The organism is Gorillibacterium sp. sgz306347 (assembly GCF_059735245.1).
Genome location: NZ_JCAPET010000005.1, coordinates 1 through 57,671, shown reverse-complemented (window position 1 = coordinate 57,671; position 57,671 = coordinate 1). Strand labels below are relative to the sequence as shown.

Annotated in this window: 47 protein-coding genes and 1 riboswitch (1 of these 48 running past the window's edge); of the genes, 14 read left to right on the top strand and 33 right to left on the bottom strand. The window is 59.4% G+C overall.

Annotated features, from left to right (window positions below; translation table 11 throughout):
- Positions 1-23, bottom strand: a riboswitch (cyclic di-GMP riboswitch) (it extends 89 nt beyond the left edge of the window).
- Between the two features lie 149 nt (positions 24-172).
- From AC6I6H_RS04580 to AC6I6H_RS04555, 6 genes are all read right to left on the bottom strand, one after another.
- A complete protein-coding gene (locus AC6I6H_RS04580) occupies positions 173-3,139 on the bottom strand; it encodes a DEAD/DEAH box helicase family protein (protein WP_497952044.1) in 2,967 nt (988 codons plus the stop codon).
- Positions 3,140-3,145: 6 nt separating this feature from the next.
- Complete coding sequence (locus AC6I6H_RS04575) at positions 3,146-4,162, bottom strand: SDR family oxidoreductase (protein WP_497952042.1); 1,017 nt, start codon at positions 4,160-4,162, stop codon at positions 3,146-3,148.
- Between the two features lie 678 nt (positions 4,163-4,840).
- Entirely contained in the window at positions 4,841-5,902 is a 1,062-nt protein-coding gene (locus AC6I6H_RS04570; protein ID WP_497952037.1) for an LLM class flavin-dependent oxidoreductase, read from the bottom strand.
- Positions 5,903-6,292: 390 nt separating this feature from the next.
- Complete coding sequence (locus AC6I6H_RS04565) at positions 6,293-8,599, bottom strand: carbohydrate-binding domain-containing protein (RefSeq protein WP_497952034.1); 2,307 nt, start codon at positions 8,597-8,599, stop codon at positions 6,293-6,295.
- A 34-nt stretch (positions 8,600-8,633) separates the two neighbouring features.
- Positions 8,634-9,323, bottom strand: a complete 690-nt coding sequence (locus AC6I6H_RS04560; protein ID WP_497952029.1) for a DUF4956 domain-containing protein — start codon at positions 9,321-9,323, stop codon at positions 8,634-8,636.
- Positions 9,316-10,059 (bottom strand): polyphosphate polymerase domain-containing protein, encoded by a 744-nt coding sequence (locus AC6I6H_RS04555; RefSeq protein ID WP_497952025.1) that lies wholly within the window; start codon positions 10,057-10,059, stop codon positions 9,316-9,318. The genes AC6I6H_RS04560 and AC6I6H_RS04555 overlap by 8 nt, the downstream gene beginning before the upstream one ends.
- Positions 10,060-10,282: 223 nt before the next feature.
- Between AC6I6H_RS04555 and AC6I6H_RS04550 the strand changes: the two genes are divergently transcribed.
- The 5 genes from AC6I6H_RS04550 (at position 10,283) to AC6I6H_RS04530 (ending at position 15,659) form a co-directional block, all read left to right on the top strand.
- Positions 10,283-10,960 carry a response regulator transcription factor gene (locus AC6I6H_RS04550; RefSeq protein WP_497952021.1) on the top strand — a complete coding sequence of 226 codons (678 nt, stop codon included), beginning with the start codon at positions 10,283-10,285 and terminating at the stop codon, positions 10,958-10,960.
- Complete coding sequence (locus AC6I6H_RS04545) at positions 10,960-12,423, top strand: sensor histidine kinase (RefSeq protein WP_497952016.1); 1,464 nt, start codon at positions 10,960-10,962, stop codon at positions 12,421-12,423. The genes AC6I6H_RS04550 and AC6I6H_RS04545 overlap by 1 nt, the downstream gene beginning before the upstream one ends.
- 156 nt (positions 12,424-12,579) lie before the next feature.
- On the top strand, positions 12,580-13,029 hold the full coding sequence (locus tag AC6I6H_RS04540) for a carboxymuconolactone decarboxylase family protein (RefSeq protein ID WP_497952012.1): 450 nt from the start codon (positions 12,580-12,582) through the stop codon (positions 13,027-13,029).
- A gap of 31 nt (positions 13,030-13,060) precedes the next feature.
- Positions 13,061-14,206, top strand: a complete 1,146-nt coding sequence (locus AC6I6H_RS04535) for a sigma-70 family RNA polymerase sigma factor (RefSeq protein ID WP_497952007.1) — start codon at positions 13,061-13,063, stop codon at positions 14,204-14,206.
- Positions 14,207-14,762: 556 nt separating this feature from the next.
- Positions 14,763-15,659, top strand: coding sequence for a diacylglycerol/lipid kinase family protein (locus AC6I6H_RS04530; protein WP_497952004.1), 897 nt, complete (start codon positions 14,763-14,765; stop codon positions 15,657-15,659).
- Positions 15,660-15,915: 256 nt separating this feature from the next.
- On the opposite strand, the gene AC6I6H_RS04525 is transcribed toward AC6I6H_RS04530, so the two are convergent.
- From AC6I6H_RS04525 to AC6I6H_RS04450, 16 genes are all read right to left on the bottom strand, one after another.
- Positions 15,916-16,956, bottom strand: coding sequence for an oxidoreductase (locus AC6I6H_RS04525; protein ID WP_497952001.1), 1,041 nt, complete (start codon positions 16,954-16,956; stop codon positions 15,916-15,918).
- 19 nt (positions 16,957-16,975) lie between these two features.
- Complete coding sequence (gene mscL, locus AC6I6H_RS04520) at positions 16,976-17,368, bottom strand: large conductance mechanosensitive channel protein MscL (RefSeq protein ID WP_497951997.1); 393 nt, start codon at positions 17,366-17,368, stop codon at positions 16,976-16,978.
- A 206-nt stretch (positions 17,369-17,574) separates the two neighbouring features.
- A complete protein-coding gene (locus tag AC6I6H_RS04515; RefSeq protein ID WP_497951992.1) occupies positions 17,575-18,429 on the bottom strand; it encodes a manganese catalase family protein in 855 nt (284 codons plus the stop codon).
- A gap of 144 nt (positions 18,430-18,573) precedes the next feature.
- Complete coding sequence (locus AC6I6H_RS04510; protein ID WP_497951987.1) at positions 18,574-19,113, bottom strand: DinB family protein; 540 nt, start codon at positions 19,111-19,113, stop codon at positions 18,574-18,576.
- Between the two features lie 66 nt (positions 19,114-19,179).
- Positions 19,180-20,127 (bottom strand): helix-turn-helix transcriptional regulator, encoded by a 948-nt coding sequence (locus AC6I6H_RS04505; RefSeq protein ID WP_497951982.1) that lies wholly within the window; start codon positions 20,125-20,127, stop codon positions 19,180-19,182.
- Between the two features lie 42 nt (positions 20,128-20,169).
- The gene (chrA, locus tag AC6I6H_RS04500) at positions 20,170-21,390 is read right to left on the bottom strand and encodes a chromate efflux transporter (RefSeq protein WP_497951979.1); all 1,221 of its coding nucleotides are present in this window, start codon (positions 21,388-21,390) and stop codon (positions 20,170-20,172) included.
- Positions 21,391-21,577: 187 nt separating this feature from the next.
- Entirely contained in the window at positions 21,578-23,308 is a 1,731-nt protein-coding gene (gene ptsP, locus AC6I6H_RS04495; RefSeq protein WP_497951976.1) for a phosphoenolpyruvate--protein phosphotransferase, read from the bottom strand.
- A 38-nt stretch (positions 23,309-23,346) separates the two neighbouring features.
- Positions 23,347-23,619: an HPr family phosphocarrier protein gene (locus AC6I6H_RS04490; protein ID WP_497951974.1), complete on the bottom strand. Its 273-nt coding sequence runs from the start codon at positions 23,617-23,619 to the stop codon at positions 23,347-23,349.
- A gap of 20 nt (positions 23,620-23,639) precedes the next feature.
- Entirely contained in the window at positions 23,640-24,092 is a 453-nt protein-coding gene (locus tag AC6I6H_RS04485) for a PTS sugar transporter subunit IIA (RefSeq protein WP_497951970.1), read from the bottom strand.
- Positions 24,093-24,176: 84 nt separating this feature from the next.
- Positions 24,177-25,562 carry a PTS fructose transporter subunit IIC gene (locus AC6I6H_RS04480; RefSeq protein ID WP_497951969.1) on the bottom strand — a complete coding sequence of 462 codons (1,386 nt, stop codon included), beginning with the start codon at positions 25,560-25,562 and terminating at the stop codon, positions 24,177-24,179.
- A 19-nt stretch (positions 25,563-25,581) separates the two neighbouring features.
- Positions 25,582-26,541, bottom strand: a complete 960-nt coding sequence (pfkB, locus tag AC6I6H_RS04475) for a 1-phosphofructokinase (protein WP_497951968.1) — start codon at positions 26,539-26,541, stop codon at positions 25,582-25,584.
- Entirely contained in the window at positions 26,538-27,329 is a 792-nt protein-coding gene (locus tag AC6I6H_RS04470; protein ID WP_497951964.1) for a DeoR/GlpR family DNA-binding transcription regulator, read from the bottom strand. Before AC6I6H_RS04470 ends, pfkB begins: the two co-directional genes overlap by 4 nt.
- A gap of 261 nt (positions 27,330-27,590) precedes the next feature.
- On the bottom strand, positions 27,591-28,079 hold the full coding sequence (locus AC6I6H_RS04465; RefSeq protein WP_497951960.1) for a hypothetical protein: 489 nt from the start codon (positions 28,077-28,079) through the stop codon (positions 27,591-27,593).
- 228 nt (positions 28,080-28,307) lie between these two features.
- A complete protein-coding gene (locus tag AC6I6H_RS04460; protein WP_497951957.1) occupies positions 28,308-29,120 on the bottom strand; it encodes a DUF2935 domain-containing protein in 813 nt (270 codons plus the stop codon).
- A gap of 258 nt (positions 29,121-29,378) precedes the next feature.
- Entirely contained in the window at positions 29,379-29,960 is a 582-nt protein-coding gene (locus AC6I6H_RS04455) for an LOG family protein (protein ID WP_497951954.1), read from the bottom strand.
- Between the two features lie 4 nt (positions 29,961-29,964).
- Positions 29,965-30,291, bottom strand: coding sequence for a MazG nucleotide pyrophosphohydrolase domain-containing protein (locus AC6I6H_RS04450; RefSeq protein WP_497951950.1), 327 nt, complete (start codon positions 30,289-30,291; stop codon positions 29,965-29,967).
- A 155-nt stretch (positions 30,292-30,446) separates the two neighbouring features.
- On the opposite strand from AC6I6H_RS04450, the gene AC6I6H_RS04445 reads away from it, so the two are divergent.
- Complete coding sequence (locus AC6I6H_RS04445; RefSeq protein ID WP_497951944.1) at positions 30,447-31,076, top strand: LysE family translocator; 630 nt, start codon at positions 30,447-30,449, stop codon at positions 31,074-31,076.
- Positions 31,077-31,234: 158 nt separating this feature from the next.
- Here the strand turns inward: AC6I6H_RS04445 and AC6I6H_RS04440 are convergent, their stop codons facing one another.
- Entirely contained in the window at positions 31,235-31,648 is a 414-nt protein-coding gene (locus AC6I6H_RS04440; RefSeq protein WP_497951940.1) for a VOC family protein, read from the bottom strand.
- 1,436 nt (positions 31,649-33,084) lie between these two features.
- Between AC6I6H_RS04440 and AC6I6H_RS04435 the strand changes: the two genes are divergently transcribed.
- Entirely contained in the window at positions 33,085-34,566 is a 1,482-nt protein-coding gene (locus AC6I6H_RS04435; RefSeq protein WP_497951935.1) for a protein adenylyltransferase SelO, read from the top strand.
- Between the two features lie 75 nt (positions 34,567-34,641).
- On the opposite strand, the gene AC6I6H_RS04430 is transcribed toward AC6I6H_RS04435, so the two are convergent.
- The 3 genes from AC6I6H_RS04430 to AC6I6H_RS04420 all read right to left on the bottom strand — a co-directional run bounded on the left by AC6I6H_RS04430 (position 34,642) and on the right by AC6I6H_RS04420 (position 37,837).
- Positions 34,642-35,280, bottom strand: coding sequence for a TetR/AcrR family transcriptional regulator (locus tag AC6I6H_RS04430; RefSeq protein WP_497951930.1), 639 nt, complete (start codon positions 35,278-35,280; stop codon positions 34,642-34,644).
- The gene (locus AC6I6H_RS04425) at positions 35,273-36,487 is read right to left on the bottom strand and encodes an MFS transporter (RefSeq protein WP_497951928.1); all 1,215 of its coding nucleotides are present in this window, start codon (positions 36,485-36,487) and stop codon (positions 35,273-35,275) included. The genes AC6I6H_RS04430 and AC6I6H_RS04425 overlap by 8 nt, the downstream gene beginning before the upstream one ends.
- Positions 36,488-36,703: 216 nt before the next feature.
- A complete protein-coding gene (locus AC6I6H_RS04420; protein WP_497951925.1) occupies positions 36,704-37,837 on the bottom strand; it encodes an SGNH/GDSL hydrolase family protein in 1,134 nt (377 codons plus the stop codon).
- A gap of 396 nt (positions 37,838-38,233) precedes the next feature.
- On the opposite strand from AC6I6H_RS04420, the gene ahpC reads away from it, so the two are divergent.
- The 3 genes from ahpC (at position 38,234) to cypC (ending at position 43,118) form a co-directional block, all read left to right on the top strand.
- A complete protein-coding gene (ahpC, locus tag AC6I6H_RS04415; protein ID WP_497951923.1) occupies positions 38,234-38,797 on the top strand; it encodes an alkyl hydroperoxide reductase subunit C in 564 nt (187 codons plus the stop codon).
- A gap of 14 nt (positions 38,798-38,811) precedes the next feature.
- Complete coding sequence (ahpF, locus tag AC6I6H_RS04410; RefSeq protein WP_497951919.1) at positions 38,812-40,341, top strand: alkyl hydroperoxide reductase subunit F; 1,530 nt, start codon at positions 38,812-38,814, stop codon at positions 40,339-40,341.
- Positions 40,342-41,837: 1,496 nt separating this feature from the next.
- Positions 41,838-43,118 (top strand): CYP152 family fatty-acid peroxygenase CypC, encoded by a 1,281-nt coding sequence (cypC, locus tag AC6I6H_RS04405; RefSeq protein WP_497951914.1) that lies wholly within the window; start codon positions 41,838-41,840, stop codon positions 43,116-43,118.
- 264 nt (positions 43,119-43,382) lie between these two features.
- Here the strand turns inward: cypC and AC6I6H_RS04400 are convergent, their stop codons facing one another.
- A complete protein-coding gene (locus tag AC6I6H_RS04400) occupies positions 43,383-43,613 on the bottom strand; it encodes an SRPBCC family protein (protein WP_497951909.1) in 231 nt (76 codons plus the stop codon).
- A gap of 301 nt (positions 43,614-43,914) precedes the next feature.
- Here AC6I6H_RS04400 and AC6I6H_RS04395 point away from each other — a divergent pair, with 301 nt between their 5' ends.
- Together AC6I6H_RS04395 and AC6I6H_RS04390 are read left to right on the top strand one after the other, a co-directional pair.
- A complete protein-coding gene (locus AC6I6H_RS04395) occupies positions 43,915-44,481 on the top strand; it encodes a GNAT family N-acetyltransferase (RefSeq protein WP_497951907.1) in 567 nt (188 codons plus the stop codon).
- Positions 44,482-44,570: 89 nt separating this feature from the next.
- The gene (locus AC6I6H_RS04390; protein WP_497951905.1) at positions 44,571-45,440 is read left to right on the top strand and encodes an AraC family transcriptional regulator; all 870 of its coding nucleotides are present in this window, start codon (positions 44,571-44,573) and stop codon (positions 45,438-45,440) included.
- A gap of 101 nt (positions 45,441-45,541) precedes the next feature.
- Here the strand turns inward: AC6I6H_RS04390 and AC6I6H_RS04385 are convergent, their stop codons facing one another.
- Positions 45,542-45,880, bottom strand: a complete 339-nt coding sequence (locus AC6I6H_RS04385) for a DUF1801 domain-containing protein (RefSeq protein ID WP_497951901.1) — start codon at positions 45,878-45,880, stop codon at positions 45,542-45,544.
- Between the two features lie 35 nt (positions 45,881-45,915).
- The gene (locus AC6I6H_RS04380) at positions 45,916-47,439 is read right to left on the bottom strand and encodes a malate:quinone oxidoreductase (protein ID WP_497951896.1); all 1,524 of its coding nucleotides are present in this window, start codon (positions 47,437-47,439) and stop codon (positions 45,916-45,918) included.
- A 380-nt stretch (positions 47,440-47,819) separates the two neighbouring features.
- Between AC6I6H_RS04380 and AC6I6H_RS04375 the strand changes: the two genes are divergently transcribed.
- Together AC6I6H_RS04375 and AC6I6H_RS04370 are read left to right on the top strand one after the other, a co-directional pair.
- Positions 47,820-48,770, top strand: a complete 951-nt coding sequence (locus AC6I6H_RS04375; RefSeq protein ID WP_497951893.1) for a response regulator — start codon at positions 47,820-47,822, stop codon at positions 48,768-48,770.
- Positions 48,771-48,889: 119 nt separating this feature from the next.
- Positions 48,890-54,847 (top strand): S-layer homology domain-containing protein, encoded by a 5,958-nt coding sequence (locus AC6I6H_RS04370; RefSeq protein ID WP_497951888.1) that lies wholly within the window; start codon positions 48,890-48,892, stop codon positions 54,845-54,847.
- A gap of 216 nt (positions 54,848-55,063) precedes the next feature.
- Here the strand turns inward: AC6I6H_RS04370 and AC6I6H_RS04365 are convergent, their stop codons facing one another.
- The 4 genes from AC6I6H_RS04365 to AC6I6H_RS04350 all read right to left on the bottom strand — a co-directional run.
- A complete protein-coding gene (locus AC6I6H_RS04365) occupies positions 55,064-55,222 on the bottom strand; it encodes a hypothetical protein (RefSeq protein ID WP_497951884.1) in 159 nt (52 codons plus the stop codon).
- Positions 55,223-55,236: 14 nt separating this feature from the next.
- Positions 55,237-55,473, bottom strand: coding sequence for a phosphotransferase (locus tag AC6I6H_RS04360; protein WP_497951880.1), 237 nt, complete (start codon positions 55,471-55,473; stop codon positions 55,237-55,239).
- 7 nt (positions 55,474-55,480) lie between these two features.
- A complete protein-coding gene (locus tag AC6I6H_RS04355; RefSeq protein WP_497951878.1) occupies positions 55,481-55,738 on the bottom strand; it encodes a hypothetical protein in 258 nt (85 codons plus the stop codon).
- A 153-nt stretch (positions 55,739-55,891) separates the two neighbouring features.
- A partial coding sequence (locus AC6I6H_RS04350) for an S-layer homology domain-containing protein (protein WP_497951876.1) occupies positions 55,892-57,671 on the bottom strand: 1,780 nt, incomplete at its 5' end.

The following is a 57,671-nucleotide window of genomic DNA, read 5'->3' as shown; positions in this document are numbered from 1 at the left end:
CGACGGATTTGCCTTTGATTCCAACTTGATTTCAGTCCGCTATGTAGGTCATTCGTGGTGGCGCTGCGGCCTATTGGTTCTATCGGCTTTTGGAATGGAAAGTTGAATCTTCTCTTCAAGAAAAAGCAAAAACCGGGACGAAAGTCCTTTTGAGGACCTCGTTCCGGTTTTGTCAGCGCCAAACGCTGATTCGCTCCGTTTTGTCGAGAAAGGCGGCGGACATCGCTTTCGCTCTTGCGGCCAGAAGCCGTTTCCGGCCTTCGGCCGTGCGGGTATAGATCAGCTCCGCCGGACCGATCTTCTTGGCCCACAGCGCATGAAACCGCTCCGCGTCTTCCTTTCTCCGGCCGATCTCTTCCGGCACGGCATAATAGTCGCGGCGCCTTCCAAGAAAAGACCGGGACTCGCGGTAAAGCAAATACCGGGGGTTTTGCACCGGCTCGAGAAGCTGCTGAAGGGCCTGAAGAAAAAGCGTCTGCTCTTGAGCGGTTCCTCCCTCCATCCGGCAAACCACGCCGCCGTCTCCGGCTTCCTCCGCCTGGATGCGGTGGCGGCCCGGTTCAGGCTTCACAAGCTTCATCGCATAGAGGGATTCATAGACGGCTTCTCCCGCCAGCCGAATGCTTTTGCCCGGTGAATGATGCCGGAGATACAGCCGTACGCCCTTTACCAGGGACGGCAACGCCGGAAGCGCTCCAGCCAGCGCGATCAAAGCAAGCTTCACACCGGCCGGCATATCCCCGAAAACAAGCCGCGGCTCGAGGAGCGCCTCCAAGAGACCGAACAGCCCGGCGGACGCCGCCCACAGCAGCAGGGCTTTGACGGTTTGCCCAAAATAGTACGGGCGGGGAACCGTCTCCTCCGTGGAGACCAGCTGTTCGTTCATTCCCTCGTGGAGCACCAGCGCCGCCTCCCACCGTTCACGCAGGCGGGCGCGCTGCCGGGCCCGTTCAAAGGTGCTCCGGTTTTGCCCGCTCAGCCAGCCGGACGTATACCGGTCCGTTTGCAGGTCCATCCGTCCGATGCCGGATTCAATGGTTTCCCGCGTCACGGAAAGCCCGACCAGCGAGCGGAAGCGGCGGCTGAGCGAAACGAGGTCCCGTCCCCCGTCCGGCTGCTCCGTATCCACGCAGGCGAGGTGCCAAATGGCGCCGGTTTTGGCGGGGTTGTCTTTTTGCGTGCGGATCGCGCGCCCCCGCATTTGATTGGAGAGCATAAAAGAGCCGACGTAGGACGCCAGGACAAGCACATTGAGGCACGGCGCGTCCCAGCCTTCCCCCAACAGAGCGGCCGTTCCGATCAAAATCCGGATGCCGCCCCGCTCGAACACTTCGGTAACCACAGCCACCAGTTGGGAAAGCGGAGCGCCCCGAAGGTCGAGCTCGACATACGCGCCGTCGTGTGCCAGCGGCCACGCGGTCCTCGGCAGGACGGCAAGCGATCCGCACAGGATGCCGAGCGGCGCGCTCACCTCCTCGCGGCGGCGCAGCAGCTCGAAGACGGGCACGACCCCGAGCCGGTTAAGCGGAGGCGCCCCCCCGCCCGCCCCGGGAAAGCTGTCTTTGCGGATGTAATCGGCCAGCACCACCAGGCGCAGGTCCTCCTTCAGCAGGTTCTGCTCGAAGGAGACAATTTCGCCGATGCCATGCAGCTTTGAGGCGCTCTGCGTCAGCATCCGGTCGAAAGCGGGGGTGGAGCGGAACGAAACCCGGCGCTTTTCGGCCGCCCCGATGGCCCGCAGCTTTCCGCGCCACTCCTTCAGCGCCGGGTTTTCCTCATCCATTCGCTTGTCCCGGTACAACAGCCCGGTCAACAGCTCCCCGGCCCATTCGTCCGTCAAAGGCGGCACTTCTTCGCCTTCCACGCCCAGCGCTTTCGCCGCCAGGGGCCAGCCGGGAAGCCCCGCAGCCTTCAAGTAGATCACCAGACTGGAAAAATACCCGGGAGCCGTCAACGCCTCCTCCAAATGCTCTTCCGTCCGAACTATCCACGGATGGCTGCCGACCGCTTCCCGAATGGCGGGGTCGAGCAGCAGCTCCTGCTTCAAACGGGCGGCGTTTCGGCGGAACTCCCGCAGGGGGCCGTATTCCGCTTCATTGGGCTCGGTCAGAAAAATATAATCCTGATGCGGGCAAAGCTCCGCTTCGCGCACAAGCTCGGGCACGCTGATTTCGGCATCGATCGGGCCGCACAGCTCTTCGTACCGCTGCCACTCGGCCTGCTGCACATCGTACGGCGGCGTGGCGGTCAGCGCAACGACGGCCGGCCGGTTCAGGGCCGAGCGCAGGCGCAGCGCGCTTTTCCACCAGGCCGCCCGCAAATGGTGCGCCTCGTCGAGGATGAGCGTCTGGAAGCCCATCCGCTCTATGGCGGCGCGCGCTTCGGCCGGCCGACTTCGCCCGGCGGGAGCGGCCTCCCTTCCGCCCCGCTCCGGCGCTGCCCGTGAACCAGCGTCTGGCGCCCGCCCGGTCCCATCTGCGGCTACCCCGAAAGAGGGCTCCGCCGGCTTTTGACCCTCTTCCGCTTCCTCCGGTCCATTTTCCGACGGCATGTCGTCTTCTTCCGCTTCCTCCGGTCCATTTTCCGACGGCATGACGTCTTCTTCCGCTTCCCCGAAAGCGTCTTCCGCCGAATTTTCGCCTTTCCCGCTCTCTCCGGCCCGTTCCCCGGGTGGCTCAACCTCTTCCGGCTGCGCCCCCTCTTCCCTTTTATACAACTCATGCAGGGCCTGATACGTGGTGACCGTGACAAAAGCGGGCTTGTGCAGCTCAAGCGAAACCCAATCCGGAAGCTGCGGGGTTTGCAAAAAAAGGGCCCGGAATCGCTCGGCCCATTGATTGCGGATCGTCAGAGTGGGCGCAACGATCAGGGTCGCCCGGTCCAGGCGCAGCATGACCTCCAGGCCGAGCACCGTTTTGCCGGAGCCGGGCGGCGCCACCAGATGCAGGTGGCGGTTCGCCAGCAGCCCGTCCAGTCCGTCCAGCACTCTTTTCTGGTAAGAGCGCCACGGGTAGCAAAAAGCGATGCCTGCGGGAAAGCGGCTCATCGCCGGCTTTTCGGCAGGGGCTGTGTGCGGCTGATCGCGCTTTTCCGCCTCTTCTTCCGCTTGACGGACCCGTTTTCTTTCCGGCTTTCCCATGCCCATCTAGCCCAAAATGTCCTTCTTTGCCTTCTCGAGCGCCGCGACCACCTTGTCGCACCATTCGTCGAACGCCGGGTCCTCCGCCTGAAGCTCGGGATGCGCCAGAATGTGCGCCACTGTCCGCTTGATTCCCTGGTCGAGCCGCGTGGTCGCCACGAACTCCGGTACCAGCCGCTTCAGCTTGCTGTTGTCGAACACGACCGTGTTGGCCTTGTCTCCGAGCAGCCCGCCCCGGTAATCCTCCGTGCTGCAGGCGTCGAGGAACTCCGACGCGACATGGACGGCGTTCAGCTTCACGCCGAGCGCGTCGGCAATGATCGCATAGATTTGGTTCCACGTTACGGATTCATCCGACGTGATATGGACCGCCTCGCCGATGGCGTGGATATTGCCCATCAGCCCGATGAAGCCTTTGGCGAAGTCGCTGTTATGCGTCATGGTCCAAAGCGAAGTGCCGTCGCCGTGGATGATAACCGGCTTGTTCTCCAGCATGCGTTTGGCAACCTGCCAGCTTCCTTTGCTTCCGTGCACGCCAAGCGGGATAGAGCGCTCGTCGTAGGTGTGGCTCGGCCGTACAATCGAGACCGGAAACCCGTCCTCGCGGTACAGCTTCATCAAGTAGTCCTCGCAGGCGATTTTGTTGCGGGAATACTGCCACATGGGGTTGGACAGCGGCGTGCCCTCCGTGATTCGGTAATCCGAGAGCGGCGTCTGGTAGGCCGAAGCCGAGCTGATAAAAATAAACTGCTTGGTCTTCCCCCGGAACAAACGGTAATCCCGCTCCAGCTGCGGCACCTCAAACGCGATAAAATCCGCCACCACGTCAAACTGATGCGGCGCCAGCAGCTCCGCGACCTTCGCTTCGTCGTTGATATCGGCGATGATCGTTTGAACGCCTTCGGGCAGCTCCTCGTTGCGGTTGCCGCGGTTCAGAAGGTAAAGCTCGCAGCCTTCCGCCGCCAGCTGCTTCGTAATGGCCGTGCTGATGATACCGGTTCCTCCGATGAAAAGCGCTTTCATGATTGCATCCACCTCCGCAGGTATGTAAAGCGTTGCCGTTCTATTTTCTACGATACCACCCGAACCGGGCGAAAACAAACGCCGGGCGCAGCTCCGGCGGCAGGGGCGAGCGCAGCTCCGGCGGCAGGGGCGGGCGCAGCTCCGGCGGCAGGGGCGGGCGCAGCTCCGGCGGCAGGAGCGGGTTTTGCCGTCTCCGCCTCTCCGGCTTTATCCTTTGTTCCGTTAAAAATGCAGGGGGCTCGTAAGAGACTCTTTGATTTATGCAAAGACCCATGGGGTCCGCTCTTCCGCTATTGCCGTTATTTCCGTTATTTCCGTTATTTCCGTTATTTCCGTTATTTCCGCTATTTCTGCCATTGCTTCCACTGCCGCCATTTTTGCGAGGGCGTCGGTTTTATCCCGTTCCGGTCGCCGCCCCGCGCTAACGGTTGCCACAGCGCTTAATCAAGCCAAAATCGCCCCTTTTTTACGCTAACGGTTGCCACAGCGCCTATTTGGGGGAAAACGGGCCCAACCAAGCGTAAAAACGAAAAATAAGCCCTGTGGCAACCGTTACATTTTCAAACCCCTCTTTTTAAAGCAAATAGCCGCTGTGGCAACCGTTAGGTCTCCATGGGCGCCTGAAACTGCCGCCTCCGCAGAGAGCCCCGTTTTTCTTGCGCCTCTCTACTCTGCCGCTTATTTACTCTCTCCGCCAGCCGCTTCCCAGGCGGCGACTTCCTCCCTTACGCGCGGAGCGACCTCGTTGCCCAACAGCTCGATCGCCTCCATGACCTCTTCGTGCGGCATCGTGCCGAGCGGCATATGCAGCAGGAAGCGGGTGACGCCGACGGTTTTGCGCAGCGCCACGATCTTGCGGGCGACCGTTTCCGGGTCGCCTACATAAAGCGCGCCCTGCGGACTGCGCGCCGCGTCGTAGCTGGCGCGGCTGTAATGCCCCCACCCGCGCTCGCGTCCGATGATGTTCATCGCCGCCTGCGTGGACGGGAAGAAGCGGTCCGCCGCCGCTTCGGTATCCCGGCCGACAAAGCCGTGCGAGTGACACGCCACCGGCAGCTTGGCCGGATCATGCCCGGCTTCGGCCGCAGCCCGCTTGTACAGCTCCACCACCGGCGCGAATTGAGCCGGCCGGCCGCCAATGATCGCCAGCACGAGCGGGAGGCCGAGCAGGCCCGCGCGCACGGCGGATTCGGGATTGCCGCCGCTGCCGATCCAGACCGGCAGCGGATTCTGCACCGGGCGCGGATAGACGCCCAGGTCATTGATCGCGGGCCGGTGGCCGCCTTTCCAGGTTACCTTCTCGGACGCGCGGATTTTGAGCAAAAGCTCCAGCTTCTCGTCGAACAGCTCGTCATAATCGTTCAGGTCGTAGCCGAACAGCGGGAACGATTCGATAAACGAGCCGCGGCCCGCCATAATTTCCGCCCGGCCGTTGGAGACGGCGTCCAGTGTGGCGAAATCCTGAAACACTCGCACCGGGTCCGCCGAAGAAAGCACCGTGACCGCACTCGTCAGGCGGATGCGCTCTGTTTGCGGCGCAGCCGCCGCCAGCACCACAGCGGGAGAAGAGGCGGCGTAGTCCTTCCGGTGATGCTCGCCCACTCCGTATACATCAAGCCCCACGCGGTCCGCCAGGACAATTTCCTCCACCACTTCCCGGAGCCGCCGGGCATGGCTGATCAATTCGCCGGTTTCCGGGTCCGGCAAGGTTTCCACAAACGTGCTGATGCCGATCTCCACGCCAATCCCTCCTTTTTGTTTCATTCTAACATTAGAGAAATCCCAAACAAAATGAAACGCCCTTCCTCCCGAAGGCTGCCGGCTGTAAGCGGCGGCGAGCTACGGCTAAGCGGAAAGCGGTCGGACATACAAAAGCCTTCAGTTATTTCGATCCCAGCCAAGACAAAACGGTTTCCCTCGGCTTTGAGCGGATTGCCCAGGCCCTCGATTACGACCGGACCTGCGAAATCGGTTTAAGTGGGATCGGCCCGGGATTTCTACATGGCCCTCGGCTTTCAACGGACGGTGTACGTCAGTTATGTTTGGCAAAAGAAACTGCCTCAATCCTAATGTCCATAAGTGAAAGGAACCGTTCCATTTTCGGAACGGTTCCTTTTTGCCGGGACTGTTTTACGTTTGATCTGCGGCTGCATCCGCCGCCGTTCCCCCGGATTGGCTTTCCGCCGGAGGAACGGGGGCTCCGTTGGCCGGAGGCTCGCCGGCCGGCTGCCCTTCCATGGCGCCTCCCCCTGCGGAGCCGCCGGCTCCGGGCCGGGTTCTGCCGCCTCCCATGCCGGGCCCGCCGCCCATGCCGCGGTTGGCGCTGCCGGTCGTCACGCCCGATTCGTTCAGCCAGGTGACACTGGCCGTGATCTCAAAGGCGACAACCTTTGCTCCGCCGCTGTACTCCCCGTCCGTATAAAATCCTCCCTTTTCGCTGCCGGTCGAAGCCCCGCCCGAGTAGAGCGTGTAGGAGCCCTTTTGCAGCTCAGGCGAGCTGATGACCACGGACTGATACGCTTTGGTTGGCGCAAAGGTCAGAACGGACTTGCCTTCGCTGTCCTCCAGATGAACAAGCGTTCCCGCCTCCTGCGCTTCGTCAAACGTCATCAGGATCGAATATTGGCTGGATTCCCCGGAAGCCGCCTGCGCCATGCCCGCGCTGCCCGCCGCCGCCAGATACCCGCCGGTCAGCTCGAAGCTGCCGTCGTAATCCAAAGCTCCGTTGCCGGCATTGGTCGGTCCGTTGACCGCCACAGTGCCGCCGGTCATCTTGATCGAGCCGTTGGCATCGAGGCCGTCGCCCGCCGCATCCACGGTTACCGTTCCGCCGCTGATGGTCAGCACACCGCTTCCGGAGCCGCCGCCGAAGCCGCCTTGCCCTTCGAGGCCGGAACCGTCGTTGCCGCCCGATACGTTAATGCCGTCATCGGAGGCGGTCACCTGAATGTCGCCGTCCAGGATCGTGATATTCGCGCCTTCAATGCCTTCATAGGTCTTGATCAGCCGGACGGTTCCGCCCGCTATGGTGGTCAAAACATCCGCATGAATGCCGTCATCGCCGGAAGATATGGTATATTCTCCGCCCTTCACCGTCACGTTCGCGTTGCTGTGCAGCGCGTCGTCGGCGGAGTCCACCGTAAAGCTTCCGCCGTTCAGCACCAGATCGCCGCCCGCCTTCAGCCCTTTTGCGCTGGTCGACTCCGTTTCTTCGGCGGTCGACGCCGACGAGTTCGCCGAAGGTTCGCTTCCTGCCGTACCGGCCATGGACGAGTTCGCCGAAGTGTCCGATGCATTTGCCTCCGAAGCGCCGGCCGCCGGCGCGGCATTCGAGCCGCCCGAAGCATTTGCCGCCGATGAACCGGCTGTGCCGCCGCTCCCCGCCGAGCCGCTCCCGGTGCCGCTGGCCGCTGCGCCGTCTGCCGGAGCCGTTTGACCGGCTCCGCCCCGGCCCCAAGGCCCCTGACCGCCCATGCGCTCCTCCGTTTTCACTTCGCCGTTTGCACTCCCGCCGTTCGTCACGATGTCGTACGTGCCTCCGTCGGCCGCCAGGGAGGTTTCGGCCTGGATGCCGTCGTTGCCCGCCTGAATCGCAAAGCTCCCGGCGGCAATCGCGACAAACCCTTTGGCCGTGTCGGTATCATTCGTCGACTTGATCCCGTCGCCGCCCGCCTCAATGGTCAGCGTGCCATCCTTGACGGCGACCATGTCGCGCCCGACTATCCCGTCGTCGTTGGCCTTGACCGTGATGTTACCGGATACGATTTTCAGATCGTCTTTGCCGGTAATGCCGTCCTTGTAGTTCGCCGTCACCGAAAGCTTGCCGGTGCCGTTGATCGTCAAATCGGCTTTGCTGAAAACAGCCGCGCTCGGCTCGTCGGAGGAAGCGTCCGCCAGCGTATAGGACGCTCCGTCGGCAATCGTGTTTTCGGTTCCTTCCGCCAGCGTGAGGACCGCCTTGCCGGCGTCCGTAATGGATATCGGGGCGCTGTCGCTGTCGTGCAGCTCCACGCCGTTCAGCACCAGCCGAACGGTCCCTTCATCCGCGGCACTCACCAGAATTTGCCCGTCGTCCAGCTTCCCGCTCAGCACGTAAGTGCCCGCTGCGGTAATCGTGACAGAGCCGTCTTTGGCTTCCGCACCGCTTCCGGTCACCGTGGCCGACGCGCCGTTCAGCTCCACCCGCGTCGCCGTGTCCGCGTTCCAGTCCGCATTCGTATCGTCTTCGTCCAGCGTTACCAAATCGGCGAACGCAGCCAGCTTCGTCAAATCCACGCTCGTCTGCTCGTAAATCGCAGCGGTTTCTCCGGCGCCGGATGTTGCCGCCGCTGTAACCTCGGCTTCGGTGGCGGTGCCGGATGCTGCGCTGCAGGCGGTTACCATGGCGGCGCACAGCAGCGCCAGGCCCAGTTTGCTTCCTGTTGCCCACTTTTTCATAGGATATCGTTCCTTTCGATAATGGAGTTGGGCCTTAATACTCCGCCGCAGGCGGGTTCAAGGTGAGCGACAAATCCAGATTGCCGTTCCGGCAGCGGATGGCGTCGAGAAATTCCTTCGTGTTGACGGAGGGGTCCAGCGTAACCAAGTAAACCAGCTCGTACAGACTGCCGAGCTCGGCGGTCCGGATTTTTTTCAGCTCATAGGTGACTTTGAACATCTGAAACACTTCTTCAAAAGCCTCTTCATAGCCGAGGTTTTCGGGCACGGTCACCTTCAAGAGCTTCTGGGCGCTTTTGCGGACCCCGACCCGAAACCGGCTGAGGACGAACATCAAGAGGCAGAGGATTACGGTAAACAGCACGGCGTACCCGAACGCGCCCACCCCGCAGGCCAGACCGGCGGCCATGGTGAACAGCACATAGGCGATGTCCTTCGGATCGCCCGGCGCGCTGCGGAAGCGGATGATCGAAAACGCGCCCGCCAGGCTGAACGCCCGGGCGACATTGCTGCCGATCAGGAGAATAATGATGGCGACGATCGAGGGCAGAAGCACCATGGTCAGCGTAAAATTTTGCGAATACCCGGCCGGGTTTGTTTTCATATAAGTGAAGCTGATGACGCCGCCGAGCGCGATGGCTAACAAAATGGTCAGCAGCGCCGAAGCCAGGGTCAGGGTTGGCGTTCCGCTCGCGGCGGACACGGAAAACAGGGATTCAAGCATACAAAACACGCTCCTTCTCGGTCATGCCGGTTCGTACCGTTTTCTTGTATTCGTTGCCGTATTTGGAGAAGCTCGTCCGGTAAAGCTCGTGCTCGGACAGCATTTTGGCGAGCCAGACGGGGATCGTTTTCTCCGCCTTCACTTCCATCAGCCACTGCCCCCGCTCGAGAAGCGGTTCGCCATGGTCGCCGCGTTCCAGCCGGAGGTCGTACCGGCGGCTGCGGATATTGGTGTCGAAGGTGATCCGCAAATCCCGGCTGCCCATGCAGAACAGCGCCTTGCGGTCGTAAGCCAGATAAACCTTCGGCTCCAGATCGTACCGGGTCAAAAAGTAGCGAATTTCCTCCACCACCTGCTTGTTCATGTAGCCCTGCAGCATTGGCGGCTCGCCGGTGCGGACAAAATCATAGGCTTCCTTGAGCCGGAGCGCCGTTCTCCTTTTGTTGACGAGGCCGAACACCTTTTTCTTCAGCTCCAGGTAAACCTTTGCTCCGCTCTCCGGAACGCCGTATGCCCGCAGCCGAAGCTTTTCCTTGTATTTGGGCTTCGCCAGGCTGGTCCGGATCAACGTGTCGTGCGGAGTGTCGAAGTACAGGTTGCTGATGGAATAAAACCCGTGCTGCCGGTTGTACTCGTCCGGCTCCATGTATTCAAGCAGGTTATGATAGATTCGTCGGTAAGCCGCGTCATCCATTAAGTATTTGTTTTCGTACCGGTTGAACACTTCAATCGCCATTCGGTTTCGTCCTTTCCGCCGGAAGGCCGCTTGCGCCGTCCGGTTTGTCGTTCTGGTTGTATCGTATCGGCTCAACCTTTAGCGAAGCTTAAACGGGTTTACAATTTCTCAACAGGCGGCGGGCCCGGCGCTGAACGAGCGCGCAGGACCGGTTAAGGTGGATTAAAGGTTCTCCTGCTATAATGACGAAGAAGCAAGAAACCCTGGCAGAGGATGAAGCCCAATGAGAATCTTGATCGTGGAAGACGAACTGCATCTGGCGGAGGCCTTGACCCAAATTTTAAAAAAGCATCATTATTCCGTGGACGCGGTGCATGACGGGCGCGACGGTCTCGATTACGCGCGGAGCGGCATTTACGATCTGCTGCTGCTCGACGTGATGATGCCGGAGCTGGACGGCTTCGGCGTTTTGAAGGCGCTGCGCAAGGACGGAATTTCCACGCCGGTGATTCTTCTGACGGCAAAAGGGGAAACGGCTGATAAAGTGACGGGGCTTGATTACGGAGCGGACGATTACGTGGCCAAGCCGTTTCAGACGGAGGAGCTGCTGGCGCGAATCCGGGCGGCCCTGCGCCGCAAAGGCGAGGTGCTGCCGGACGATGCGCTGCGTTTCGGGGATCTGGAGCTGAACCCGTCCCGTCTGCGGCTTGCGGTAAAAGGGAAGGAAATGAAGCTCAACCTGAAGGAAAGCGAGCTGCTGGAGCTGCTGATCGTACGGAAGCAGGCGGTGACGTCGAAGGAGCAGATTATCGAAAAGCTGTGGGGCTTCGACTCGGAGGCCGAACACAACAACGTGGAAGTATACGTTTCGTTTTTACGAAAAAAGCTGGCCTTTCTGAACTCGTCGGTGCGCATCGGCACCATACGGGGCGTTGGCTATGTGCTTGAGGAGAATGCCTGATGTTCACCAAGCTGAGGAACCGGTTTTTGCTGGTCAATCTCGTGACCATCACCCTTACCATGCTCGTCGCCTTTGCATCCATTTACATCATTACCTACCGGGACGCGCGCAGCGACATAAAAATGGAGCTGCACCGCACCGCCGAGTTTTACCGCGAGCCCATGGGAAACGGCCACCCGCGGAACGGCGGGTTCACGGATGCGGCAGGTGCCGCGGAGGGCGCGGCCCAAGCGCCTGCGGCGGGCTCCGCGGAAGGCGCGGCCCAAGCGCCTGCGGCGGGGTCTGCGGAGGGTGCGGTCCAAGCGCCTGCGGCGGGGTCTGCGGAGGGCCCCCTGCTCCCAAGCGAAGAGGCGCAGGATGGCGCGGCCTTTGCCGACAAGGGCAAGCTGATGCGCGGCGGAGGAATGCCCGGCGGCGGGGTCGGTGGAGGCGCAGGGCCGCAGGAACGATCGGTCTCCTTCCTGCTGCTGACCGATGCGGCCGGGGCGCTGGCGGGCAAAGAGTCGCGTTTTGAGGCGGATGACGCTTTTTATGAAACGGCGCTTGCAGCCGCGCTGAAATCAGGTAAAGCGGAGGGGCAGTTTGCGCTGGACGGAACCGACTGGGCGTACATGAAGCAGCCTGCGGCTTCAGGCGAGATGCTGGTCTTCCTGGACGTTACCGCGCGTCAGGAAATTCTGACCAACCTCATCTATACCTTTGCGGCCGTCGGGCTGGTGATGCTGCTCGTCATTTTCCTGATCAGCCGGTATTTCGCCAACCGGTCCATCGCTCCGGTGAAGGAAGCGTTCGAGAAACAGAAGCAATTTATCGCCGACGCGTCCCACGAGCTCAAAACGCCGCTCGCCGTGATCAACACCAACGCCGACGTGCTGCTCGCAAACGGCGACGAACCGATCCGCGAGCAGGCGAAATGGCTTCATTACATCAAGGCGGAGACGGAACGCATGAGCCGCTTGACCGGCGACCTGCTGTACCTGACCGAAATGGACGACGCCCGGACAACCGTGCTCTACAGCCGGTTCGACTTGAGCGAAGCGGTGGAAACGGTCATTTTGACCATGGAAGCGATGATTTTCGAGAGGTCGCTGACGCTGGAGTATGACATCGAGCCGCAGCTAAACGTGTACGGAAGCAGCGAGCAGCTCAAACAGGTGGTGCTGATCCTGCTCGACAACGCCGTCAAATACGCGGGACCGAACGGCACGGTGACCCTCTCGCTCAAAAAGCAGCAGAGCGACACCCTCCTCATGGTCCGCAACACCGGGGAAGGCATCGCGCCCGAGCATCTGGACCGCATCTTCGACCGGTTTTACCGGACGGACGCCTCCCGTTCGCGAAAGCTTGGCGGGCACGGCCTGGGGCTGGCCATCGCCAAATCGATCGTCGAACAGCACAAGGGCAAAATTTACGCCAAAAGCGTTACCGGCGAATACGCCGCGTTTTACGTGCATCTGCCTTAAAGCGCGCGCGTTTTTCCGGTGCGTTTTTCCGGTGCGTTTTTCTGGCCTTTTCGGTTTTCCCGCAAAAATTTTTTGAACCGTGTCCGCTTCCTGTCACAAAACCGTCCTCCCGCCGGTCATCTTTTAGGAAGACCATTTTGAGAGGAGAAAAAGACAATGAACCTTCGCATGGATTACCGCACGGCCAATCCTGGAGCCGTCAAAGCGATGATGGGGCTGGAGCAGTACGCATCCGGCCGCTTCGCGTCGGACAAACTGCTGTACGAGCTTTTGAAAATCCGCGTTTCGCAGATCAACGGCTGCGCCTACTGCCTGGATATGCACACCAAGGAAACCTTGAAGCTGGGTGATCATTTGGAAAAGGTGCTGCTGGTTTCGGTTTGGCGGGAAGCGCCCGTCTTTACGGAAAAGGAACGCGCCATGCTGGAGCTGGCCGAGACGGTGACGCGAGTCGCGGACCACGGCGTTCCGGAAGAGCTGTATGAGCGCGTCCGGAAGCAGTTCAGCGAAGCGGAATACTTCGACTTGATCATGGCGATCAATACAATTAACAGCTGGAACCGGATCGCAATCTCGATGGGCGCATCCCCCGGATTCGACGCTTGACTTGGACGGAAAAGGAGGAGGAGGAGCGGACATGAACGAAGAGGCGCAGCAGCAGCCGCAGAGCGCGGCGCGGGGAGAAGTAGAGGAATGGTATCGCGGCTACCGGGCGTATGCCTTTGCCATCGCCTATCGGATGCTCGGCTCCGTCTCCGACGCCGAGGATGCGGTGCAGGACTGCTTTGTGGCCCTGCACCGGCGGCCGCAGGAGGAAATCCGCCAGCCGAAGGCGTACCTTGCCAAGCTGACGGTGAACCGCTGCCTGAACGTTCTGCAATCGGCGCGCAGGCAGCGGGAAACCTATGTGGGGGAATGGCTGCCGGAGCCGCTCGGGGAATCGGCGGACGCACCGGAGGAATGGGTGGAGCGGCAGGACCGCATCAGCTACGCCCTTCTGGTGCTGCTGGAGAAGCTGAAGCCGCTGGAGCGCGCCGTTTTCGTGCTGCGCGAAGCCTTCGAGCACGAGTACCGCGAGATCGCGGAGTGGCTCGGCAGGACGGAGCCCCACTGCCGCCAGCTGTACAGCCGGGCACGCCGCAGGCTGTTTGACGGAGCGACGGGCGGAGCGGGCGCCGGGCACAGCGGGAACCCGAGCGGGGCGGGCGCGGGCGCCGGGCACAGCGGGAACCCGAGCGGGGCGGGCGCGGGCGCCGGGCACAGCGGGAACCCGAGCGGGGCGGGCGTTTCGCGTGCCGGCGGGCCTTCTCCTGGCGGCACCTTCGGCAGCGCTCCAGCCGTACCGGCCGTCCCGCCGGCGAATGCAGCCGCAGCGGGAGCGGATGCTTTCCGGCTTCGGCTACTGGAGCGGTTTACGGCCGCGTTCCTCTCCCATGATGTCGGCACCATGGTGGAGCTGTTGGCCGAGGAGCCCGTTCTGATCGCCGACGGAGGGGCCCAGGTCCATACCATCGGCCGGCCGATGGCCGGGCGGAAGGGCGTCGTCGCCCTGCTCACGTCCCCCCGCGTGCTTCGGCCGCTGAGAGAGTTGCAACCGGTCCCCAGCCGGATAAACGGCGAGCTGCATCTGGCTTTCCAGCAGGACGGCGCTGTCGTTGCCGTCATGTGCTTCGGCATGAACCCGGCAGGCGACCGGATCGAGCGGGTTTACCTCCTGGTTAATCCGCTTAAGCTGAAGACAATCGCTCCTTTAGGAAAAGCCCTCCAGCTCCCTTTTCAATAGCGTAGTTTGAAAAAAGCTTAGGGTCGTCCGACGGAAAGCGAGGCGAAAACCCAATCCCCCGACTCTCCAGCTATCTTCCCCTCGCTGGACTGAGATGTAAGTGCATAAAAGCAACTAATTCGAGCTTAATTCGCTACTTTGGGCTGAATAGATGCAAAAAGGCAACTATTTCTTCAGTTTCCTCTAAAAATCGCTCGTTTTCAAGAAAATAAGTGCGCCTATGGCGCTATTTTGCGTAGAGACGGGAAACGACGGGAAATAGGTGCCGTTCTGCACCTATTCGCATCTCCTCTCTCCGTCGTTCGCTTAACCGGTCCAACCGCACCTCCCCGCCGTCGTTCGCTTAACCGGCCCAACCGCACCTCCCCGCCGTTCGCCTTCCCGGGCCTAGCGAACATTTTCATAAGGAACCCGGCAAGACAAGCAAACGAACGGGAAACGTCGAAAGGAAAACAGCCTTCGGGAATGGGTACCAACAAAAAGAGGTACGGCTTTTTTTGGGTAAAAGGATGACAGGCACTTAACGCCGCATCCCATATCAGAGAGGAACATCGGCATGAAGCAGGCCATGCTTATCGTCAACCCAACTTCCGGCAAAGAGGAAGCCCCCGCCTACCGTGAGCTGGCGGAGGATGTCCTGCGCGGCGCCGGCTATGAGGTCGCTGTGATGATTACGGAAAAGGTGCTGGACGCCACCCGGTTTTGCGTCCACGCATGCGAGCAATGCTTTGATCTGGTCGTTTCCATGGGCGGAGACGGCACCCTGCACGAAACGATTAACGGACTGATGGACCAGGGCCACCTGCCGCGGATCGGCGTCGTCCCGCTTGGCACCGTCAACGATTTTGCACGCGCCCTGCGCCTTCCGCTGGACGCCGAGCAGGCGATCCGCAGCCTGGCCTCTTCCCGGACGGCGGAAGTCGACCTGGGCCGGATCAACGACCGGCTGTTCGTCAACGTGGCCGCCGCCGGCTCGCTGGCGGAGTCGCTGTTTTCCGTCTCGTCGGAGGAAAAATCGCGGCTCGGCGCGCTGGCTTATTTCAAAGAGGGCTTGAAGGAGCTGACCGGTGCTTCCCCCGCCCCGCTGGTTATCCGCCACGACGGCGAAACGTGGGAGGGCGATGCGCCCCTCTTTCTCGCCGCGCTGACCAATTCCGTCGGCGGCTTTCAGCGGCTGGCGCCCAACGCGGCGGTGGACGACGGACTCCTGCACTGCTTTGTGGTCAAGGACCTCTCTCTGCTGAAGTCCGTCACCCTCAGCCTGTCCCTGCTGCTCGGCAACCTGCAAAACCACAAGGACGTGTATTACTTCACCGCCAAAAACGTGACCCTGCTCACGCCCGAAACGATGCGGACCAACGTCGACGGCGAAGAAGGCCCGGCCCTGCCGGCCGAGCTGCGCATCCTTCCCCGCCACGCCCGAGTCCTTGTGCCGGAAGAAGAACCGGCGTAAGCGCCAGGAGCACCGCACTCCGGCTCCGGCTCTGGCGTAAGCGCCAGGAGCACCGCACTCCGGCTCCGGCTCTGGCGTAAGCGCTGGGAGCACCGCACTCCGGCTCCGGCTCCGGCGTAAGCGCCAGGAGCACCGCACTCCGGCTCCGGCTCCGGCGTAAGCGCCAGGAGCACCGCACTCCGGCTCCGGCTCCGGCGCCACCGCTTCCGGAGCCCCCGTTTTCCGCCCACGCTGCCGCAACCCTTCCTGCACAGGGCTAGTGCATCACGCACTTTTCCCGGCCGAACACGACGCAGGGCTGGCAGCGGATGCAGTACCGGATTTCGTCTCCCCGGGCCGCTTTGTTCGCCCATTCGGGGTCGACGATGAGGTCGCGGCCGATGGCGGCAAAATCGGCGTCGCCCCGCGCCAGGATGTCATTTGCCCTTTCCGGCGTACGGATCTCGTAGACCACGATCACCGGAACGCCCGTGTTCCGTTTGATCTGGCTTCCGCCGTACGTTGTCCAGTTATACGGGTACCCTTCCGGAACCTCCGGCGCTTCGGAGGAATAGCCGCTCGACGACACGTCCAGAAGATCGATGCCCATCGCCTCCAGCCGGCGGGCCATCTCAATTCCGTCCGCGAGCGCCGGCTCGTTGCAGCCCATCCGGTAGGCCAGGATAAAGCGTTCCGGCACCTCCGCCTTGACCCGGGCCACGACTTCGCGGATAAAGCGCAGCCGGTTGTCGAGAGAGCCGCCGTAAGCGTCCGTGCGCCGGTTCACCTGCGGAGATGAAAACTGGTTCAGCAGGTATCCGTGCGCGCCGTGAAACTCGACGCCGTCGAAGCCCGCGCGGCAGGCCCGAACGGCGGCGCCGACGTAGGCGTCCTGCAGCTCGCGCAGCTCCGGCTGGGTCATTGCCCGGGCCCGGATGCCGTTTGCGGCGTAATCCGAAGGGCCGTAAGGCTCCCAGCCCAAGGCGGGGTCCATCTTGATGCCGAGGTGCTGGAGCTGCAGCAGCGCTTTCGCCCCGTGCGTTTGGCATTCCGCCGCCAGCGCGGCAAGCCCCGGCACATGCTCGTCCGACCAGGCGGCCAGCTGGGATACCATCGACCGGCTTCCCGGATGCATGCTGGTGGCCTCCACGATGATGAGCCCGACGCCCCCACGCGCTCTCGCACCGTAGTGCCGCAGGTGGCCGTCGTTGACAAATCCCCCGCGGGTTTCCGGCACCAGGCATTCCATCGGCGGCATGACGATGCGGTTGCGGATGTCATGGCCTTTTAGGCGGTAGGGCTGAAACAAATGATTCATCGGAAAAGTCCTCCTCTTCTCAGCGGTGCGCGGAGCGATTCTGCTCTTTCAACAGGTCGCGGATTTCCGCCAGCAGAGCCTCTTCTTTGCTCGGCGCGGGCGGCTCCGGCGCCTCTTCGGGCCGGGCCTTTTTCATTTTTCCGAGCAGTTTGACGAACAGAAAGATGGAGAGCGCGATGAGCAGGAAGTCCACAACCGCCTGGATAAAGTTCCCGTAAGCGAGGGTCGATTCCCCGTAGGTATAGGTCAGGCTGGTGAATTTCAGCCCCCCGAACAAAATGCCGAACAGCGGCATAAGCAAATCCTGCACCAGCGAGCTGACGATCTTGCCGAACGCCGTTCCGATGACGACCCCGATGGCCAGGTCCAGCACATTGCCTTTGAATGCAAACGCTTTAAACTCTTTCCACATGAGCATGTCCCCTTCCGTATTCCTTTTATTGTAGCATGAAAAAATACAGCTGCATCCCGTCCTCCCCCGAAGCGCATGCAAAAAAGCCCCCGTCCCGGCGAGCTGAAGTGCACCTCTAAGAATTCATCGGAATAACCAGGGGATTTTTCCAATGTCTATTCCAAGGGGTGCACTTCAAACCGGAGACAGGGGCGCTTTGACGCCTTTTAAGCGTTCAGATCGTACAGGCCCGGGCTGTGCTCGTTCGGCATTTCGGGCAGGATCGGCATCGGATAGCCTTCCGGCGGAGGGACAACCTCCAGCGTGCCGTTGTTGCGGCTGGGAGAAGTCCCGCTGAAAATATCCGCTATGCGCGTGGCATCCAAGCGGAAGTTAAACTGCGCGTTGTGGAAGCCCATGTCCACATATTTCCGGCATTCGGGATATTTGTTCAGGTCGTAGTTGGGGATCGGGAACAGCTTTCCCCAGTTGACCCCGAGCGTCTCCAGCGCTTTGGCAAACGCGTTTTGGTGCGCGTTGTCCCGCACGATAAGAAAAGCGAGCGTTTCCCGGAACGTTTTGTTGGTGCTCATCTCGTAAATCCGGGATTTTTGCAGCACGCCCGTCGATTCCAGCACCAGATTGTCCAGCAGGTCGGCGACCAGATTTCCGTGGGCGTACACGTAATTACCCATCCACGGGTTGCCCGAGGCATCCACCGGCAGGGAACTTTGCGCTCCGATGATGTAATGATGCGGGTTGGCATGCCGGACCGCGTCGTCAAGCGGCGCGCCGTCCGTGCCGGCGTCTCCCGGCAGCTCTTCGCCCGAGCCGGTCAGCAGCTGGTTGATGGTGTGCTGGACCAGCTCTACGTGGCTCAGCTCCTCCAAAAACACGCCCCGGATCAAATCGCGGTACTGCAGCGCGCTTCCCCGGAAATTGTTGCTCTGAAAAAAGAACTGCATCATGGTGCGCATTTCGCCAAACCGCCCGCCGAGAATTTCCTGGATGACCTTCGCCGCCTCGGGGTCCGGCCGGTCGGGCACGATCAGATTGATCAGATCCTCTTTGTAAAAATACATCTGCATCCCTCCGCAAACCAGTTTTGGGTTCGCTTTAGTTTGGGATGCGGAAGAGGATGTTATTCTTGCCTGGAGCGGGACTTGGCCGAAAGCCGCCGCTTGCCTCTTGGCCCCTTTGCCCCGTTTCCGCTCGGCCGGCAAACGTTATTCCCTCGGAACGCTATCCGCCGATAACCGCTCCAGCTGCATAAAATGATGGCGGTAATGCATCTCGGTCAGCATAAACCATTCCTCCGCCGTAAGATAACCGAACTGAGGGTGAGGGACCGCAGTGCCGGGCGATGTCTGCTCCAGCAGCGGCTCAAGGGATCGCATCCGGTCCAGTACGGCCGCAAGTCCCTGAACAAGCTGTTCCTTGTTGGCGGGCTGCGCCGGCGTATACAGCGGGGAAGCCGGAACGCGAATCCTTACAGGCGGAAAGCCTCCTTGTGCGAACACTGCTTTCCCCGCCTCCGTTTTCTCCTGAGAGGCATCCCGGCGGCTAGCCCCTTCCCGAAGGCAGTGCCCGGCATTCCGCAATTGCATGCCGAGGGCCGATTGGATCAAGTGCTGATACAGCTGCCCGATCGACCATTCCTCCGGGTCGGGTTTCCGCAGCAGCCGCTCCGTGTCAAGCGCCTCCAATTCCGTCAGGTAACGGGCTGTACTTTGTTCAAAACGCCGCAAGGCTTCCTTCGTATCCATGCTATGCAACAGCTCCTTTTTTTAAGGTCCCCCCCACTATACAAAAACGCTACTGACAACAGTCTGTCAGTAGCGTTTCAGGATGTTTTCAGCTTCTTCGCGTACCCGGCTCCGGAAGGCGGACGGCTCCAAAACCTCCGCAGCCGCGCCCCAGCCCAGCACCCACTGGAGCAATTCTTCCGGCTGCCGGACCCGAAAGCTCATATACAGGCCGTCCGCCCGGTCTTCGGCAGCCACTCTATAAAAGTTATCCGATTCCTTCACCCGGTCGGCGACATCGGAATGGAACCGAATCCGCACCAGCTGATCACGGTCATCTGGCGGCGAATATTGGTGCAGGTCAAAGCCGGCGGGCAGTGCATACGCTTCTTCCAGCACCTCCAGGTTCGACATTCGCGACAACCGGAAATGGCGGATTTCCCGCCGCAGGTCGCAATAAGCGGTCAGCACCCAGGAACCGTGCAGAAGTACCAAGCCGTACGGGGCGGCAGCACGCCAGGTTTTACGGGCTCCGTCGGCTTCGGGCAGCCGTTTGGCATAGCCAAAGCCGATCTTCCTGCCCTTTTCCATCGCGGAGCGGATAACCGGGAGATGCTCCTTTTCCCGTTCGCGGGCCTCCCCTTCCCCCGGGGCCAGCATGCGGATCGACTTATGCATCCGGGAGGCTTCCCCGCTTACGGCCTCCGGCAAAGTCGCTTCGATTTTCCCTCGGGCGGTCCGGGCATTCGCACCGTACCGGCTATCAAAGCGCTGCTCGACAAACCCCGTGCCGATCAGCAAAGCCACGGCTTCTTCGGCGGTGAAGCGGACCGGGGGAAGAAAATAGCCCTCCATCAGGCTGTACCCCACGCCGGGGGCCCCCGCTACCGGAACGCCTGCTTCGCTAAGCGCCCGGATGTCCCGGTAAATGGTCCGCACGCTTGTTTCAAAGGTCTCTGCCAAATCCTCCGCCCGCAACACCTTCCGGTTTTGCAGCTCCAACACAATGGCCAGCATCCGCTCGGTTTTGTTCATCTCCTCCAAATTCCCTCCTTGTGGAGCCAAGACACCTGTCCATCAAAGTAAGCCAAGCCCGATCCCCCCGGCCGCTCCCGCCAGCACGACAGCCCAAGGCGGCAGCTTCCAAAAAACGAGCATCGCAAACAGCCCCAGCGTCAAGGCAACATCCGCCGGCTCTCCAACCGCTGAGGTCCACAGCGGATCGTAAAGGGCCGCCAGCAAAATTCCCACAACCGCCGCGTTGATTCCGGCGAGGGCCCCCTGAATGCGCGGGTTTGCCCGCAACCCGTTCCAGAACGGCAGCACTCCCCCGACCAGCAAAAACGCGGGGAGAAAAATGCCCAGCGTGGCGACCACCGCTCCCATAAGGCCGTCCGCCACAGCTCCCAGATAAGCCGCAAAGGTAAACAGCGGTCCCGGAACGGCTTGGGCGGCTCCGTATCCCGCCAGAAAGTCCGCCTGGCTGACCCAGCCCGCGGGAACCACCTCCCGTTCCAGCAGCGGAAGCACAACATGGCCACCGCCGAATACAAGCGAACCGGAGCGGTAGAAGCTGTCGAACATAGCCGGCAGGCCCGTCTCTCCCGGCTGCCGCAGGAGCGGAAGCAGGACCAGAAGGGCGGCGAACAGCAGCAGGCAGCCCGCGGCAAAGGTCCGGCCGACGGTCACCGCCATAACGCTCGCTTGTTCCGCCGGTTTTCGGCGGTAAAGCCAAAAGCCCAAAAGGCCCGCCGCCAGAATAAGCAGGACTTGCGTATAGGCGGTTGGCCAGACAAGCGCCCCGGCAGCCGCAAGGACGGCGATGGTTGCGCGGCCCCGGTCGGGCGCGAGCTTCCGGCCCATTCCGTAAACCGCCTGCGCGACGATCGCCACCGCCACCAGCTTCAGTCCGTGAATCCAGCCCGCCCCTGCCAAATCGAACCCTTGCAGCAAAAAAGCAAAGGCCGTCAGAGCAAGCACCGAGGGCAGCGTGAATCCGAGCCATGCGACCAGGCCGCCCAGCACGCCCGCCCGGATCATGCCGATCCCGATGCCGACCTGGCTGCTGGCGGGCCCGGGCAAAAACTGGCAGAGCGCTACCAGGTCGGCATAAGCCCGCTCGTCCATCCATTTTCGGCGTTGAATGTACTCGTTATGAAAGTAGCCCAAATGGGCGATCGGGCCGCCAAAAGAAGTAAGCCCCAGCTTCAGCGAAACCTTGAGCACTTCCGCCAGCGCGGCGCCCTTTCCCGGGACCGGCCTCGCGCCGCCATCCATCCGTTCCGTTTTTTCGGGCATGGCTCCCCCCGTTCCGCCACATTTCCGGTTTTCTGTCGTCCCCCGGCTGACGGCGTTTTCTGACTTCAGGATAGCATGGACTTCCTCTCTTCGGCGCCCTGTCTTTTTTAAGCGTTTTGTAAATTCATATTAGTGTATGTAAAAGCAGCCCGTCCACCGGGACGGACTGCTTGCTTCCTGCCGCGTGTCAGCTGCGGCCCGCTTGCAGAAATTCCTTCAACCGGCCGCGAACCTCCGCCGGCGTATCCAGATTCAGCAGCGTTTCCGTCAGCTCCGCGCATGACGAGCGTTCCAGCGAGGCGACCGTTTCCTTCACCCGCTGAATGGCCGAAGGCGACATGCTCCACTCGTGCAGCCCGAGTCCGAGCAGCAGCGGGGCTGCCAGCGGATCGCCCGCCATGCTGCCGCACATGCCGGTCCATTTGCCGTGGCGGACGGACGCGTCGATCACTTCCTTGATCAGGCGGATGACCGAGGGATGGAAATAATCGTACAGGTACGACACCTTCTCGTTCATCCGGTCCACGGCGACCGTGTACTGCACCAGGTCGTTGGTGCCAATGCTGAAAAAGTCGACCTCCCGGGCAAAACGGTCCGCAAGCAAAGCGGCCGACGGAATCTCGATCATGATGCCGACCTCGATCTTTTCTCCGGCGGGAACGCCCTCCGCCTGCAGCTGCGCCCGCGCTTCCTCGTAAAGCGCCTTGGCCGCCCGCCATTCGTCCAGACCGGAGATCATCGGAAACATAATCTTGACCGGCCCGTGAACACCCGCCCGGATGATCGCGCGAAGCTGAGTGAGCAAAAGCTCCTTGCGGTCCAGGCACAGGCGGATGGCGCGATAGCCGAGAAACGGGTTCATTTCATGCGGCAGATCGAGGTAAGGCAGCTCCTTGTCGCCGCCGATGTCCAGCGTCCGGATGACGACGGGCCGCCCCTGCATGGCTTCCACCGCCTGGCGGTACGCTTGGTACTGAACGTCTTCGCCGGGCATTTTCGTTTCGCTCATGAAAAGAAACTCCGTCCGGTACAGCCCGACGGCCTCCGCTCCCTTGTCCGGCAAGCCCTCCGCTTCCTGCGGAGTGCCGATGTTGGCCGCCACCTCAATGGCAAAGCCGTCCCGCGTCACCGCCGGACGCGTTCCGAACGCCGCCAGACGCTCGCGCTCCGCCAGCTCCGCCTGCTGCTTGGCGACGTATTCGGCCAGGACCGCTTCGTCCGGCTCAAGGATGCATTCGCCCGTGGAGCCGTCGACAACCAGCGTGCTTCCGTGGGCGATCCGGTCAAGCTCCGCTCCAACCCCAAGCACCGCCGCGATGCCGAGCGAATTCGCCAAAATGGCGGTGTGCGACGTTTTTCCGCCGATGCGGGTCACAAACCCGAGCACATGAACCTTGTTCAGCTGCACCGTATCGGATGGCGTCAAATCGTCGGCCACCAGGATGACTTCTTCGTCAATGTCGGAAAGCCGCGCGCCCCGGTGCCCGACCAGATGGACGATCAGCCGGGTGCCGACGTCCCTTACATCCGCCGCCCGTTCGCGCATGTATTCGCTCGCCATGCCCTCGAACAGCCCGGCGACCTGGTTGACGGTGCGAAGCACCGCGGTTTCCGCCGACCATCCTTCGTTCTGGACCAGCTTTTGCATGGGCGGATAGAAAGCCGGGTCGTTCAAAAAGCTGACCTGTCCTTTCAGAATCGCCGCCTTTTCCTCGCCCAGCGTCTGCTTCGCCCGTTCGATCAGACGGCCCAGCTCCTCCGCGCAGGCGGCTTTGGCATTTTCCAGCCGGTTCAGCTCCTGTGCGGGGTTATCCGCCTTCCGCTCTTCGACGTCCGTCAGCTTCAGCGGCTTGTAGACAAACGCTTTTCCGATCCGCACGCCTTCCGACACGCCGATTCCGTTCAGTTGGGAACTCATCTTGGTGACCTCCTTTTGCCGCGGGAGCTCCGCTTCACTTACGCTTCGCCGAAGCCGCTTTCGACCAGCTCGGCAAGCTGGACGACGGCTTCCTCTGCATCCGGTCCTTCCGCCTCGATCGTGAGCACCGCCCCTTTTTCCAGCCCGAGGGTCATCAGGTTCAGAATGCTTTTTGCGTCGGCTTCGGTGGTTGTGCCTTCCGGCTTCAGGATGATTTTCGATTGGAATTGAGCCGCCTTCTCCGAGAACAGCTGCGCCGGCCGGATGTGGAAGCCGGCTGCGTTTTGAATCGTTACTTGTCGGGATGCCATACGTTTCGCCCTCCTTTGGCTTAAATCGTTTCGAGCAGCGCCTTCAGCTGCTCCGGGTTTTCGACGGCCATCAGCCGGCCGCGGAATTCCGAGTCGATCAGCTTGCGGGACAAGGCGATCAGAATCTGCAGGTGGCTGTTGCCTTCGGCCGCTTGCGGCACGGCGATCATAAAGACCGCATTCACCGGCTCGCCGTCAAGGGAATCCCAGTCGGCCGGGGCGCTTAGCTTGGCAAAAGCGAGGCCGGGTTCGGAAACCCCGGCGGATTTCCCGTGGGGAATCGCGACGCCGAAGCCGATGCCGGTGGACCCGGTGGCTTCGCGGGCGAGCACGGCCTTTTTGTATTCTTCTTTGTCCGTCACGGACCCGGCGGCGGCAAGACCGTCGATCATGCGCGTGATAATATCCGTTTTATCGGTTCCCTCCAGCGGGATAAAAATCGAAACTTCCTTCAGCAGAGCGTTGATGTCCATGTGCAAGCTCCCTCCTGGAAAATGATAAGACGGATGTCGGGGAAAACGGCCTCTCCGTTCTCCCCGACGCCCGTTCTGAGCCGTTTAGGCTTGGCGCTGCTCGACCGGCTTCTTGACGATGCTGAGCAGTAGAGCGGTAACCAGCGTGCCGATCAGAATCGCCAGGGCATACAGAAGAACATGACTGACCGCGTTCGGAATCAGAAGGACAAACACGCCGCCGTGCGGAGCGCGAAGCGTCGCATCGAACGCCATCGACAGAGCGCCGGTTACGGCCGATCCGACCGCGATGGACGGGATAACGCGGAGCGGGTCGCCGGCCGCGAACGGGATTGCGCCTTCGGTAATAAAAGCGAGCCCCAGCACCGACGCCGCTTTGCCGGCGTTTCGTTCCTCCGGCGTGAATTTGTGTTTGGCAAAAAGCGTTGCGAGCCACAAGCCGAGCGGAGGCGTCATGCCGGCGGCCATAACCGCAGCCATCGGGCCGTAAATGTCGCTTCCCAGAAGCCCGACCGCAAACGTATAGGCGGCTTTATTGAGCGGCCCGCCCATGTCGAAGGCCATCATCGCCCCGAGGACCAGCCCGAGCAGCACGGCGTTCGTCGTGCCCAGGCCGTTCAGCCAATCGGTCAAAGCCTGCATCAGCGCGCTGACCGGTTCGCCGATGACGTAGATCATCAAAAGGCCGGTAATGCCGGAGGCCAGGAGCGGGATGAGCAGAATCGGCTTCAAGCCCTCCAGGTTGCGGGGCAGCTTGATGTACTTTTTGAGCGCAAGCGCAACGTAACCGGCCAGGAAGCCGGAGATGATCCCGCCGATAAACCCGGCGCCCGTGCTGGAGGCCAGCATGCCGCCGATGAGTCCCGGGGCGAGGCCCGGTTTTTCGGCGATGGAAAAGGCGATAAAGCCGGAAAGAATCGGAACCATAAGAGCGAAGGCGGCCCCGCTGCCGATGTTCATCAGCGCCGCGGCCAGCGTTCCTTCTTCTTTAAACGCTTCGATGCCGAAGATAAAGGACAGGGCAATCAGGAGACCGCCCGCCACCACAAGCGGCAGCATATGCGAAACGCCGGTCATCAGGTGCTTGTACGGCCCCGAACGCGTTGCGCTGCGCGCGGCCTTCAAATCCGCCACCTGCTTGCCAAGATCCGCGGTTGGGGCGGCCGGCTCTTTATTCAGCGCTTCCTCCAGCAAGCCTGCCGGATTTTTGATCGCCTGGGCGACCGGAACGCGCACAACGGGCTTGCCGGCAAAGCGGCCTTCCTGCACGTCGGTGTCCGCCGCGACAATGATGGCGTGGGCCTCGGCGATTTCCTGTTCGGTCAGCTCGTTTTCGACGCCGACGGCGCCCCGGGTTTCCACCTTGATGTAGACCTCTTTTTCCTTTGCGGTTTTGAGCAGCGATTCGGCCGCCATATACGTGTGGGCAACCCCGGTGGGACATGCGGTCACGGCGAGTATTTTCTTCATGTGGATAGCCCCCTTAGAGTTAACTTCTTGCTGTGGTTTCATGAGCGATCGGGACTAATGGCAGCGACTCGGTGACTTCCCGGAACGTGCATACCTGCGTGCCTGGCTTCGAGGCCGTAACCGTCCCCGCCGCCGAGGTCCAGCGGGCGATCTCCTCCGCTTTCATTTCCTTCAGGAAGCCGTAGGCCATTGCGGCGACCATCGAATCTCCCGCGCCCACGGTGCTCCGCGGCGTGATCGGGAATGGCCGGGCGCTGATCGCCTCTTCCCTGCTTACCAAGAGCGAGCCGTCCGCCCCCATGGAAACCAGCACGTATTCGATGCCGCGGGCAATGAGACTCCGGGCGGTGCGGATAATGGCTTCCTTGTCCGCCAGCTTCTCGCCCGTCAGCCGTTCCAGCTCGTGAATGTTGGGCTTGATCGCAAACGGCCCGGCTTCGACGCCCTGCGCCAGCGCTTCGCCGTCCGCATCCAGTATCGGCAGCGCACCCTGTCGCTTTGCGCTTGCGATCAGCGTCCTGTAGTAATCGGACGGCGCGCCCGGGGGAAGGCTCCCTCCCAGCACCACGATCGAGGCGTTTGCCGCCGCTTTGCTGAATTCGCTTTCAAACCTGTCCAGGGTGTCCGCATCCACGCGGAAGCCGGGTTCATTCAGCTCCGTCGTTTCGTTGGTCGATTCGTCCACGATTTTCAGGTTCACGCGTGTCTCTCCCGCGCATTCCAGCAGAGCGGCCGCGATGCCGGCCTGTCGGAGCTTTTCACGGATGACCTCTCCCTGATGCCCGGCGGCGAGGCCGTGCGCCTGAACCTCCACTCCGAAATCCTGGAGCACTTTGGCTACATTAATGCCTTTGCCACCCGCATCCAGCCGCATATCTTGAACGCGGTTTAACCCGCCGTATTCGAATTTGTTCAGGGTAACGGTCTTGTCCACCGCCGGATTAAGCGTGACGGTAATCACCGGGGCTCCCGGTCTCATGACGCTCCACCTCCTAAGTCGGCCTGTTCCACTTCCACGCCGATTGCTTCCATTTCCGCCAAAGCTGCGGAGGAAAGCCGCGAGTCCGTGATCAGGGTTGTAATGTCCTCCAGCCCTCCGAACCGGGAGAAGGAAACATTGCCGTATTTGCTGTGGTCCGCCAGCAGGATAACCCGGCGGGCTGATTCAATCATTTTCTGTTTGGTCGCCGCTTCGACCAGGTTGGGCGTGGTCAGTCCCGATTCGGCCTCAAAGCCGTTGGTGGCGAGAAAAAGCTTCTCCACCCGGATCGCGCCGATGGCTTTCTCCGCGAGGGACCCCACCATAGCCAAGGTTTCGGAACGCAGCGTGCCGCCCGTCAGGACCAGCTCGATGTTCTTTTCGCCCGACAGCTCGTAGGCTGCCATGACCGAGTTGGTCGCTACCCGCAGCTTGCCTGGGTAGCCCTTCAAAAGCTTGGCCAGCTCGAAGGTGGTCGTCCCCGAGTCGAGAAAAAGCGTATCTCCCGGCTGGATCATGGCGTAAGCCGCGCGGGCGATGGCCTGCTTCTGCGCCTGGAACCGGTCTTCCTTCTCCAGGAAGGTCGGCTCCGCCTCCTCCTGCTGCCGGAGCGCCACCGCGCCGCCGTGCGTGCGCCGCAGCAGCTTTTGCTGCTCCAGCTCCCGCAAATCCCGCCGGACCGTCGATTCCGATACCTGAAACTGATGCGCCAGCTCCTGAACGGAAGCGCGTCCCTGCCGCGTGACGTAGTCGGCGGTCGCCTGCTTGCGTTCCTCTTCAAATAGCATGGAATGAATCCCCCCTGTCTATGCCTCCATTTTATCATGCTCATTTATGATTAAATATGACGGCAAGCACTTGTATTGGAACCCCTCTTGCTCATTCATGATTATAATTGCTCGTTTTAATATTGTAAAGCGCTTTCTTTTATTTTATTGCTTACAATCAGTCATATTTGAGCATAAATGCGCTTAAAGGGATTTTGGATGGGATCGAGGAAGATACAAAAAAAGATCCCCCTGCACCGCAACAGGCTGGGGGGATCTTGGCTAATCAACAACCGATATCTTCCACTGACCATCAATAAACTTAAAGTTATAAATCATTGCAACAGCATAGTCATTGCCCTTTCTCCATTCACCAACCGATAGGTCAGGCTCCTTGCTATCCAAATTACCGAAGTTCATTACTTCTACTTTAAGAATTTCGGAAATGGGAACAGTACGATTTGTATCGACAAACAATGCTTTATAAGCCTCTTCATTTTTTTCATTTATAGCTTTTGTTAATTTATTGATCACTTGCACTAACTCTAATTCTCTTCCTTTGTAGTTTGATTCATCAACATAGGGAGTGTTAGCGGTGAATTCTGGTTGCTCGGGCAACACGGTGAAAATGGGACTTATGGATGGAATATAGTCTGGATCATTCGATTGAGCAACTTCTCCTAATGAAGTTTGTTCTGTCGATGCAGCCTCTTTTGAGCAACCAGCTAATAAAAGGCCAACTGTAAGAAGAACAATCATACGCTTCCTCATTTTTTTTCTCCCTCTTTAGTTTTCAATACATTTATAAAGACAGTTTAAACCGGAAAAAGTTCTATTCGATCTTTTTTCTCTTCCAATATCCTGCTCCAGTTTTATCCTCATGTGGATATTCCTGTATACAAAAAAGCCCTCACAGCCTAAACACTTTTAAAGTGTTCAGTCTAGGGGGCCAGTTTGGGACCGGGGTTTTTATTAAGTTATGCCAGCCGTGCCCATTGTTCAACCCGGGCTTTTGTTCCCCGCATTTCCCGTTAACGCATTCTCGAACATGTCGATGATCAGAAGGAAGCGCTCGGCTTCCCGGAATACATGGTCGGCCAACAGCGGGTGGATGATGCTTTTGATCCGGCAAGCTTCGATTAATTCGCGGGCCGTCTTTTTAAAATCGCGCAGGGCCACTACCGAAACCCGGTTCTGGTCCAAAAACTGGTCGAGCAGGGGAACGGTTTGCGACTGCGGGCGCATCGAGTCCAAATCCTGGGCTTGAAACAACAGCTGATCAAAATCATTGCTGAATTGCCGCGCCTGATCCACGAGCTTCCGCTCCGACGGGTCCAGAAGATGCCCGATAAACTTGGCGTGATCCGCCATGATGCGAAGGAAGAAGACGTTTTCGTTAATGATCGCGTCCGGCAGCGGATCGAGCCTTCCGGCGTTCAGCTCCTCCAGCCGGTTGCGGAAGTAAAACGCCTCCCGGCTCACGTGATCCACCAGCAAAGGAAAGTTGTTCTGTCCCGGAAGCCGGCAGTGCAGAATCAGGCCGAGCACTTTCCGCTTGAAGGCCCAGATGTGCGTCACCGCCCCGTGCACCTCGGCGTTAAACCGCTGGATGGTTTGCGGGTCCTCCCCCGCGTTGAACGCGTTCGCCCGGTTTTCGATTGCTTCAAAAAGGGCGTAAAACTGATTGGCCTCCTGAATTAATTGGGTATCCTCGCACCGAAAGCCAAGCCGCAGAAAAAGCGAATGCTCCTTCATGATCCGGGACCAAAACCGGATTTCATCCAAAGAACGGGCAACAAAGGCCGTAGACAAGAGACTTCCCTCCCCAATCGGTCATCTATGCTATACCTATGGCGGCGATGCCCTTTTATGCTTTCAGCCCTTAACTTTTCGAGGAAGTCGGCGGCCCCTTAAATCTCGGGGGCAGCGATCTCGTCTTCGGCCTTTCGCTGTGGCTGGTCCGCAGCCTGGATGACTTGTCGGATAACTGAAAATAAGAAAGTCAAACACCCCCGGCTCCTTTGGCACCGGGGGTTTTACAGTCAGGAGCGCGGCCCATTTTGCGCCGGGTCAGGTCTGCTCCGAGGTCAAGTAAGTCTTCACGGAAGGCGGGCGGTAGCCGGCAAATTGCCGCAGGATGCCCGCCGGGTCCGAGTCCGCCAGCACCATGGCGCGATACTTCTCCTGCATGAACCGCTCCTCCGTCATGCGGGCGAACATGCCGAGCAGCGGATCATAATAGCCGTTCACGTTCAAGAGCCCGCACGGCTTCTCGTGCAGCCCCAATTGGGCCCACGTGAAGATTTCGAAATACTCCTCCATCGTACCCGGTCCGCCTGGCAGTGCGATAAAGCCATCCGCCAGCTCGGCCATCTTCTGCTTTCGTTCGTGCATGGACTCGACCACGATCAGCTCGGTGAGCCGCTTGTGCGCAATCTCCCGGACTTGCAGGAAATGGGGCAGTACACCGATGACCGTCCCGCCCTTCTCCAGAACAGCGTCCGCCACCGCGCCCATCAACCCAACGCTCGCCCCTCCATAAACAAGCGTCAGGCCCTTTTCGGCGAGCGCGTGGCCCATCGCCCTTGCGCTTTCCCTGTAAATCGGCTTCGCTCCGTCGCCGGAACCGCAAAACACCGCAACCTTCTTCATCTCGTCAAACTCCTTTAGGTTGATAACGCTCCGTCAGCTTGCTCCGATGGGCCCGAAAAATATCTTCCAACGGAATCCCGTAGTGATTCGCGATCACGATAAGATTGCCAAGGACGTCTCCCAATTCTTCTTTTAAATGCTCTTTGCGGACCTCCTCCGTTTCCGGAAGCTCATCCGGACGGTCACGGCCAATTTCCAAAGCGCGAATGGCCCGTGCTACCTCTCCTGTCTCTTCTGCCAAGAAGCCGATGCGAATAAACACGTTCAACTCCGACCAGCCCCTGGCCCGGTAATACTCTCCTACCCATTGCTGAAACTCGTTGATGTCCAACCGATCCCCTCCAAAGCCCCTGCCCCGGGAACATAAGTTCGCCAACCAGTTTACCACATTTTCGGCGGGATTCCTTTTCTTTTTGATGGAGCACGAACGAGGCCGGGCGCACCTATGGTAAAATGCATTTAATACATAGAAACGGGGTGGAGTAAATGGATGGTTCCACCGTTTTGGCCTTTCTGGGCACGGCTGTCCTGCTGACGCTGATGCCGGGGCCCGACAACCTCTTTGTGCTGGCCCAAAGCATCGCACAGGGCAAAAGCGCCGGCTTCGCGACCACGCTCGGCCTCTGCACCGGGCTTCTGGTGCATATTTCAGCGGCCACACTGGGCGTCTCGGCGCTGATTTATCAGTCCGCAGCGGCCTTTACCATCGTCAAATATGCCGGAGCGGCCTACTTGCTGTACCTTGCCTACAAGTCCTTTCGGGACAAAGACGCCGACCTGACAGCGGCCAGCAGCGGCGCGAAACCGCTGAACCGGGCCTCCCTGTACCGGAAAGGCATCCTGATGAACCTGCTGAATCCCAAGGTTTCCTTGTTCTTCCTCGCGCTGCTGCCGCCGTTCGTCAACCAGGCGGCCGGTCACGCGCCGCTGCAAATGCTGCTGCTCGGGCTTGTGTTTTTGGTCCAGGCGCTTGTCATTTTCTTTGCCATCAGCATCTTTTCCGCCAAGGTCCGGACGCTTCTGTTAAAGAACCCTCGGCTCTCGCGGCGGATCAATCTGGTGCAGGGCAGCCTGCTCGGCTTCATCGGGCTGAAGGTTGCGCTTGACGGGAAATAACGCAGCCGGACAAGAAAAGGACGAGTTCCCCGCAGTAGCGGAGAGATCGTCCTTTTTTTGTTCGAGAAAGTCGCAATGCGCGTCGAAGCCAGCCTGGCGTTGACGCGCATGCGCGAAGACGGTCCCACTGGCCGTTTATTCTTCGCCGGTTGTTTGGGTCAGGCGTTCGCTTGCCCCTCCTCTTCAGCAGGCCAGCCTCCCCAGAGGTGGATGAGGTGCCCGTCGGGGTCCTGCAGCGTGAAGCTGTAGCCGCCTTCTTTTTTGTACCGTATGTTGCTTGGCTCCAGTCCTTTTCCTTTGATTTCCTCGTAAACCTCGTGAAGGCGGTCCACTTCGAAGGAAACGATGGGCTGGACGTGTCCCTGGCTGTCCGTAAAGGCCAGCGGAGAAACCTCGGGGGCGAGAATGAGCCCCAGCCCGACTCCGTTCACATCCAGCCAGGCATCGGGATCGCCCGGTTGAAATTCGAACGTTAACGAGAGGCCCAGCACGTCCTGGTACCATCTGAGCGACGACTCCACATCACGGACGGGCAGCTGGACTACGGCATAATTTTTAACGGAAACCGCCATCGCCTGCATTCCTCCTCCTGCAAAAGTCACTTATGTAGCCGAAAAACCAAGGAATTTCTTTTTCTGTTTCTTAATTAAGAGTTTATCAAATGAGCATCCTGCGGAAAAGTGAATCCGGTGCGTGGACGATCAGCGGCTGGAGAATTTCCATTTAACCGCATCCGTCACGTCTGCCGCTGGAATCACTATCAGTAGTGCCGGAGCAACAGTAATTTGATGTGGGAGAAGAGCGGAAGGGGTGGCAGTGTGGAAGAGTGGCTACAGCGGAAGCGCCGGCAGTGTGGAAGAGTGGCTACAGCGGAAGCGCCGGCAGGGTGGGCAACAGTAGCAGGGGTGGCTAACGGTTGCCACAGCGCTTATTCGCCCAAAAAACCCCTGTTTCCATTTCTAACGGTTGTGGAAGCGCTTATTTGCCCCGAAAAGACCAAAACGCCCCCTCTCCGAGCCAAATAAGCGCCGTGGCAACCGTTAGATTTTGAAAAGCTTCATTTTAAGCCAAATAAGCTCGCTGGCAACCGTTAGAATTTGTCCGGCCCCTTCCGGCGCCCCATGACCAAAACTCCCGGCGCGTGATGGACATTGGACCACGGCATAGCCAAAAAATCCACCTGAAATAACGCAACTTTATTTCATTTTCTGTAGTGCCCGCCAGAGCATGAGTGGCTAACGTTGCCACAGAGCTTATTTGGGGGAAAACGGTCTGAATCCAAGTAAAAATCCGTTAATAAGCGCTGTGGCAACCGTTACAATTTGAATTGTCTCTTTTTGGGGCAAATAGCCTCTGTGGCAACCGTTAGCGCAATTGCCTGCCGGGCACATGCGGCGATTCGGATAGTTACTCCACTTTTAACCGTTTAAGGAGGGGATGTTTTTTTATTGTTCGGATCGATCACTATGTTCAAACCGCTTCCGTTTACCTCCAAAGCTTCACGATGCAGCAGATAATTTTCGTTGAGAACCGAAACGGAATAACGCCCTGCCGCAAAATCCGGCGGCAGCTGAAACAAGCCTTTTTCGTCCGTCCGAAAGGTATTATCCACGATTTTTACCGTAAGATAAGGTCCCGGGCTAATCATACGAAACGAATGGTCCCGCATTTCCGATCCGATCCGCCACCTTGAAAAAACAGATTTCTCCCCGGGTTTTGTTGCCTCGTCACAGGGTATACATAGCTATGCGCTCCCTTTCTCACGCGCCGGTCCAAGAAGGCTTGGACTTCCCGGCCGTGGTTGGTCACCCGCCTTTTTCCGGTGACACGGACCTATCGCAGGACTTGGCCCCTTGCTGCGTTGGCCCTCCGGCTCCAGCGGCGCAAAAGCGGGCGGGAATAATGCGAAGGCAATAGAGAACCCTAACCAAAACGCAGGTTTATTTGCCGCCTGCCGGCATTCATTTCGGAGAAACGCGCGAAAAGCGCTGGGAACCAAGGAGGTCTTATGAACAATCCATCCACAGCAGCAAAAACCGGCTGGAATTTCGACAACAGCTACTCCCGGCTGCCGGACGTGTTATTCTCCCGGCAAAACCCGGTGCCGGTGGCCGCGCCCAAAATCGTCGTTTTTAACGAGCCGCTTGCCCAGTCCCTCGGCGTGGATACGCCGGGCAGCTTCAGCGGGGACGACGCGGACGTATACGCCGGCAACCGGGCTCCCGCAGGCGCCGACCCGCTCGCCCAAGCCTATGCCGGCCATCAGTTCGGCTATTTTACCATGCTTGGCGACGGCCGTGCGGTACTGCTCGGGGAGCAGATCACGCCCTCCGGCGAACGGTTCGACATTCAGCTGAAGGGCTCCGGCCGCACGCCTTACTCCCGGGGCGGAGACGGCCGGGCGGCGCTTGGCCCGATGCTGCGCGAGTACATCATCAGCGAAGCGATGCACGGGCTCGGCATCCCGACGACCCGAAGCCTGGCCGTGGCCGTGACGGGCGAGACGATCCGGCGCGAAACGCTGCTGCCCGGGGCCGTTCTGACGCGCGTTGCAGCCAGCCATCTGCGTGTCGGAACGTTTCAGTACGCCGCCTCGACGCGCGAGCTGGATAACCTGCGAACGCTGGCCGATTATACGCTGCGCCGTCACTTCCCGGAGGCGGCGGAAGCCGGCGAAAAAGAGCGCTACCTGCTTTTGCTGCGGGAAGTGGCGGCCCGCCAGGCTTCGCTGATTGCGAAGTGGATGCTCGTCGGCTTTGTGCACGGAGTGATGAACACCGACAACATGGCCCTGAGCGGCGAAACGATCGACTACGGCCCCTGCGCGTTTCTGGACACGTACAGCATGGCGACTGTGTTCAGCTCCATCGACCGCGAAGGCCGTTACGCGTATGGCAATCAGCCGACGATCGGCGGCTGGAACCTGGCCCGGTTTGCCGAAGCCTTGCTGCCGCTTTTGCACGATGACGAAGATGAAGCGGTCCGCTTGGCCGAGGACGAGATCGCCGCTTATTCGGAGCGCTATGAGCAGCATTGGCGGGACGGGATGAGAGGCAAGCTGGGCCTGTTTCGGGAGGAAGCCGGAGATGAAGCCCTGTTCAAGGATTTGCTGAAGCTGATGGAAACGCATAAAGCCGACTACACCAACACCTTCCGGGCTTTAACGCTTGGGGAAACGGAAGAAGGCGGCGCTCTTTTCCGGGCGCCGGAGTTTGCCGAATGGCGGAAGCGCTGGGAAGCGCGCCGCGCCGTCCAGCCCGAGCCGGAGGCGGAGTCCCGCGAGCGGATGCGCCGCAGCAATCCGTCGGTCATCCCGCGCAACCAGCGGGTGGAGGAAGCCCTTGAAGCGGCCGAGAAGGGCGGCGACTACAGCGTTATGGAGCGGCTACTGAACGCGCTCAAGGACCCGTATGCGTATGCGCCCGAGCAGAAGGAATACTGCGCGGTGGCGGCGGCGGACCGGCCGTACCGGACCTTTTGCGGGACCTGACCGTATGACGGGGACGACGGGATCGCAAAAAAGAACGGGAGACCCCGCGCGGGTCTCCCGTTTTTGGCTTCCCGTTCAGGAAGCCGTGATCGTCCGAAGCAGCATGCGCACCACGGATTCGGCGATTCCATCCGCCGCGCTTGGGCGGTCGTCCACCGGAATGCCGGACGCGCTCATCCGCTGCAGAACGCCCATCATCGTATGAAAGATCAGATAGCCCGTTTCCGCCGGGTCCAGATCCGACCGAAGCGAGCCGTCGCGGATTCCCTGCCGCAGAAGCGGCTGCAAAAAGCCCCGCTGCCGGTCGTCCCGGACAAACCGCTCGTACCGCTGCCGCAGCTCCTCGTTGACGCCGTAGGCTTCATACGTCAAGTCGAATAACGTGATGAACTTCAGCTCGGGGCCCCGCGACCGGGCGTACTCCACCCATCCCCGGAGCACCGCCTCCATTTTCCCCCGGCCGCTCTCCTCCCGGTCCGCCTGCTCCAGAATAAACCGCGTCATCCCCTGCAAAATATCCATCTGCACCTCGAACACCAGCTCATCCATGGAGGCGAAATGCTTGTAAAACGTGACCCGGCTGATTCCCGCCAGTCCGCACACCTCTTTGACGTTTACGGACGGAAAATGGCGCTCCAAAAAAAGCGTTTTGCCCGCCGCGGTGATCTCGTCCCGGTTTTTGTGCCTGACCTGCTGATGCCAGGTTTCATTCATGCGTCATCATCCGTTTCTCCTGCGTTTTGGCCGGCTTTCGCGTCAGCCCGATCGTGCCGAGCAATATAAAAGCACCCACAATATAGGGCAAATGAATGTGCTTGTCAAACAGCGTTCCGGCCAGAATCGGGCCAAAGATGTTGCCCATGCTGCCGTACGTGTTATTAAGCCCCGACACAAAGCCCTGCGCGTCGCCCGCCTCGTTTGCCAGCAAGGTGTTCACCGTCGGCCGGAGAAAGGAATTGAACGCGAAGAACAGCGCGGAGACCGCGAGCAGGTAGCCGAAATTCACCGGGATCAGCATCAGAAAAAGAGCGGCCGCCGTCAGCACCAGGGACAGCCGAATCAGCCGGTATTCGCCCAGCCAGCGGATGGCCCGCTCGATCAGCCAGACCTGGATCACGATGCCGATGACCGCCCCGAGCGTAATGAGCACGGCGATTTGCCGGGACGTGAAGCCATACTTTTGCTCTACAAAAAGGGAATACACCGTCTCGTAATTTACGAGGCCGAAGGTCATCACCAGAATCAGCACCAGGTAGCGAAAATACGAAGCGCGGAAGGACTGCGCCAGCTGCCCCAGCAGCGATTCGCGCGGGGCTGTTCCCCCGCCCTCTCCGCCCGGCCGGGTGCGCCTGCCGGGGACACGCGTTTCCGGAAGAAGCAGCGTGAAAACGGTCGCCAGCAAGCCCAGACCCGCTGCATACAGATACGGCAGCCGGATGCCGTACTGCGCGATAATCCCGCCGATGCCGGGGCCGAGCACCATCCCGAGGTTCATCGAAGCGCTCAGATAGCCCATTCCCTTGGCTCTTGTCTCCCGCGTCGTGACATCCGCTACATAGGCGAGGACGGAGGGCACCATGATGCCGAGTCCGATTCCGCCGATAAAGCGCGCCCCATAGAGCAAGGGCAGATGATGGGATACGGCAAAAAGGTAGTCCGAAATGACGGTGAAAAACAACCCGGCCAGAATCATTTTTTTGCGGCCGTATTGGTCCGAGAGGCGCCCTCCGATGGGCGAAAACAAGAATTGGGCGGCCCCGAAGGCAGCCACCAGGTAACCGGCGGCCGTGCCCGCCGCGTCAAACTGCCGCAGGTAATCCGGCAGTATCGGAATGACCATTCCTTGCCCGAGCAGGGCGATAAACAAATTGAGCATCAAAATCCACAACGATGCGGGCGGTTTCGAAGAACGCGGATTCATGGCAGCCTCCAGCTATTTACGATTGGTAAATGATTTACATGACGTAAACCATTGTAGCCTGCCGTTCTTCTTTTGTAAATCCGCAATGTCTTTTGCCCGGGGGCGAGCCTGCCGACCGGTTGACGGACGGGATCGTTATTCCTCTGCCGATAGAAAAAGGCGCCCGTTATCCGTCAATGGATAGCGGACGCCTTTCCTCATTCCGTGCGCGGCGGCTCAGCTCCGCCCCAAAAGCTCCTTCAAATACCCCGCCAGCTCGGCAGCGGCTTTCTCGTGCGCCGCGAGGCCGGGATGAAAGCGGGAGCCGACCGTGTCCTCGGTCATGTTCGGCAGCTGGAACACCGTTACCTTCCGGTCGCCCGACTTGCTCCGGTATGCATCCGCCGCCCGGTGGATCGCCGGCATCATCGGAATGCCCAGCATGCCGTACGCCCAGACAATTTGCGCGTCCGGGTTGCAGCGGCGCAGCTTCTCCAGAAATTGAACGGCCGCCGTCTCGAACGCCAGCAGGTCTTCTTCATGGAAGGTACCGTCTTCGTTCAGCCGCTGCTTGTACGTTTTCCCCGTCGTTTCATCCGTCCAGGCCGGGTTGTAGAACGCTCCCCCGTCATTCGTGCCCAGGTTTACCACCACGGCATCCGGCTGCCACCCGGAAAAATCGTTTGGCTCCAGCGCGCCCAGTTCCTCGTTCCTGACGCCGGTCAGCAAGCCGCATACCTTTTCGTAATACTGCGGGAGGCTGGCGTTCGGGTTGTTGTCCCAGCTCGTCAGCACGCCCCAGCCGCTTTGGGAAAGGACGCGGTGCTCCGCGTTCAGGGCCTGCGCCGTGATCGCGGTATAGTTGTTCAGGGCGCTGAACCACATCGGAATCCAATCTTCCTCCCCCTTGGCCCCGATGGCTCCTTCCCCCGACGTAATGCTGTCTCCGATAAATTCAATTTTATAAGGCTTGTCTTCCACCGGATGAAGCTCTCCGTCATATTTCACCGCATGGATCACCAGCAAGCATGCGGGGTCAGCGCTCATCGCCTGCACGTCGCGCGTGATGCGGACGTTCTTTACGGTGGCCGCGTTCATGCCCCGAAAAACACAAACCCAATGCCGGCCGGCCGTAATCATCTGCCGTGCGACCGGCGCTTCGTTCACCGCGATGCTGATCCACGGCTCGTACACCGTATAATCCGCCTCTACTTCAACCCAAAGCTCGGTGCCGCTCGCATTCAGCTCGATCCCGCTGCCCGTCCAGAACAACGGCAAAGGAGACCGCCCTCCCGCCGTCCGTCCGTGGATTTTGACCGCCGGGCATTCCGCGATTGGATGTACGGCCAGCTTTTCGTTATGGTTCTGCATGCTGTCTTCCTCCTATAAGGTTCTGCAACGAATTATACTATAAAAGGGCGTCATTCTGCGGAGAAAAGGGCGTCATTCTGCGGAGGCTATATTCCATACTTTTTTCTGAAGCGAGCCAAAAACAATACTCATTTCGTGATTGGAATTTCTTTTTTGTTTCCAGTATAATGAATTTGTACGGAGATTCACAAAGGCTGGCAGGCCCCTTGCTCCGGACATCGGGCTTGCGCGGAAAAGCTTTTTGGGAAGGCCGTTTCATATCTGATCTACATATAGGGCAGACTAAAGCAGGAAAATGAAGATTTGATGAACTTCCTTGACTTCGTGTAATTTATAATTATTATTAAATTGTATTCAGTTAATTTAATTACCCAAACCCAAGGAGGAAGATACAATATGTCTCTTATCGGCAAAGAAGTGCTCCCGTTCAAAGCATCCGCATACCACAACGGCAAGTTCATTGATGTAACCGAAGCCGACTTCAAAGGAAAATGGAGCGTAGTCTGCTTCTACCCGGCCGACTTCACCTTTGTCTGCCCGACCGAGCTGGAAGACCTGCAAAACGAATACGCAACCCTGAAATCCTTGGGCGTGGAAGTTTACTCCGTTTCCACCGACACCCACTTTACACATAAAGCATGGCACGATCATTCGCCTGCCATCGGCAAAATCGAGTACATCATGATCGGCGATCCGTCCCATGTGATCTCCCGCAACTTCGACGTTCTGATCGAAGAAGACGGCGTAGCCGACCGCGGCACGTTCATCATTGATCCGGACGGCGTTGTTCAGGCGATCGAAATCACCGCCGGCGGCATCGGCCGCGACGCAAGCCAGCTGGTTAACAAAATCAAAGCAGCCCAATACGTGCGCAACAACCCGGGCGAAGTATGCCCGGCCAAATGGCAAGAAGGCGGCGAGACCCTCAAGCCGAGTCTTGACCTCGTAGGAAAGATCTAATAAGGAGTTTTCTTATGGCACTTGAAGCGGATATCAAAGCACAGTTAGCCCAATACCTTCAGTTGATGGAAGGCGATGTGCACCTCAAAGTGAGCGCGGGCTCCGACTCCGTCTCGCAAGACATGCTGGCGCTGGTGGATGAAATCGCCGGCATGTCGCCCCGTATCTCGGTCGAGAAAGCTCAGCTCGAACGGACGCCAAGCTTCAGCGTAAACCGTCCGGGCGAGGACACCGGCGTTGTTTTTGCCGGCATCCCGCTCGGCCACGAATTTACTTCGCTCGTGCTGGCGCTCCTGCAAACGAGCGGCCGGGCTCCGAAGGTGGAGCAAAGCGTTATCGACCAGATCAAGGCGATCAAAGGCGAGTATCATTTTGAAACGTACATCAGCCTGACCTGTCACAACTGCCCCGATGTGGTGCAGGCCCTGAACCTGATGAGCATCCTCAATCCGGGGATCACCCATACGATGATCGACGGAGCCGCCTTCAAGAGCGAAGTCGAAAGCAAGAACATCATGGCCGTTCCGACGGTCTTCCTGGGCGGAGAGTTTTTCCACAGCGGCCGCACGTCGCTGGAGGAAATCCTCGCGAAGCTCGGCAGCACCGCGGACGCTTCCGAATTCGCCGACAAGGAGCCGTTTGACGTGCTTGTCGTCGGCGGCGGACCCGCCGGCTCCAGCGCCGCGATCTATGCGGCCCGCAAAGGCATCCGCACGGGCATCGTGGCCGAGCGTTTCGGCGGCCAGGTTCTGGATACCCTCGGCATCGAGAACTTCATCGGTACGAAATACACCGAAGGCCCCAAGCTGGCCGCGAGCCTGGAAGAGCACGTCAAAGAGTATGACGTGGATATCATGAAGGCGCAGCGGGTCAAAAGAGTGGAGAAAAAAGACCTCGTCGAGGTCGAGCTGGAAAACGGCGCCGTTCTGAAGAGCAAAGCCGTGATCCTCTCCACCGGCGCGCGCTGGCGCAACACCGGCGCTCCCGGCGAGCTGGAATTCAAGAACAAAGGCGTGGCCTATTGCCCGCACTGCGACGGTCCGCTGTTCGCAGGCAAGCATGTGGCCGTTATCGGCGGCGGCAACTCCGGCATCGAAGCCGCGATCGACCTGGCCGGTATCGTCAAACATGTCACCGTGCTGGAATTCATGCCCGAGCTCAAAGCCGACTCCGTTCTGCAGCAGCGGTTGTACAGCCTGCCGAACGTCACGGTCCTGAAAAATGTGCAAACGAAAGAGATCACCGGCACCGACAAGGTAAACGGGATCACTTACGTGGAACGCGATACGGGAGTCGAGCAGCACATCGAGCTGCAAGGCGTGTTTGTCCAAATCGGTTTGGTGCCCAACACCGAATGGCTTGGCGATACGCTGGAGAAGACCCGCTTCGGCGAAATTGTCGTCGACCGCCACGGCGCGACAAGCATGCCCGGCGTCTTCGCCGCAGGCGACTGCACGAACAGCGCGTACAAGCAAATCATCATTTCGATGGGCTCCGGCGCGACCGCCGCGCTTGGCGCCTTCGATTACCTGATCCGCAATTAACCATCAGGGCTCCGCTCTGCCGCCCCGGCAGGCCGGCTCCCTGCAAAACAGCCTCCCTCCGCTCACAGCGAGCGCGGGAGGCTGTTTTTTTGCACCGGGTTTGAGCTCGCCTTTTGTGCCTGGTTTTGTACCCCGTTTTAGGCACGGGTTTTGTGCCCGGTCTTTGGCACCGTTTTAGGCACGGGTATTGTGCCGCCTCGGGTATTGTGTATTGTGCACCGGGTTTTGCGCACTGTTTTTTTGCCTGGGTTTTGTGCCCGCGTTTTGTGCCCGCGTTTTGCGCACCGGGTTTTGCCTGGGTTTTGTGCCCGTTTTTTTGCACACCGGCTTTTGCCTGGGTTTTGTGCCCGCGTTTTGCACACCGGGTTTTGCCTGGGTTTTATGCCCATGTTTTGCACACCGGCTTTTGCCCGGGTTTTGTGCCCGGGTTTTGTGCCCGCGTTTTGCACCCGTTTTGTTACCGGGAAGTAAAGGAACCTGTCGAAAAAAACAGCTCGCAAACAACCTACCCACTTTCGCCGCTTTCCCGTTCGATTCGCAAAACATCCAGCATCCGGTGCTAATACAGTTGAATAATGCAGACGGCTTCAAAGCGGCAGAACGACACCTTTACCAGCCGCCGCGACGATTAATCGCCGAACCAAGGGGAGTCGGAAATTCTAACGGTTGCCAGTGAGCTTATTTGCCCAAAAATGAGGGTTTCGGAAATCTAACGGTTGCCAGCGAGCTTATTTATGCTTTTTCACCTTATTCCGTCCCGTTTTCCCCCAAATAAGCCCTGTGGCAACCGTTAGAATTTCAAAAGGGCTTTTTTGGCCCCAATAAGCGCTGTGGCAACCGTTAAAATCGGAAGGGAGCCCTGGCACATCTGCCTAGCCCGCAGGACCCGTTCATGCGAACCGCGTGCTTGCCTACGCGCCTGGGTGCTGCCGGGGCCTGCGAACCGCGTGCCGCCTTGCCCACGTGCAGCAAAGTGCTTGCCTACGCGCCTGGGTGCTGCCGGGGCCTGCGTACCGCCTGCCTGCCAGCCTGCAACGTCCGCGAGTCACGTGCCTGCCTTGCCTGCGTGCAGCAAGCCGCTTGCCTGCGAACCTGCACGTCTGAGAGCTGCGTGCCTGCCGTCCCTGTAAGCCCGCAGGCCCCGTTCATGCGAACCGCGTGCCTACCCGCTTGCCAGCCTATCCATCTGTCCGCCTGTGTGCCGCGTGCCTGCGAGTCCGCGAGCCGAAGACGAGGCGCAGCAGAAGCTTTTCCGCTACATTGAGTTACACGTGCGGTCTTTTGCCTATGGCGTACAAGAACATCCAAAGCCGGCTTTCCCGGCAACCTGAAACCGCAGGCCAGTTGATGCCTGGGCTGCCGCCTGTGCGTTCACAAAATGCAAGGTTAAAACGCCCCTCCTTGAGGTAATAGGTAGGATGGAGCCTTTCCTGGGGACGAGTACATAGAAACAAAACCAGGCCCTCCCACTTTTCAAACCAAGGAGGAAGAAACAAATGGCGGACAAGCACGAAGCGCCGAGGGAAAAAGCGCTGGACAGCAGCATTGCCCTTCTCGCCGACGGGTATGCCTTTATACAAAAACGGTGCCGGGAGCATGAATCGGAGATGTTCCGCACCCGGCTGCTTGGCAAGCCGGCCATCTGCATCAGCGGCAAGGAGGCCGCCGAGCTGTTTTACGACAACGAGAAGTTTCAGCGCGGAGGGGCGATCCCAAAGCGAATCCAGAAATCGCTGTTTGGCGAAAATGCGGTGCAGACGCTGGATGGAATAGCGCATCACCATCGAAAAGCGGCGTTCCTGTCTCTGATGACGCCGCCCCGGTTAAAGGTTCTGCGCGACCTTACCCAAGAAGAGTGGCGCCGTGCGGCCCGCAGCTGGCCGGAAGACGGCGATATCGTCCTGTTCGAAGAAGCGCAGGAGATTTTCTGCCGGGCGGCCTGCCGCTGGTCGGGCATTCCGCTCCGGGAAGAGGAAGCCCGGCAGCGGGCGGAAGATTTCGGCGCGATGGTCGAGGCGTTTGGAGCGGTGGGTCCCCGGCATCGGGAAGGCCGCAAAGCTCGCAAACGCCAGGAAGATTGGGCCGAAGGCCTGATCCGCGATATCCGCTCGGGGAAGCTTCAGGCGGAAAAAAATACAGCGGCCCACGTGATGGCCTGGCACCGCGATCTAGAGGGGGAACCGCTCGACGCACGGATGGCGGCGATCGAGCTGATCAATGTGGTCCGGCCGATCGTTGCGATTGCCCGGTATGTCGTCTTTTCGGCCATGGCGCTGCATGATCACCCGCAGTACCGCGCCAGGCTGGAGAACGAGAACGATGAAAAGTTTGCCCAGTGGTTCGTTCAGGAGGTACGCCGGTTTTATCCGTTCACGCCTTTCCTGGGCGCCTCGGTGCGCAAGGATTTCGAATGGAAAGGACAGCTGTTCGAGGAAGGCACCATGGTGCTGCTGGATGTGTACGGTACCACGCACAGTCCCGCTCTCTGGGACGATCCGGAGGAGTTTCGCCCCGAACGGTTTCGGACTTGGAGCGGAAGCCCGTTTGATTTGATCCCGCAAGGGGGCGGCGATCATGCCACGGGCCACCGCTGCGCCGGAGAATGGCTGACGATCGACTTGATGAGGGTGTCTCTGCATACGCTCACGAAGGAACTGGTCTACGAGGTACCGGAACAGGACCTCGACTTGAGCTTATCCAAGATGCCGGCCGGGCCGCCAAGCGGCTTTATGATGCGCAGCGTTCGGCTGAAGCAGGGAGAAGCGGCCCTCGGCTGATGCCCGCGGGAACAGGCCGCCCGGCGCAAAAAAACAGGCTGAACCGGGAACGCCGGCCGGGCCCCCAAGCTGAACCGGAGGCAACGACCGTGCCACCATGTTTTTAAACAAGCAAACCCGCCGGGCCGGACAAGGCATCGCACCTTGTCCGGGCCGGTTTTTTGTCCCCTCCGGGACAGCTCCGCATAGCCGTTAAACAGGCCCTTTTCCTGCAAGCCGCAAAGGTCAGCGAAGCTTATCCAAAAGCTGCTCGTATTGCTTGTTCTATTCCGCCCATTCCGCTTTGCGCGAGCCCTCCGGCTGTCCGTCCAGCAGGAATTCGATGACCCGCAAGCATACATGCCAGCCCGCCGGGTCTTTGGGCGTGTGTCCGGTGATTTGCGTGATGGTCTCGATCTGCAGGAGCCGGCAGCCCCCGGCCTGCGGGTACAGCTCAACGGCCCTAGAAGCCGAGGGCGCTTCAAAAGGCCATCCCGCCCGGGAGGGCCTTTGCAATCGCGCCCAGGAGGGCCTTTTGGCAATCGCGCCCGGGAGGGCCTTTTGGCAATTGCGCCCGGGAAGGCCTTTTGGCAATTGCGCCCGGGAAGGCCTTTGGCAATTGCGGGCGGATCGCTGCCGGTCTTTTTTGCGAGTTTCTTATTCATTCTCTGGAGCAGGCTGGCGGAGGATTTTTTTTACAACCGGTCGAGGGTTTTGTATCATGGAGGTTGGCAATGGACGCTGCGGGACAGCCTTTTGCCGGGGATCGTCACATCTCCATACAAGCTACTATCAGGAACAGGGGTTGACCAAAAACATGATCCGGCATTCGGGGCTATTGACAGGGGAGCGCGTCTATCTGCGCCCGCTTAACGCGGAAGACGCGGAGCAATATTATCATATGTTCTACGATGCGGAAACCCGCTGGCTGACGGGAACGCAAAGGCATCTGACCAAAGAGCAGATCAGCCGGTACATCGAACGCAAAGCCGGGGACGACAGCGCGGTGCTGCTGCTGATCGCCCTGACGGAAAATGACGAGGTCATCGGCGACATCGCCATTCAGGACATGGACCGCAACAACCGCACGGCCAATTTGCGGATTGCCATCACCGAAGAGACTCATCAGGGAAAAGGCTACGGCCGGGAAGCGCTGCTCTTGATGCTGGACTACGGCTTCGGGATTTTGAACCTGCACCGCGTTGAGCTGGAGGTTTATTCCTACAACGAACGCGCGGCGCATGTGTATGAAGCCGTCGGCTTTGTCCGGGAAGGCGTGCGGCGCGAGACGCTGTTCTATAACCATACGTACCACGATGTTATCCTGATGAGCATGCTGGAGAACGAATACCGGGCGCGCTACTTGTCCGGCAAAAACAAATGATCCCGGCCGGGGCATGACCGTTTCGTGCAAAGTATGCAAGGCTTACCGCTCCCGCGTCTCCTATAATCAAGCTTGAAAGGAGGGTCTGCATGGATTGGCTTGTTCGCATGAGCAGCGCAATGGATTACATCGAAGCCCACTTAACGGAAACGGTCGACTACGACGAGGCGGCGCGGATCGCCTGCTGCTCCACCTATCATTTTCAGCGCATGTTCTCGTTTATCACCGATGTTCCGCTGTCCGAGTATATCCGACGCAGGAGGCTGACGCTGGCGGCCTTCGAGCTCCAAAACAGGGGCGTGAAGGTGATCGATGCCGCATTCAAGTACGGCTATGAGTCGCCCGAGGCGTTTTCCAGAGCGTTCAAAAAAATGCACGGCGTCATGCCCATGGCTGCGCGCGACAAGGGCGTGTCTCTGAAAGCCTATCCGCGGATGACCTTTCATATTTCGATTAAAGGAGCTGCGGAAATGAATTACCGGATGGAAGAAAAACCGGCCTTCTCCATGTTCGGCGTCTCGACGCAAATCAATGCGGCCGATGAAAAGCCGTTCACGGAAATCCCGGCCTTCTGGACCAAATGCATTGAAGACGGGACGGTCGACCGAATCCGCAAGGCCGCCGGACTGGGCGAAAACGGGCAGATTCACGCGGTCTTGTATCACAACGACCAAAATCCGTTCTCTTATCTGATCGGGTATCTTATGCCGGTATCCGGCCCCCCCGAAGGCTTCGAGCAGCTTGCGTTTCCCGCTCAAACCTACGCCATCTTCTCGACGGGGCTGTACCCCGACGGGCAGAGCGGGATTCAGGAACTGTGGAAACGCATTTTCACCGAATGGTTTCCGACCTGCAGCTACGAGCACGCGGAAGGCCCCGAGTTCGAAATGACCTACGACCGGGGAAACAACCATTATGAAATGGAAGTTTGGATTCCGGTCACGAAAAAAGCCGGCTGAACCGCGTGACGGGCCGCCTCTTTGCCTGGCGGCCGTCTCTCTCCAAACAAACGCAAGCGCCCCTCCGGGTCCGGTCCTGCGGACGGAGGGGCGTTTGTTTTTTACAGCGTCGCGGAAGCCTGGGCAATCAGCGAGGTCAGCAAGCTTTTGTCGGGGCTTTGGCCCTGCTTGAATTTCACCGTTTTTCGTTCGGGAGGGCCTTCAAATTCGGCCGGAAGCGAAAGCGCCGCTGTATGGAAAATGGTTAAGCCGACGGCCGCTTTGGATGGCGAGATCACTGCCGCGTACTTCCCGTTTTTCAAAAAATGAGGCTTATTGTACTGCATGCGCTCCGACACATCCGGAATGGCGGCGTGCACAGCATCCCGCAGCTCCGCGCTGATTTCCCGCTGCCACGCTTCGCCGAGCGCCTCGATAAATCGGGTGATCTCCTCGTTCATGGGTTCAGCCCCTTGATTTGGTTTGCAGAACTAAATTACAGAATAATGACCGGTGTCTTCGGCTCCCGCTCCCCGTTCCGGCTCGTTAAGCCGAGCGACCGCGCGGTAGACGCTTGAATGGAATGAACAAGCTCCGGGTTTTCCGATAACGGGACGCCGTAGGAAGGTATCATTTCCCTAAGCTTCGGTTCCCACGCCTTCAGATGCTGCGGGAAGCATTTTTGGATGACCTCCAGCATGACGGAAACGGCGGTCGAAGCGCCCGGCGAGGCGCCGAGCAAAGCGGCGATCGACCCGTCCGCGGCGCTGATCACTTCCGTGCCGAAGCGGAGGATTCCTTTTCCGTCGGCCGTGTCTTTAATAATTTGCACCCGCTGGCCCGCTACCGCCAGCTCCCAATCCTCGCTTTTCGCCGTCGGGACAAACTCCCGCAATGCGTCCAGCCGCTGCTCCTTCGACAGCATCAACTGCTGGATGAGGTACTTGGTCAGGGCCATGTTCTTGACGCCGGCCGCCAGCATGGTCGTCAGGTTGTGCGGTTTGACGGACGTGATCAGGTCGAACATCGAACCGAATTTTAAAAACTTCGGCGAAAAGCCGGCAAACGGACCGAAGAAGAGCGACTCCTGCTTGTCGATGTACCGGGTGTCCAGGTGCGGGACCGACATAGGCGGAGCGCCCAGCGCCGCTTTGCCGTATACCTTGGCGTAATGCCGCCCGGCAACCTCCGGGTTCTTGCACACCAGAAACAGCCCGCTTACCGGAAACCCGCCGATGCCTTTTCCTTCCGGAATCCCGGATTTTTGCAGCAAATGCAGACTTCCGCCGCCTCCTCCGATAAAGACGAACGGGGCCGCATGGCGTTCGACCGCCCCGCTTTCCGCGTTCTGTACCTTCACTTCCCACAAGCCGTCGCGGGTCCGCTTGATGTCCTTTACCTGGCGGTTGTACTGAATATCGACCGTTTTGCTTTTCAGATGATCAAACAGAAGACGGGTCAGCGCGCCAAAATTGACGTCCGTGCCCGACTCGATCCGCGTCGCCGCGACCGGCTGGGTCACCGCCCGGCCCTTCATCATCAGCGGAATCCATTCCGCCAGCCGGTCCGGGTCGTCGGAATATTCCATCCCCTGAAAAAGAGGATGCCTTGAAAGCGCTTCAAATCGTTTTTTTAAAAAGGCCGCGTCCGCCTCTCCCTGCACAAAGCTCATATGAGGCACGGGCACGATAAAATCCCGGGGGTCGCGGATCAGCTTGCGGTCGACCAGGTGAGCCCAAAACTGTCTGGATACCTGATACTCTTCGTTCACTTGCACCGCCTTGCTGATATCGACGGAGCCGTCCGGTTTCTGAACGGTGTAATTCAGCTCGCACAGGGACGAATGCCCCGTTCCCGCGTTGTTCCACTCGTTCGAGCTTTCCTCCCCCGCCCTGGCGCGCCTCTCGAACACCGTGATGCTCCAGTCCGGCGACAGCTCCTTCAGCAGCGCCCCGAGCGTCGCGCTCATGATGCCGGCGCCGATCAAAATCACGTCGGTTTTCGTTTGTCGGTTGCTCATGTTTACCGTCCTTCTCCCCTACGTTTTGCAGGAAGGATACAGGCGCTCCTGCGTACGCGCCACAGCAAGCCAAGGCCAGACCTTATTTGCCCATCTTGTCGGAATTTATGCTCTCCCTCTAGTTTAGCGCGATTATTAAGTAGAAACAATATCAAGAAACTAATCCGGGCGGAATGATCTTTCTATCGCCCGCGGCCGGCGATCTCTGCCATATTCTCTGCTATAATAATGAAACATTCCGGTTCGACCGGAGTCCCGTTTGATCGCAAACGGGCCGCTTCTTTGCGCGGAGCGGCTTTCGGGCTTTGCTCCGCTTTCGGACGACGCGGCACTCTATGCTCCCTGACACCGCTCATTGACCCGCCATGGGAGGAGACATCATGACCTACCGAACGATGCTCGTCGAAGACGAGAAAAAGATATTGGCCTACATGAAGAACAAACTGGCTGCCTATCCGGCCTTTACGGTTTGCGGCTGCTTCGATATCCCGGAGGAAGCGTTGGCCGCCTTTGGCGAGCTGCGCCCGGATGTGGTGTTTCTGGACATTCAGCTTCCGCGTATAAGCGGTCTTGCCCTTGCCGCGCAGCTGCTTGCGGTCAAGCCGGACGTAAAAATTATTTTCATGACCGCGCATGATCAATATGCCCTGGACGCTTTTCGCGTAGAGGCGATCGATTATATTCTCAAGCCGGTCCGCAACGAGGATCTGGAACGCATTCTGCACCGGCTGGGCAAGCTGCTCCCTCGTACGCAGGACGCCTTTGCTCCCGTCATCCGCTGCTTTGGCACATTCGAGGTGCTGGACCGGCTGGGCCGACCGGTAAAATGGCCGACCAAAAAAGCGGAGGAGCTGTTCGCTTATTTATGGACGTACAAGGGACAGCAGCTGAGCAAATGGACGCTAATCGAGCTTTTGTGGCCGGAGCAAACGGAAGAAAGAGGCATTGCCAATCTTTACACGGCGGTTTATCGGGTGAAGCAGGTCCTGCTGCAGCTCGCGGTCCCTATGGAGGTCGAGCGCACCAGCACCGCGTATCGTCTGTCGGCGCCCGAGCGCATTTCGGATTTGGAGGAGCTGCACTGGCTTGCAGGCATCCCTTCGCGAATAGACCAGCATTTTCAGCGGGCGCTGGCCCTTTATCTCGGCTACCGGCAGCCGCTGTTCGGAGGCCGGGGCTATGCCTGGAGTGCCGGCTTGGACGCCTCCATCGACCGGACCATGGAAAAGCTCGGCGTTTTGCTGTTGGAAAACTGCCGCCACAGAGGCGACCGCGAGCATATCCGCACCCTCGTTGAGGTTATGGAAGCAAGGCATCCGGAGCTGGACTAAGCGGGAACTTTTTTGGGGAAGGGCAATATCGGGGAGCATTTTGTCAAAAATTTGTGAGATTCCAACGTTATAATTTCTCTCATAACATAATTTTTATCACAACAAGGAGAGAGAAAGAGATGATGAGAAAAACGTTGGTCGCTTTGCTCACGCTCGTCATGCTGGTGAACGTGTCCTTTGGCATGAACGTTCCGAAAGCAGCGGCCGGTCCGTCGCTGTTCAATGTAGGCAGCGGAACGGCGGAGGACCCGTATCTGGTGACGACTCCTGCGGAGCTGGACGCGGTCCGTTACGAATTGTCCGCGCATTACAAGCTTGGCAATGACATCGATCTGATCGATTATGTCGGACCCGGCGGACCCGGCTACAACGATAGCAAAGGCTGGGACCCGATCGGAGATGAAGACTCCCGCTTTCGGGGCGTCTTTGACGGCAACGGACATACCATTTCCGATTTAAGAATCGACCGGCCGGGAGAGAACAGCCTGGGCCTGTTCGGCAGCCTGGATGCCGGCGCCGTCATCCGCAATGTCGGCCTGTTGGACGCATCTGTTCAAAGCGGCGACATGGAAAACTATATCGGCGGCCTGGTCGGCATCAGCCGCGGGGAAATCGCCAACAGTTACGTAGTCGGCAGCGTCAACAGTTTGTCTACGTTCGTCGGCGGTCTGGCCGGGAGCCTGACGGACAACGGCAAGATCTCGAATTCCTACACAAACGTGTACATTTTCGGCGGGTACTATGTCGGCGGCTTGGTCGGCGCCATATCCGGCACCAGCACCGTATTGAATTCCTATTCCACGGAAACCGTCGGCTCTCCAAGTGCGGAGCATATGGGCGGCTTGGTCGGAGCCAAGCTCTCCGACGAAGCGGCTGTTATTTCATCCTATTACAATTATGATAATACCGGCCTGACGGACAACGACCGCGGCGAAAGCAAGATGCCCAATGAGCTGCGTGCACAAGCTACCTATGTCGGTTGGGATTTCACGACGGTCTGGTCGATTGAAGAAAGCATCGATTACCCGCAGCTGCGGGTCTTTACGAACGCTCCGACGGACAACGGACCGACGGCGAATCCGACCCTGACGGGAACGGCGAAGGTCGGCCAAACGCTGACCGCAGCATCCGGTTATTCGGATGCGGACGGAGATGCCGAAAGCGGCACGACGTATGCGTTCTACCGTTACGAAGCGGACGGCGCAAGCAACGAGCAGGAAGTGCAGGCCGCTTCCTCGGTTAACACCTACTTGATCACGGCCGGAGATGCCGGCAAAGTGATTCGCGTCAAGGTCGTACCGAAGAACGGCAAAGCAACCGGAAGCGAAGCGGTCAGCAGCGCGACGGCTGTGATCGCTCCGGCCTCGACGCTGGCGGGCGAAGGCACGGATATTTCTCCGTACCTGATCACCTCGGCAGCCGATCTGGATCAGGTGCGCGATGACCTTTCGGCGCATTACAAGCTGATGGCGGATATTGATTTGACGACCTATCTGGCACCCGGCGGACCGGGCCATAACGACGGAAAAGGCTGGGCGCCGGTCGGGTCGACGTCGAGCCCCTTCCGGGGCACCTTTGACGGAGACGGCCATACCATTTCCGGTCTTTGGATCGACCGGGCCAGCGAATCCAATGTCGGCCTGTTTGGCCATATTCATCTCGGTGCCAGTGTGGTGAATGTCAACCTTGCCGAGGTATCGGTTAAAGGCGACGTCAATGTCGGCGGAGCCGTCGGCAATAATGCCGGCAACATTACTCATGTAGCGGTGAGCGGAAACGTCACAGGCTTCGCGTCTGTCGGTGGAGCTGTCGGCTACAGCAGCCAGCTGGTCTTCTACTCCTACTCCACTGCAGCCGTGGAAGGAACAAGCTTCGTAGGCGGTCTGGTCGGCAATCTGGCGGGCGGTTCTGTGGAAATTTCCTATGCCGCCGGGACTGTCACCGGGGCATCCGATGCTGGAGGCCTCGTAGGCTATTTGAACAGCAATTCTGGCGGTTTTGTATGGTATGGCTACTACGACCTCACCGTAAGCGGCCAAACCGATACGGGCAAAGGGGAAGGCAAAACAACGGTACAGATGAAGCAGCAGGCCACGTTTGTGAACTTCGACTTTGTCACCATGTGGACCATTGACGAAAACGTTACGTATCCGCAGCTGCGGATCTTTGCTCCGAGTACGCCGACGGACCAGGCGCCGACGGCGAATCCGACCCTGACGGGAACGGCGAAGGTAGGCCAAACGCTGACCGCAGCGTCCGGTTATTGGGATGCAGACGGAGATGCCGAGAGCGGCACGACGTATGCGTTCTACCGCTACGACGCGGACGGCGCAAGTAATGAGCAGGAAGTGCAGGCTGCTTCCGCAGTCAACACGTACTTGATCAAAGCCGAAGACGCCGGCAAAGTGATTCGGGTCAAAGTCGTTCCGAAGAACGACAAAGCAGCCGGCAGCGAAGCGGTCAGCAGCGCGACGGCCGTGATCGCTCCGGCCTCGACGCTGGCGGGCGAAGGCACGGAGGCTTCTCCGTACCGGATCGCCTCGGCGGCCGAGCTGGATCAGGTGCGCGATGATCTGACGGCGCATTACAAGCTGACGGCCGACATTGACTTGACGACCTATCTGGCTCCGGGCGGAACGGGCCACAACGACGGAAAAGGCTGGGTGCCGGTCGGGTCGGCGGCAACTCCCTTCCAAGGCACCTTTGACGGAGACGGCCATACCATTTCCGGTCTGCTGATCGATCGCTACAATCAACCGCATGTCGGCCTGTTCGGCATGACAGCCGAAAGCTCTCATATTCGCAATCTCAGGCTTGCCGACGTTTCGGTTTGGGGCAATACAGAGGTTGGCGGGATAGTGGGCCTTAACCAAGGAACCATCTCCCATGTAGCCGTCAGCGGAATCGTGAGAGGAGGCGGGTCCCTCGCAGGCGTTGCGGGCTTCAACGCCGGAGTCGTTTCTTCCTCCTATTCGACTGCGACGGTAGAGGGGCAAATGTATGCGGGCGGTTTAGTTGGTTTGTTGGCGGGCGGAACAATCCGGACTTCCTATGCAGCGAGTCCCATCCATGGTTTTTTGGTAACGGGCGGACTCGTTGGCGCTTTGGATGGACCCGGCAACCTTGTGATTGATTCCTACTACGACCTGACGGTAAGCACAAAGTCCGATACGGGCAAAGGCGAAGGCAAAACAACGGAGCAAATGAAACAGCAGGCGACGTATGCAGACTGGGATTTTGTCTCCGATTGGACGATTGAAGAAGGCGCTGCATATCCGCAGCTTCGCATCTTTATGAGTGCTCCGGCAGACCAGGCGCCGACGGCGAATCCGACCCTGACGGGAACGGCGAAGGTTGGCCAAACGCTGACCGCAGCGTCCGGTTATGCGGATGCAGACGGAGATGCCGAGAGCGGAACGACGTATGCGTTCTACACCTACGACGCGGACGGCGAAAGCAATGAGCAGGAAGTGCAAGCCGCTTCCACGGTTAACACGTACTTGATCAAAGCCGAAGACGCCGGCAAAGTGATTCGGGTCAAAGTCGTTCCGAAGAACGACAAAGCAGCCGGCAGCGAAGCGGTCAGCAGCGCGACGGCCGTGATCGCTCCGGCCTCGACGCTGGCGGGCGAAGGCACGGAGGCTTCTCCGTACCGGATCGCCTCGGCGGCCGAGCTGGATCAGGTGCGCGATGATCTGACGGCGCATTACAAGCTGACGGCCGACATTGACTTGACGACCTATCTGGCTCCGGGCGGACCCGGTTACCACGACGGAAAAGGCTGGGTGCCGATCGGAAAAGAACTCCGTTTTGCAGGGGTCTTCGATGGCAGCGGCCATACGATCACCGGACTTATGATTCATCGTCCGGATGAAAACACCATCGGTTTGTTCGGCAGAGTGTTCGAAGGCGCCACCATTAAAAACATCCGCCTCGAGCAGGTGAACATTTCCGGCGAAAGCTATGTCGGCGCTCTGGCCGGAACCAACGGCGGCATCATCACGGCAGCCAGTGCAACCGGCCAGCTTACCTCGAATGATTGGTTTGCAGGCGGCCTGGTCGGAATGAGCGAAGGCCCGATTTCCTTCTCTTACACGAATGTAGCCGTAACCGGCGGAACCGTAGTCGGCGGACTGGTCGGACGCAACGACAGCCGCATCTTCTCTTCGTACGCGCTTGGCAGTGTCACCGGCGTGGAGACGGTTGGCGGACTGACGGGGACGAACAATTACGAGCTCGAGAATTCCTACTCCGCGGGTCCGGTTACCGGCACGACCGATGTCGGCGGGCTGACAGGTAAGAACCATGAAGAGCTTTCCGGCGGCTACTATGACGCTACCACAAGCGGACAAACGGACACCGGAAAAGGCGAAGGCAAAACGACAGCCGAAATGATGCAAAAAGCAACATATGTCGGCTGGGACTTCGAAACGGTGTGGACGATCGACGAAGGCCGCGGCTATCCGCAGCTGCGCGTGTTCCAAACCACGCCTGCCGTGACGGCGCCGGGAGCGCCGACGAATGTTACCGCTGTTGCCGGCAGCGGCCAAGCAACGGTATCGTTCACCGCTCCGGTAAATGACGGCGGAAGCCCGATTACGGGCTACGAAGTCACGGCTGTGCCGGGCGGACTGACAGCAAGCGGAACGGGGAGCCCCATCACGGTGACGGGCTTGACGAACGGAACCACCTATACCTTCACGGTGAAGGCAATCAATAGTTCGGGAAGCAGCGCCGCATCGGATGCTTCCGCGGCGGTAACCCCGCAAGCGCCTTACATTCCGGGACCGGTGCCAAACCCGAACCCGGGAACGGGAAGCGGAACGGGCTCGTCCGAATCCGTAATTGTCATCGTAAACGGCAAGGAAGAAAGCGCCGGAACGGCCACCGTCACGGAAACGAACGGCCAACGGACGCTGACCATTGCAGTGGACGAAACGAAGCTGGAGCAGCGGCTTGCCGCGGAAGGCAATCGTCCGGTCATCACGATTCCGGCAACGGCCACTGCCGATACCGTCATCGGAGAGCTGACCGGCCGCATGGTCAAGAGCCTGGAGCAAAAACAGGCGACGCTGGTGCTCCAAACGGCGCAAGCGCTGTACACGCTGCCCGCCGAGGAAATCAACATCGACGCGCTGTCCCGCCAGCTTGGCACGGCGGTTGACCTGCAGGACATCAAGATTCACCTGGAAATCGCCAAACCGGCGGCCGGCATGCTTCAAATTGTCGATCAAGCCGCCGCGCAAAACGGGTTGTCGCTCATCGGCACTCCGGTGAACTTCTCCGTCACCGGCACCTTCAGCGGCAAGACGGTAGAAGTATCCGCTTTTAACACCTACGTGGAACGCGGCATCGCTCTTCCGGAAGGAACCGACCCGGCTCGCCTGACGACCGGCGTCGTGGTCAATCCCGACGGAACGGTACGCCACGTGCCGACAAAAGTAACGCAAGCGGACGGCAAATACTACGCAACCATTAACAGCCTGACCAACAGCACGTATGCGGTGGTCTGGAATCCCGTTGCCTTCACGGATGTGACCAATCACTGGGCACAAACCGCTGTGAACGACATGGGGTCCCGGATGGTTATCGCCGGTATGGGCAACGGAGCCTTGGAACCGAACCGTGCCATGACCCGGGCCGAATTCGCCTCCGTCGTCATCCGCGGTCTCGGCCTGGCGCCTGCAGCCGGCACATCGGGCTTCTCGGATGTCGCGAAAGACGCCTGGTACAACGGCGCCATCGTCACGGCATCGGAATACGGCCTGATCAGCGGCTTCGGCGACGGAACCTTCCGTCCGTCGGACACCATCACCCGGGAGCAAGCCATGACGATCATCGCCAAGGCGATGCAGCTGACCGGCCTGAACGCCGGACAGGAAAACCCGGATGCGCCGGCAGCCTTTACGGACGATTCCCGCATCTCGGCCTGGGCTAAAGCCGCTGTAGCGGAAACGCTGCAAGCCGGCATCATCAACGGCCGTCCGAACGGACAGCTTGCTCCGCAAGCCAACGTAACGCGCGCTGAAGTGGTCGCCATGATCACCAACCTGCTTCAAAAATCCGGATTGATCTAAACGCCGGATAAGCAAAACAAAGAGAACCCCTGTCCCGGCCGTTCATCGGCTGAGCAGGGGTTCTCTGTTTTTTGGGGAAGGCGGTACCAGCCGGTCAGCGAAACCCTAGGAAGCTTTCGCTTGAATGAAATAATAGAATCCGGTTGTTCCGAATCCCATTTCGCTCGGAAGCAGACCATTTTTCGAAGACATCCTTCGGTCCCGGAAGCCACACCGTTACCCGATGGGTTCGTTCAACCGTTCCTCTATAAACGCGATGAGCTTGGCATTTTCCTCGTCCGGAAGCCATTCCGTCAGCCGGGCCGCCGCAACCGGAAGCATCCATTCTTCGATGGCGCGAAGCTCCAGACCGGAGCAGGCAAGATAATGGTCCAAGTAGATGCCGTCGATCAGCTCCCAACCAAAACATTATCCGGGTGAAAATGGCCGTGGCAGAGCCGGTTTCCAATCGGAAGGTTTTCCAGGCATGCCAAAATCCTTGTTTTCGCATCCTCCGTTAGCAGCGGGGCGTTCCGAATGTTCCGGGCCAGCGCTTCCTTTTGCCGAAGCACGAAGAAGTTCCCGGTTTGCTCTGCCTCCGGCTCATATTTATGAATGCGGTAATGGAGTTCCGCAAATTCCTTCATCAAACGGTCAAGCTCTTCGGGATGCTGAATGCTCTGCTGAAGCAGAGTTGCCCCTGATGCGCTCAAACACAATCCCTTTCCGATGAACCGATTCGATGAGTTCGTATGCTTTTGGAGCCGGTATCTCCAGTCCGGAAACGATCTGATTCACTTCATATTCATACCGCACCGCATCCATGGGAATGCCTTCTCTGTACTGCTTGAAAATCTTCCCTTCCCCGTATTCGAATATCTCGGCTGTTCGACCTTCGCTCAACTTTTCCACTGGACAATCTCCTTGTCCCCTGTTGAAAAATCGCTTTCATTACACGCAGCGCTTTGGTTCGAACGGAAGCGTATCAAAGGTTATTCTCTTTCGTCAAGGAATTAAGTCCATGTTTAAGGCCCTCCGCTTTTGGGAGGGCCTTAAACCGGCGCTTTAGATTAATCCTGATTTGATAAGCAGGTTCCGCACCAAAGCGGCAACCTCGGCCCGGGTGACGGAAGCTTTCGGATCCAGCACCTTGCCGTTCCGCCCGGTCATAATGCCGGCCTGCAAATTGTCGGCCGCACTCTCGCGCGCCCAGTTGGCAATAAGAGCAGAGTCCGCATAGCCGCTCAGCAAGGCGGCGGGTTGCTCCTCGGCAAGCTTGTCTTTCAGACCGCTGAGCTTCATGGCTTTGGCCAGAATAACCATCGCCTGCTCGCGCGTGATTTCCTCCTCCGGCCGGAACGTGCCGTCCTCGAAGCCGCTGATCAAGTTGTAAGCCGCAGCGGTTTGAATGGCGGAATTGTACCAGTCGGTCACCTGCACGTCGCGGAACGGAGCTTTGGTGTTTTCCGGCTTCAAGCCAAGGCCGCGGACGATAATGCTGGCAAATTCACCGCGCGTGATCGCTTGGCCGGGCTTGTACACCCCGTTTCCAAAGCCGCTCACCACCAGACGCGAGCCCATGTCATTCACCGCTTCCTGCGACCAGTGGCCCACCACGTCCGTGAAAGTCAGCGGGTGCCAGACGACCGAGTACGTGCTGTTCGTCAAGCTGTTGATCTCCGCGTAATACTTGCCGTTCCTGATGGTGATTTTCGTCGGCACATGCCGTACCGTTCCGTCCGGTTCTACTACGATGCCGGTTGTGATCCGGTTCGGGTCCACCCCGTCCGGAATCGGAATCGTCCGCTTGACATATGCGTCGAACTTCGATATTTCAATCGTCCGGCCGCCGTACACGCCCGTCACCGTAAAATCAATGGCCGGGATCATAAGCGTCAGCTTGTTCTTGTCGGCCGCGTTTTCCACAACCTTTACCGTTGCTGCGGCAGGTTCGGCAATGCCAATCCGAATCTTGATGCCCTCCAGTTCTACGCTGCTGCCCAGTTGGCGGGATACATCATCAATGTTGATTTGCAGGGCGGGAAGCGTGTACGTTGCTTTGCCCGTGACGATTTCTATGACCGCCTGCTTGCCTTCCATGTTCTTCACCATCTGGCCGTCCAGCTCGCCGACAATGACATTGGAGCCGGCCGTGACCGGAATCGTCAGTACGGCATGCTCGCCTTCCGCATCAAGCTTCGCCTGGAGCTTCGCCGGATCGACCGCGACCGTCGTCGTCTTTACGCCGCCCGCTTCCGTCGTCGTCGCCTTGCCCGCGCGTTCTTCCTTGCCATTGACGAGCACGATGACATCATCATTCGCAGGCGTTGCCGGAGCCGGCGTTACCGGTCCCGCAGGCGGCGTATAATTCGGCGTGAAGGTCAGCGTCGCCGACGCGCCTGCCGGCCTCGAGGTCGCGCTGTCTGCCGCTATGCGTACCAGCACCGTCACCGTGCCCGTGAATACCGGCGGGTTGCCGGGATTGTAGGCCGTCCAATTTACGCCGCCGTCCGTTGAATACTCCATCGTCGCGTCCGCGCCCGTGATCGTATTTGTTGCATCATCAGCCGTTACGGCCGGGGCCGCCGGTGCGTTGGGAGCGTTCGGCGTGAAGTTCAGCGTCGTCGCCGCGCCTGCCGGCGTGGAGGTCGCGCTGTCTGCCGCTATGCGTACCAGCACCGTCTGCGTGCCCGTGAACACCGGCGGATTGCCGGGATTGTAGGCCGTCCAATTTACGCCGCCGTCCGTTGAATACTCCATCGTCGCGTCCGCGCCGGTGATTGTATTCGCCGCATCATCAGCCGTTACGGCCGGGGCCGCCGGTGCGTTGGGAGCGTTCGGCGTG

Excerpts from the sequence above, each read along its gene's own strand:
- AC6I6H_RS04580 (WP_497952044.1), bottom strand. The coding sequence starts at position 3,139 with ATGGGAAAGCCGGAAAGAAAACGGGTCCGTCAAGCGGAAGAAGAGGCG.
- AC6I6H_RS04575 (WP_497952042.1), bottom strand. The coding sequence starts at position 4,162 with ATGAAAGCGCTTTTCATCGGAGGAACCGGTATCATCAGCACGGCCATT.
- AC6I6H_RS04565 (WP_497952034.1), bottom strand. The coding sequence starts at position 8,599 with ATGAAAAAGTGGGCAACAGGAAGCAAACTGGGCCTGGCGCTGCTGTGC.
- AC6I6H_RS04560 (WP_497952029.1), bottom strand. The coding sequence starts at position 9,323 with ATGCTTGAATCCCTGTTTTCCGTGTCCGCCGCGAGCGGAACGCCAACC.
- AC6I6H_RS04555 (WP_497952025.1), bottom strand. The coding sequence starts at position 10,059 with ATGGCGATTGAAGTGTTCAACCGGTACGAAAACAAATACTTAATGGAT.
- AC6I6H_RS04550 (WP_497952021.1), top strand. The coding sequence starts at position 10,283 with ATGAGAATCTTGATCGTGGAAGACGAACTGCATCTGGCGGAGGCCTTG.
- AC6I6H_RS04545 (WP_497952016.1), top strand. The coding sequence starts at position 10,960 with ATGTTCACCAAGCTGAGGAACCGGTTTTTGCTGGTCAATCTCGTGACC.
- AC6I6H_RS04540 (WP_497952012.1), top strand. The coding sequence starts at position 12,580 with ATGAACCTTCGCATGGATTACCGCACGGCCAATCCTGGAGCCGTCAAA.
- AC6I6H_RS04535 (WP_497952007.1), top strand. The coding sequence starts at position 13,061 with ATGAACGAAGAGGCGCAGCAGCAGCCGCAGAGCGCGGCGCGGGGAGAA.
- AC6I6H_RS04530 (WP_497952004.1), top strand. The coding sequence starts at position 14,763 with ATGAAGCAGGCCATGCTTATCGTCAACCCAACTTCCGGCAAAGAGGAA.
- AC6I6H_RS04525 (WP_497952001.1), bottom strand. The coding sequence starts at position 16,956 with ATGAATCATTTGTTTCAGCCCTACCGCCTAAAAGGCCATGACATCCGC.
- mscL (WP_497951997.1), bottom strand. The coding sequence starts at position 17,368 with ATGTGGAAAGAGTTTAAAGCGTTTGCATTCAAAGGCAATGTGCTGGAC.
- AC6I6H_RS04515 (WP_497951992.1), bottom strand. The coding sequence starts at position 18,429 with ATGTATTTTTACAAAGAGGATCTGATCAATCTGATCGTGCCCGACCGG.
- AC6I6H_RS04510 (WP_497951987.1), bottom strand. The coding sequence starts at position 19,113 with ATGGATACGAAGGAAGCCTTGCGGCGTTTTGAACAAAGTACAGCCCGT.
- AC6I6H_RS04505 (WP_497951982.1), bottom strand. The coding sequence starts at position 20,127 with ATGAACAAAACCGAGCGGATGCTGGCCATTGTGTTGGAGCTGCAAAAC.
- chrA (WP_497951979.1), bottom strand. The coding sequence starts at position 21,390 with ATGCCCGAAAAAACGGAACGGATGGATGGCGGCGCGAGGCCGGTCCCG.
- ptsP (WP_497951976.1), bottom strand. The coding sequence starts at position 23,308 with ATGAGTTCCCAACTGAACGGAATCGGCGTGTCGGAAGGCGTGCGGATC.
- AC6I6H_RS04490 (WP_497951974.1), bottom strand. The coding sequence starts at position 23,619 with ATGGCATCCCGACAAGTAACGATTCAAAACGCAGCCGGCTTCCACATC.
- AC6I6H_RS04485 (WP_497951970.1), bottom strand. The coding sequence starts at position 24,092 with ATGGACATCAACGCTCTGCTGAAGGAAGTTTCGATTTTTATCCCGCTG.
- AC6I6H_RS04480 (WP_497951969.1), bottom strand. The coding sequence starts at position 25,562 with ATGAAGAAAATACTCGCCGTGACCGCATGTCCCACCGGGGTTGCCCAC.
- pfkB (WP_497951968.1), bottom strand. The coding sequence starts at position 26,541 with ATGAGACCGGGAGCCCCGGTGATTACCGTCACGCTTAATCCGGCGGTG.
- AC6I6H_RS04470 (WP_497951964.1), bottom strand. The coding sequence starts at position 27,329 with ATGCTATTTGAAGAGGAACGCAAGCAGGCGACCGCCGACTACGTCACG.
- AC6I6H_RS04465 (WP_497951960.1), bottom strand. The coding sequence starts at position 28,079 with ATGAGGAAGCGTATGATTGTTCTTCTTACAGTTGGCCTTTTATTAGCT.
- AC6I6H_RS04455 (WP_497951954.1), bottom strand. The coding sequence starts at position 29,960 with ATGAAGAAGGTTGCGGTGTTTTGCGGTTCCGGCGACGGAGCGAAGCCG.
- AC6I6H_RS04445 (WP_497951944.1), top strand. The coding sequence starts at position 30,447 with ATGGATGGTTCCACCGTTTTGGCCTTTCTGGGCACGGCTGTCCTGCTG.
- AC6I6H_RS04440 (WP_497951940.1), bottom strand. The coding sequence starts at position 31,648 with ATGGCGGTTTCCGTTAAAAATTATGCCGTAGTCCAGCTGCCCGTCCGT.
- AC6I6H_RS04435 (WP_497951935.1), top strand. The coding sequence starts at position 33,085 with ATGAACAATCCATCCACAGCAGCAAAAACCGGCTGGAATTTCGACAAC.
- AC6I6H_RS04430 (WP_497951930.1), bottom strand. The coding sequence starts at position 35,280 with ATGAATGAAACCTGGCATCAGCAGGTCAGGCACAAAAACCGGGACGAG.
- AC6I6H_RS04425 (WP_497951928.1), bottom strand. The coding sequence starts at position 36,487 with ATGAATCCGCGTTCTTCGAAACCGCCCGCATCGTTGTGGATTTTGATG.
- AC6I6H_RS04420 (WP_497951925.1), bottom strand. The coding sequence starts at position 37,837 with ATGCAGAACCATAACGAAAAGCTGGCCGTACATCCAATCGCGGAATGC.
- ahpC (WP_497951923.1), top strand. The coding sequence starts at position 38,234 with ATGTCTCTTATCGGCAAAGAAGTGCTCCCGTTCAAAGCATCCGCATAC.
- ahpF (WP_497951919.1), top strand. The coding sequence starts at position 38,812 with ATGGCACTTGAAGCGGATATCAAAGCACAGTTAGCCCAATACCTTCAG.
- cypC (WP_497951914.1), top strand. The coding sequence starts at position 41,838 with ATGGCGGACAAGCACGAAGCGCCGAGGGAAAAAGCGCTGGACAGCAGC.
- AC6I6H_RS04395 (WP_497951907.1), top strand. The coding sequence starts at position 43,915 with ATGATCCGGCATTCGGGGCTATTGACAGGGGAGCGCGTCTATCTGCGC.
- AC6I6H_RS04390 (WP_497951905.1), top strand. The coding sequence starts at position 44,571 with ATGGATTGGCTTGTTCGCATGAGCAGCGCAATGGATTACATCGAAGCC.
- AC6I6H_RS04385 (WP_497951901.1), bottom strand. The coding sequence starts at position 45,880 with ATGAACGAGGAGATCACCCGATTTATCGAGGCGCTCGGCGAAGCGTGG.
- AC6I6H_RS04380 (WP_497951896.1), bottom strand. The coding sequence starts at position 47,439 with ATGAGCAACCGACAAACGAAAACCGACGTGATTTTGATCGGCGCCGGC.
- AC6I6H_RS04375 (WP_497951893.1), top strand. The coding sequence starts at position 47,820 with ATGACCTACCGAACGATGCTCGTCGAAGACGAGAAAAAGATATTGGCC.
- AC6I6H_RS04370 (WP_497951888.1), top strand. The coding sequence starts at position 48,890 with ATGATGAGAAAAACGTTGGTCGCTTTGCTCACGCTCGTCATGCTGGTG.
- AC6I6H_RS04360 (WP_497951880.1), bottom strand. The coding sequence starts at position 55,473 with ATGAAGGAATTTGCGGAACTCCATTACCGCATTCATAAATATGAGCCG.